The organism is Marinobacterium marinum (assembly GCF_013868415.1).
Lineage (GTDB): Bacteria > Pseudomonadota > Gammaproteobacteria > Pseudomonadales > Balneatricaceae > Marinobacterium > Marinobacterium marinum.
The window spans coordinates 1-57,671 of the sequence record NZ_JACEMT010000041.1; the positions used below are offsets into that span (position 1 = coordinate 1).

Annotated in this window: 52 protein-coding genes (1 of these 52 running past the window's edge); 24 read left to right on the top strand and 28 right to left on the bottom strand. The window is 55.5% G+C overall.

From position 1 onward, the window contains the following. Positions 1–244: 244 nt before the first annotated feature. Positions 245–1,270 (bottom strand): IS110 family RNA-guided transposase, encoded by a 1,026-nt coding sequence (locus H1S06_RS05170; RefSeq protein ID WP_181737921.1) that lies wholly within the window; start codon positions 1,268–1,270, stop codon positions 245–247. A 189-nt stretch (positions 1,271–1,459) separates the two neighbouring features. Between H1S06_RS05170 and H1S06_RS05175 the strand changes: the two genes are divergently transcribed. After that, positions 1,460–1,729, top strand: coding sequence for a type B 50S ribosomal protein L31 (locus tag H1S06_RS05175; protein WP_181737923.1), 270 nt, complete (start codon positions 1,460–1,462; stop codon positions 1,727–1,729). A gap of 1 nt (position 1,730) precedes the next feature. Next, positions 1,731–1,871: a type B 50S ribosomal protein L36 gene (ykgO, locus tag H1S06_RS05180; protein WP_181737925.1), complete on the top strand. Its 141-nt coding sequence runs from the start codon at positions 1,731–1,733 to the stop codon at positions 1,869–1,871. Between the two features lie 63 nt (positions 1,872–1,934). On the opposite strand, the gene H1S06_RS05185 is transcribed toward ykgO, so the two are convergent. The 5 genes from H1S06_RS05185 to H1S06_RS05205 form a co-directional block, all read right to left on the bottom strand. Then, the gene (locus tag H1S06_RS05185) at positions 1,935–2,708 is read right to left on the bottom strand and encodes a DNA alkylation repair protein (protein ID WP_181737927.1); all 774 of its coding nucleotides are present in this window, start codon (positions 2,706–2,708) and stop codon (positions 1,935–1,937) included. A gap of 100 nt (positions 2,709–2,808) precedes the next feature. Then, entirely contained in the window at positions 2,809–3,813 is a 1,005-nt protein-coding gene (locus H1S06_RS05190) for a ChaN family lipoprotein (RefSeq protein ID WP_181737929.1), read from the bottom strand. A 17-nt stretch (positions 3,814–3,830) separates the two neighbouring features. Next, positions 3,831–6,554, bottom strand: a complete 2,724-nt coding sequence (locus tag H1S06_RS05195) for a TonB-dependent receptor plug domain-containing protein (RefSeq protein ID WP_181737931.1) — start codon at positions 6,552–6,554, stop codon at positions 3,831–3,833. Positions 6,555–6,646: 92 nt separating this feature from the next. Next, positions 6,647–7,540, bottom strand: a complete 894-nt coding sequence (locus tag H1S06_RS05200; protein WP_181737933.1) for a FecR family protein — start codon at positions 7,538–7,540, stop codon at positions 6,647–6,649. Further along, complete coding sequence (locus H1S06_RS05205) at positions 7,537–8,061, bottom strand: RNA polymerase sigma factor (protein WP_181737935.1); 525 nt, start codon at positions 8,059–8,061, stop codon at positions 7,537–7,539. Before H1S06_RS05205 ends, H1S06_RS05200 begins: the two co-directional genes overlap by 4 nt. 280 nt (positions 8,062–8,341) lie before the next feature. On the opposite strand from H1S06_RS05205, the gene H1S06_RS05210 reads away from it, so the two are divergent. Beyond that, positions 8,342–9,382 carry a class I SAM-dependent methyltransferase gene (locus H1S06_RS05210; RefSeq protein ID WP_181737937.1) on the top strand — a complete coding sequence of 347 codons (1,041 nt, stop codon included), beginning with the start codon at positions 8,342–8,344 and terminating at the stop codon, positions 9,380–9,382. After that, the gene (locus H1S06_RS05215; RefSeq protein WP_181737939.1) at positions 9,379–10,608 is read left to right on the top strand and encodes an MFS transporter; all 1,230 of its coding nucleotides are present in this window, start codon (positions 9,379–9,381) and stop codon (positions 10,606–10,608) included. Before H1S06_RS05210 ends, H1S06_RS05215 begins: the two co-directional genes overlap by 4 nt. A 46-nt stretch (positions 10,609–10,654) precedes the next feature. On the opposite strand, the gene H1S06_RS05220 is transcribed toward H1S06_RS05215, so the two are convergent. Next, positions 10,655–11,845: an MFS transporter gene (locus H1S06_RS05220; protein ID WP_220183770.1), complete on the bottom strand. Its 1,191-nt coding sequence runs from the start codon at positions 11,843–11,845 to the stop codon at positions 10,655–10,657. 228 nt (positions 11,846–12,073) lie between these two features. Here H1S06_RS05220 and H1S06_RS05225 point away from each other — a divergent pair, with 228 nt between their 5' ends. Beyond that, complete coding sequence (locus H1S06_RS05225; protein WP_181737941.1) at positions 12,074–13,081, top strand: MsnO8 family LLM class oxidoreductase; 1,008 nt, start codon at positions 12,074–12,076, stop codon at positions 13,079–13,081. A gap of 90 nt (positions 13,082–13,171) precedes the next feature. Here the strand turns inward: H1S06_RS05225 and H1S06_RS05230 are convergent, their stop codons facing one another. Together H1S06_RS05230 and H1S06_RS05235 are read right to left on the bottom strand one after the other, a co-directional pair. After that, positions 13,172–14,545: a flavin-containing monooxygenase gene (locus tag H1S06_RS05230; protein WP_181737943.1), complete on the bottom strand. Its 1,374-nt coding sequence runs from the start codon at positions 14,543–14,545 to the stop codon at positions 13,172–13,174. A 477-nt stretch (positions 14,546–15,022) separates the two neighbouring features. Then, entirely contained in the window at positions 15,023–17,206 is a 2,184-nt protein-coding gene (locus H1S06_RS05235; protein WP_181737945.1) for an OsmC domain/YcaO domain-containing protein, read from the bottom strand. A gap of 296 nt (positions 17,207–17,502) precedes the next feature. On the opposite strand from H1S06_RS05235, the gene H1S06_RS05240 reads away from it, so the two are divergent. Next, positions 17,503–17,988, top strand: a complete 486-nt coding sequence (locus tag H1S06_RS05240; RefSeq protein ID WP_181737947.1) for a hypothetical protein — start codon at positions 17,503–17,505, stop codon at positions 17,986–17,988. 16 nt (positions 17,989–18,004) lie between these two features. Here H1S06_RS05240 and H1S06_RS05245 read toward each other — a convergent pair whose 3' ends face one another. From H1S06_RS05245 to pedF, 4 genes are read right to left on the bottom strand one after another with little or no spacing between them, the layout of a single operon-like run. Continuing rightward, positions 18,005–18,928, bottom strand: a complete 924-nt coding sequence (locus H1S06_RS05245; protein WP_181737949.1) for a quinoprotein relay system zinc metallohydrolase 1 — start codon at positions 18,926–18,928, stop codon at positions 18,005–18,007. 8 nt (positions 18,929–18,936) lie between these two features. After that, positions 18,937–19,704: a quinoprotein dehydrogenase-associated SoxYZ-like carrier gene (locus tag H1S06_RS05250; RefSeq protein WP_181737951.1), complete on the bottom strand. Its 768-nt coding sequence runs from the start codon at positions 19,702–19,704 to the stop codon at positions 18,937–18,939. A gap of 38 nt (positions 19,705–19,742) precedes the next feature. Then, positions 19,743–20,678, bottom strand: a complete 936-nt coding sequence (locus H1S06_RS05255) for a substrate-binding periplasmic protein (RefSeq protein ID WP_181737952.1) — start codon at positions 20,676–20,678, stop codon at positions 19,743–19,745. Then, positions 20,665–21,105, bottom strand: coding sequence for a cytochrome c-550 PedF (pedF, locus tag H1S06_RS05260; protein ID WP_181737954.1), 441 nt, complete (start codon positions 21,103–21,105; stop codon positions 20,665–20,667). The genes H1S06_RS05255 and pedF overlap by 14 nt, the downstream gene beginning before the upstream one ends. A 393-nt stretch (positions 21,106–21,498) precedes the next feature. On the opposite strand from pedF, the gene H1S06_RS05265 reads away from it, so the two are divergent. Next, positions 21,499–23,379, top strand: a complete 1,881-nt coding sequence (locus tag H1S06_RS05265; RefSeq protein WP_181737956.1) for a methanol/ethanol family PQQ-dependent dehydrogenase — start codon at positions 21,499–21,501, stop codon at positions 23,377–23,379. Positions 23,380–23,434: 55 nt separating this feature from the next. Further along, positions 23,435–24,088, top strand: coding sequence for a pentapeptide repeat-containing protein (locus H1S06_RS05270; RefSeq protein WP_181737958.1), 654 nt, complete (start codon positions 23,435–23,437; stop codon positions 24,086–24,088). Positions 24,089–24,120: 32 nt separating this feature from the next. On the opposite strand, the gene H1S06_RS05275 is transcribed toward H1S06_RS05270, so the two are convergent. From H1S06_RS05275 to H1S06_RS05290, 4 genes are all read right to left on the bottom strand, one after another. Further along, entirely contained in the window at positions 24,121–24,423 is a 303-nt protein-coding gene (locus H1S06_RS05275) for a DsrE family protein (RefSeq protein WP_181737960.1), read from the bottom strand. A 134-nt stretch (positions 24,424–24,557) separates the two neighbouring features. After that, on the bottom strand, positions 24,558–25,199 hold the full coding sequence (locus H1S06_RS05280; protein ID WP_181737962.1) for a response regulator transcription factor: 642 nt from the start codon (positions 25,197–25,199) through the stop codon (positions 24,558–24,560). Beyond that, positions 25,196–26,476, bottom strand: a complete 1,281-nt coding sequence (locus H1S06_RS05285; protein ID WP_181737964.1) for a sensor histidine kinase — start codon at positions 26,474–26,476, stop codon at positions 25,196–25,198. Before H1S06_RS05285 ends, H1S06_RS05280 begins: the two co-directional genes overlap by 4 nt. Before the next feature lie 16 nt (positions 26,477–26,492). Further along, complete coding sequence (locus H1S06_RS05290) at positions 26,493–26,933, bottom strand: cupredoxin domain-containing protein (RefSeq protein WP_181737966.1); 441 nt, start codon at positions 26,931–26,933, stop codon at positions 26,493–26,495. Positions 26,934–27,110: 177 nt separating this feature from the next. Here H1S06_RS05290 and H1S06_RS05295 point away from each other — a divergent pair, with 177 nt between their 5' ends. Genes H1S06_RS05295 through H1S06_RS05310 form a run of 4 tightly spaced genes read left to right on the top strand, consistent with a single transcriptional unit; the run spans position 27,111 to position 30,797 of the window. Continuing rightward, positions 27,111–28,289, top strand: a complete 1,179-nt coding sequence (locus tag H1S06_RS05295) for an ABC transporter substrate-binding protein (RefSeq protein WP_181737968.1) — start codon at positions 27,111–27,113, stop codon at positions 28,287–28,289. Further along, the gene (locus H1S06_RS05300) at positions 28,289–29,260 is read left to right on the top strand and encodes a YVTN family beta-propeller repeat protein (protein WP_181737970.1); all 972 of its coding nucleotides are present in this window, start codon (positions 28,289–28,291) and stop codon (positions 29,258–29,260) included. Before H1S06_RS05295 ends, H1S06_RS05300 begins: the two co-directional genes overlap by 1 nt. 14 nt (positions 29,261–29,274) lie before the next feature. Further along, positions 29,275–30,015 (top strand): ABC transporter ATP-binding protein, encoded by a 741-nt coding sequence (locus H1S06_RS05305; protein ID WP_181737971.1) that lies wholly within the window; start codon positions 29,275–29,277, stop codon positions 30,013–30,015. After that, complete coding sequence (locus H1S06_RS05310) at positions 30,006–30,797, top strand: ABC transporter permease (protein ID WP_181737973.1); 792 nt, start codon at positions 30,006–30,008, stop codon at positions 30,795–30,797. The genes H1S06_RS05305 and H1S06_RS05310 overlap by 10 nt, the downstream gene beginning before the upstream one ends. A 31-nt stretch (positions 30,798–30,828) precedes the next feature. Here H1S06_RS05310 and H1S06_RS05315 read toward each other — a convergent pair whose 3' ends face one another. Together H1S06_RS05315 and ercA are read right to left on the bottom strand one after the other, a co-directional pair. Continuing rightward, on the bottom strand, positions 30,829–32,553 hold the full coding sequence (locus tag H1S06_RS05315; RefSeq protein WP_181737975.1) for a PAS domain-containing hybrid sensor histidine kinase/response regulator: 1,725 nt from the start codon (positions 32,551–32,553) through the stop codon (positions 30,829–30,831). Beyond that, positions 32,537–33,697 carry an alcohol dehydrogenase-like regulatory protein ErcA gene (gene ercA / locus H1S06_RS05320; protein ID WP_181737977.1) on the bottom strand — a complete coding sequence of 387 codons (1,161 nt, stop codon included), beginning with the start codon at positions 33,695–33,697 and terminating at the stop codon, positions 32,537–32,539. The genes H1S06_RS05315 and ercA overlap by 17 nt, the downstream gene beginning before the upstream one ends. 233 nt (positions 33,698–33,930) lie before the next feature. On the opposite strand from ercA, the gene H1S06_RS05325 reads away from it, so the two are divergent. Continuing rightward, complete coding sequence (locus tag H1S06_RS05325; protein ID WP_181737979.1) at positions 33,931–35,238, top strand: NAD(P)/FAD-dependent oxidoreductase; 1,308 nt, start codon at positions 33,931–33,933, stop codon at positions 35,236–35,238. Positions 35,239–35,721: 483 nt separating this feature from the next. Then, positions 35,722–37,275: a methyl-accepting chemotaxis protein gene (locus tag H1S06_RS05330; RefSeq protein WP_181737981.1), complete on the top strand. Its 1,554-nt coding sequence runs from the start codon at positions 35,722–35,724 to the stop codon at positions 37,273–37,275. Positions 37,276–37,278: 3 nt separating this feature from the next. On the opposite strand, the gene H1S06_RS05335 is transcribed toward H1S06_RS05330, so the two are convergent. Next, on the bottom strand, positions 37,279–37,896 hold the full coding sequence (locus H1S06_RS05335) for a LysE family translocator (protein ID WP_181737983.1): 618 nt from the start codon (positions 37,894–37,896) through the stop codon (positions 37,279–37,281). Positions 37,897–38,051: 155 nt separating this feature from the next. Here H1S06_RS05335 and H1S06_RS05340 point away from each other — a divergent pair, with 155 nt between their 5' ends. Then, the gene (locus H1S06_RS05340; protein WP_181737985.1) at positions 38,052–39,473 is read left to right on the top strand and encodes an aminotransferase-like domain-containing protein; all 1,422 of its coding nucleotides are present in this window, start codon (positions 38,052–38,054) and stop codon (positions 39,471–39,473) included. 7 nt (positions 39,474–39,480) lie between these two features. On the opposite strand, the gene hypE is transcribed toward H1S06_RS05340, so the two are convergent. From hypE to hypF, 6 genes are read right to left on the bottom strand one after another with little or no spacing between them, the layout of a single operon-like run. Continuing rightward, on the bottom strand, positions 39,481–40,458 hold the full coding sequence (gene hypE / locus H1S06_RS05345) for a hydrogenase expression/formation protein HypE (RefSeq protein ID WP_305058174.1): 978 nt from the start codon (positions 40,456–40,458) through the stop codon (positions 39,481–39,483). Between the two features lie 56 nt (positions 40,459–40,514). Beyond that, positions 40,515–41,627, bottom strand: a complete 1,113-nt coding sequence (gene hypD / locus H1S06_RS05350; RefSeq protein ID WP_181737990.1) for a hydrogenase formation protein HypD — start codon at positions 41,625–41,627, stop codon at positions 40,515–40,517. Beyond that, the gene (gene hypC, locus H1S06_RS05355) at positions 41,624–41,890 is read right to left on the bottom strand and encodes a HypC/HybG/HupF family hydrogenase formation chaperone (RefSeq protein WP_181737992.1); all 267 of its coding nucleotides are present in this window, start codon (positions 41,888–41,890) and stop codon (positions 41,624–41,626) included. Before hypC ends, hypD begins: the two co-directional genes overlap by 4 nt. Positions 41,891–41,910: 20 nt before the next feature. Next, a complete protein-coding gene (hypB, locus tag H1S06_RS05360) occupies positions 41,911–42,648 on the bottom strand; it encodes a hydrogenase nickel incorporation protein HypB (RefSeq protein WP_181737994.1) in 738 nt (245 codons plus the stop codon). Further along, positions 42,648–42,989, bottom strand: a complete 342-nt coding sequence (gene hypA / locus H1S06_RS05365) for a hydrogenase maturation nickel metallochaperone HypA (RefSeq protein WP_181737995.1) — start codon at positions 42,987–42,989, stop codon at positions 42,648–42,650. Before hypA ends, hypB begins: the two co-directional genes overlap by 1 nt. 4 nt (positions 42,990–42,993) lie before the next feature. Continuing rightward, a complete protein-coding gene (gene hypF / locus H1S06_RS05370; protein ID WP_181737997.1) occupies positions 42,994–45,345 on the bottom strand; it encodes a carbamoyltransferase HypF in 2,352 nt (783 codons plus the stop codon). 171 nt (positions 45,346–45,516) lie between these two features. Between hypF and H1S06_RS05375 the strand changes: the two genes are divergently transcribed. Beyond that, positions 45,517–45,930 (top strand): YgaP family membrane protein, encoded by a 414-nt coding sequence (locus tag H1S06_RS05375; protein ID WP_181737999.1) that lies wholly within the window; start codon positions 45,517–45,519, stop codon positions 45,928–45,930. A gap of 50 nt (positions 45,931–45,980) precedes the next feature. Here the strand turns inward: H1S06_RS05375 and H1S06_RS05380 are convergent, their stop codons facing one another. Next, positions 45,981–46,571 carry a TetR/AcrR family transcriptional regulator gene (locus H1S06_RS05380; protein WP_220183771.1) on the bottom strand — a complete coding sequence of 197 codons (591 nt, stop codon included), beginning with the start codon at positions 46,569–46,571 and terminating at the stop codon, positions 45,981–45,983. Between the two features lie 38 nt (positions 46,572–46,609). Next, a complete protein-coding gene (locus tag H1S06_RS05385) occupies positions 46,610–47,029 on the bottom strand; it encodes a PACE efflux transporter (protein ID WP_181738003.1) in 420 nt (139 codons plus the stop codon). A gap of 283 nt (positions 47,030–47,312) precedes the next feature. Between H1S06_RS05385 and selD the strand changes: the two genes are divergently transcribed. The 8 genes from selD to H1S06_RS05425 all read left to right on the top strand — a co-directional run. Continuing rightward, positions 47,313–48,347, top strand: coding sequence for a selenide, water dikinase SelD (gene selD / locus H1S06_RS05390; protein ID WP_181738005.1), 1,035 nt, complete (start codon positions 47,313–47,315; stop codon positions 48,345–48,347). After that, positions 48,347–49,432 carry a tRNA 2-selenouridine(34) synthase MnmH gene (gene mnmH, locus H1S06_RS05395; protein WP_181738007.1) on the top strand — a complete coding sequence of 362 codons (1,086 nt, stop codon included), beginning with the start codon at positions 48,347–48,349 and terminating at the stop codon, positions 49,430–49,432. Before selD ends, mnmH begins: the two co-directional genes overlap by 1 nt. A 56-nt stretch (positions 49,433–49,488) precedes the next feature. Beyond that, positions 49,489–50,784 carry a hypothetical protein gene (locus H1S06_RS05400; protein WP_181738009.1) on the top strand — a complete coding sequence of 432 codons (1,296 nt, stop codon included), beginning with the start codon at positions 49,489–49,491 and terminating at the stop codon, positions 50,782–50,784. A 92-nt stretch (positions 50,785–50,876) separates the two neighbouring features. Beyond that, a complete protein-coding gene (locus H1S06_RS05405; protein WP_181738010.1) occupies positions 50,877–52,220 on the top strand; it encodes an SWIM zinc finger family protein in 1,344 nt (447 codons plus the stop codon). A 2-nt stretch (positions 52,221–52,222) separates the two neighbouring features. Continuing rightward, positions 52,223–53,875 (top strand): hypothetical protein, encoded by a 1,653-nt coding sequence (locus H1S06_RS05410; protein ID WP_181738012.1) that lies wholly within the window; start codon positions 52,223–52,225, stop codon positions 53,873–53,875. After that, positions 53,872–54,951: an ATP-binding protein gene (locus H1S06_RS05415; RefSeq protein ID WP_181738014.1), complete on the top strand. Its 1,080-nt coding sequence runs from the start codon at positions 53,872–53,874 to the stop codon at positions 54,949–54,951. The genes H1S06_RS05410 and H1S06_RS05415 overlap by 4 nt, the downstream gene beginning before the upstream one ends. 12 nt (positions 54,952–54,963) lie before the next feature. Continuing rightward, positions 54,964–57,255, top strand: coding sequence for a DUF5682 family protein (locus H1S06_RS05420; protein WP_181738016.1), 2,292 nt, complete (start codon positions 54,964–54,966; stop codon positions 57,253–57,255). Then, positions 57,252–57,671 carry the 5' portion of a VWA domain-containing protein gene (locus H1S06_RS05425; protein ID WP_220183772.1) on the top strand. The gene runs 777 nt beyond the window's last position, so the window shows 420 of its 1,197 coding nt (coding positions 1–420); its start codon is at positions 57,252–57,254; the stop codon falls past the right edge of the window. The genes H1S06_RS05420 and H1S06_RS05425 overlap by 4 nt, the downstream gene beginning before the upstream one ends.

Consider the following 57,671-nt stretch of genomic DNA (forward strand, 5'->3'; position numbering starts at 1 on the left):
CATCTATGGACGCCCCGTTTTGTGCAAGCAAAACATTTCGTGACATGAAGGTATTGCAGCCATCTATCCGGATTTTTACGAGGTATTAACCTCTATCCCTGATGAATTCCGCTGACTGGATGCTAATCATTTTAACGTTCTCTGTACGAACGATGTTAGTCGCAGCCTTATCCAGTCTCGGCTCTACCTGTCTGTCATCAGCAAGTTCTGCCCACGCAAACCTCAGCGCGTTCCTGTCATTGGTTTATTCAGCAGCCGGTTCTATGTACCGCTGCCCTTTATTCAATAATGCCCATGCTATACGTGCTAGCTTGTTTGCCATTGCTACAATGACCACATTCTTGTTTGCTCGCACTGATAGTGCATGTAACCAGTTGCTAACGGCATTTTTCTTGGTCGCTGAATGCCTTAGCACTGCTCGCGCACCATGAACCAACATCCTGCGCAAATATGCATCCCCACGCTTACTGATCCCTCTGAGTACTGTTTTGCCGCCACTCGAGTGCTGTCGTGGAACAAGGCCTAACCACGCTGAAAGTTGGCGGCCGTTCTTGAATGCCAATGCATTACCCACGGTTGCTACCAAAGCTGAAGCGGTTAAACGACCAATACCTGGTACTTCAAGTAAACGCTGGCATGCCGAATTGTGTTGCACGTGTTGGTCAATTTCACGATCCAACTCACCAATGCAGCGCTCTAGCTCCACCCAACGAGCTCTCATACGCTCAATGTGGCGCTGCATCAGTACCGGCAGCTGATCTTCATTTATGCCATAGCTGTCGCGGAACCACTGCTTTAGACGCGCCGGGCCGGATGGCACTGCTATGCCAAATTCACCTAAGGTTGCACGTAAGCGGTTGATTAGAGCAGTACGGTCTCTCATTAACCCATCACGCTCACGGTGTATCAGCAAAATACTCTGCTGATCAGGCGTCTTCAGCTCCACAAAACGCATATGTGGCCGAGATACTGCCTCACAAATCGCTTCCGCATCAGCAGCGTCATTTTTGTTGGTTTTTACATAAGGTTTTACGTATTGGGGTGGAATCAGCTTCACTTCATGTCCGCAGTCAGTAATAACTCGACCCCAGTAGTGCGAGCTGCTGCATGCTTCCATCCCAACTGTACATTTGGATAACTTTGCAAAAAATGCGTAAACCTGTGTCCTCCGCAATGACTTTCTGATTACGCAGCGCCCACGTTCATCAGCACCGTGTACTTGAAAGACATTTTTCGCAAGATCCAAGCCGATCACTGATACCTGTTCCATGATGCATCCTCCACCTGGTTGCTACCAACTAGCAGTATAGGAGGGGCGTCCATTTCATTATTTTATATTTAACAATCTCCCATATTCACAGGAACGAAACTCGATCAGTCCCCATGCCTGCTTTACATATGAATGGGAATGAGTTTCAATAATACATTCATGTTATGTTATGTTATAACGGTAGCACCAATGAAAGATGGTATCCATCCCGAATCCAACTATGTGATCTTCCGCGACACCAGCTGCGGTAAGACCTTCCGTATCCGTTCGACCTGCAAGCCGACAGAAACAATCGTATGGGACGACGGAGAAACATATCCACTGGTCAATTTGGATATATCCAGCGCGTCACATCCGATTTATACGGGAGAACAACGCAAGGCAAGCAATGAAGGGCGTGTTGCACGCTTTAACAAGCGCTTTGGCAAACGTGGTCAGAAAATATCTCAGGAGAATTGACATGCAGGTTCTAAGCTCTCTTAAAACCGCCAAAAAACGCCACCCCGACTGTCAAGTTGTCAAACGCAGAGGGCGCTACTACGTGATCTGCAAGAGTAATCCGCGCTTCAAGGCACGCCAGGGCCGGGTCAACAAGCGCTAATCGTTCGTTACTGCCACATGGGCTTCAGCCTCCCCTTCTCTGTTGCCCATGATCCACCTCGACTCATCGTAAGTTACGCTGTGCGCGCTGACAGATTCGTCGTGTTGCGGAAGATGGATTGTCCTGCAGCCACTTCCGACACACATCACGCACCCATTCAGGCTGATCTTTGGCTGCATCATTCAGCCAATTGGCAACCGAGTCCTGCACATAGACAGCTTCATCACTGCGCAATGCCGAGAGAAGAGGCAAGGCCAAAGCAGGCTGTTGCTTAAGGGGGTTGATATGCGCGCACCAGACACCTCTCGGGCGTAATACTTCACTGGCAAAACGACGTAAACGCTCGGATGGGGCTTGGGTCCACGCCAACAATAACTTAACAGAGAGTTCCAGGTTCTCGGACAAGTGCGGACGGATGGCAATCCAGGACCATTCACGCACACCGAAATGTCCATCATTTGCCAGTGGGCGGATAGCTTCCAGCCGGGCCTGTATGTCCAGCCCAGGTTGGGCCCCCAGCATAAAACATGCCCAACCACGCACGGTATCCGAATGGTGCACCAGACACTGCCGTATACCATCACTGCCCAGTTCGTTCAGCAGCAGACGACCCATGCCTTGCATGCGCTTGACAATACCCTGCTGGCACAAAGCGTCGGCGCTACTCAATGCTTCGGCCGACAAATCGGGGAATACGGTGCGCAACAACACCGACTGATCCACTGCCAACCCTTCGGTCAGGGTTGCGCTTTGCAATTCTCCGCAGGACAGGGCTGCCAACGTTTCAGGCGCAATATCGGCAATGCGAGTGGCACCTTTGTGCAAGGACTTAGACATCTGATGACTCCTGAAGGCAGATACCGGCCCGTGTCAGTTCTCGACCTGGATATCAAGAGAAACGGGATGAATCGCCGTTTCTCTTGTCAGCTAACCCGGTTTATTTCCGGCTCTGCTCATGTCCGGCCATGCGGCTAAAATCCGTTTTACTCAATTGCTCGCAGTAATCGCCTTTCGGCTCGCCGGGAGTGAACAGAATGTAATCGGCGGGCAAGGCCTTACCATAACGATGTCGAATATAGCTGTCGACATTTTCATCGTCTGACACGGCCTGCAACAAAACCGTGACGGTATCAGTATTCCCTTTCAGCCAAAGCGGGACGCCGTAGTCCTTGCGCGCATGCTGGTATCCCATGATAGCAACCCCCACTCGACCTTCAACTGCCGAATCAGCCAACGTCCTGGCCATAAACTGGTCCTTGGCCAACTGCACTTTTACCATCGGAGCCACTGCTTTTTCAGGCAACATGTTGCAGTGACCAATGCGAATCAGCTCCGACATCAAACGAGTATGCTCGGCATCCCCCTGCTCAACAGGATGCTGCCCCTTGTAGGTTTGCATGATGCGCTCATTCGATGGATTAATGGCAACAACGCGTTGAGCCGCATTCAGAGCATTGCTCAACGGGTTGATGTAGGTGCTCCAGCTCCAGGCGTTAGGGTCCCAGCCAATAAAATGCCCATTGACTTCATTACCGCGCCCTATCCAGGGGTCAACCAGCGATTGCTGATCTTCATTCAACTGCTCAAACGCCACATTACCCAAGCGTCCCGACCGGGCAATCACCTGGATAAACATGCTCTCCAGGTTCTGGTGGTCTCGCGTATCATGCGCCTCACCCAACAAGAGCCAACCACCTTCCGGCAAATTGGCAAAGACTTCTCGCCAAGACACCAGTCTGTCATCTTTGGCTGACCAGAAATGTCCGACCAGTGCATTGTCGCGATGCAGCTCCCCCTTGAACGGGAATGGGATTTTTTCGGGCAGGGCTGCACTGGCCACTGTCTGTTCGGACTTCACCTCTTTGTTCGAGGTGCCGGCACAACCGGCCATCAACACTGCGACCGACAGCAGCAGTCCTGTACCCAAATTACGTGACAACATCATATTTCTCCTTGAAGTTAAAAGTGGACACCCAGCTCCAGCCAATACTGACGCCCGATATCGTATAAAATGCCGGAAGAGCCTGCGGAAGCGACGTTTTGATCATCCAGCACATTCAGTACGTCAAACTGCACATAGGGGCTCATATCATTGAAGCGAGGCTCCCATCTCAGTTGCATATCCCAGGTGTAGCTCTGATCGTAAGACTCCTTTACAAACGCATGCAGGCGATCACCACTGGCAGGATCCGTTGCAACCGCTGACAACTTGCGCAGATGTTCGTACTCGTCTTTCCAGGTAAAGAAATTATTCATGGTGAGATGGTGCTCAGGCCACAGCGTGCTGATGCTCAGCTGTGCCTTCAACGGCGTGCCAAATGCATTGACCGGAAGTTCTCCACGATCAATGACCTGACCGTCATACACCACTTTGTCGGTACGATCGACTTGATAGCCGCCGCCAAGCGATCCGTCATACACGGCATTGTTGCCATAGGATTCGTACAGCTGGTTGGACGTGCGATCCATCCATTTGAGAGAACCATGAATGCCCCACCAGGCTCCCGCAAATGGCAGATTATTGGTACTGGCCACTTCCAGAGTCAGAATATCGGTATCAGACGAAGCGTCATTGGTATAGTAGGTTTCGCCCAGCGCTCGATCATAGTGGCTATTGATCTGGTCACGCCCCTTGCGGTTAACTCCGGTCAGACTGAAACGAAAGTCTTCTGTTGCATGACTGATTCCCAAAACGCGCTCTTCATCATAGGGCGTCTTCAATCCCATCAAGGTACGCCAGTCGGTTGAGCCCTTGATTTCCGTTTCAAACGGTTTACCCGGATTCAGGACCGTCGTCAGGCTGGCATCACGAATGCCTTTCGCCTGCAATTCCATGAATGAGCGCCCATAGTAACGGTTGAAGCCGGCTTCCAGTCGCGTTTTTCGGTCGCCAAAAAGATCCCAATTGACGGCCAGTCGTGGGGCTATATCCGTGTTTTCCAGGAAACTGTTATAGTCGACACGAACACCTGGACGGACCTGTAAACGGCCGGCACGAATATCGTCTTCCAGCCAAAATGCATACTCGTTCTGATCAATATCCAATTGATAGGCATGGTTATAAGCCTTGGAAAAGTAATTCAGCGTATCGGGCGTACAGGCGCCAGTGAAGCACATGAAGGTATGACTGAGAGTTGTGTCGGGACGCACCGTTTCCATCTGCTTGTGCGTAATATCCGCCCCCATAGCAATGTGATGCTCGGCCCCCAGAAAGGTCTGGCTATTGAAACGGAATGCAGGTTTCAGCGTCGTGCTGGTTTGGGTGTTATCCAGTGCATAAGGGCCACCCGAAGCTTCTGCACGAACCGAATGCAACCCCGAAATAACGGCATAGTATTCATTGTCGCTGTCACGCTTATCACCCATGCGCGTCACGTCAAAGTCGACGCTATACTGGCCCAACGCGGTCATATTCTGATAACCAAGTCCCAGACTCAGGCTATGGTGGTTATTGGTAAATTCCGAGTCCGGAACAGCGCCCAATTGATGTACGGATTCACCTGTGCCATACAGCATGCGAATGTCCAGACGCTCATGTTCCGATGGTGTCCAACTGGTTTTCAGGGTCAAGTTTTCATTTTGCCGATACTGGTTGATATCCCCGGCCGCCAAGGCCTCACCGGCATGCAGCGTACCATCCGGGTCCACCTGATAGCTGCGAGTGCTGCTGTTCAAAAAAGGGATGGTTGAACGGCTGCGCGACAGTGTCAGGAATGAGCCCCAATCCTTGCCATGACCAAAAGAGCCGTACAGATTGTAGAAATTCTTTTTAAACCGAGGCTGGACATTGTTGGTTGCCTGGAACCAGCCCAGTTCACCATTCTCAAACGCCTCCGCCTGTTCTTCATCATAGTGATAGCGTGTCAGGCTATCACTCGTATGCCGCCAGCTAACGCCAAAGCTGTCCTCGCCTGCATAGCTTTTAGTATCAACCTCAACCGTACCACCGGTAAATTTGCCCGCCGATGCGCTGATGTTATGGTCGTTGACGCGTACACTGGCAATGGCATTGGTGTCTACATAGAGCCCTTGAGAGTGGCTGCCAATACGGTCAAAACTGGTGGCTGCGGAATACCCCGGGTCCAGGTCGTTGTTGATACTGATGCCATCAACCACGAACGCGTTTTGGAAAAAACGGGCGCCATTGATGCTGATATTCTCCGGCTTTAATTCACCCGCACCCTGACTACTCCGAGAGACTCCCTGCGACTCAATGGCCGGTACCCGTTCCAACAGATCGGTCAAATTGCCATTACCCGCTGGCGTAGATCGTAACTGTTGGTCGTTTAACAGGGTATAACCACTATAAGGCAGATGGGACTGTCCCAGAATAATTGTCTTTTCTTCATCAACCCGTGGAACCGGCAGGCGCAGGACGACATTCTGTTCCGAGGCCATTTCATAGTGCAGTCCCGTATCCGCCAGAATCCGAGCCAAGACTTCTTCCAGACTCATCTGGCCCTTCAGTGCCGGCGCTTGAAGGCCCGCCAGCCATTCGCTTTTGGCCCCGATATTGACTCCTGCCTGCAGGGCTACCTGTCCAAGCGTTACATCCAATGGTTGCGCCGGTATATTCCACTGTTGCTGCTCACCAGCGGCCAGCCCGGATACGGGGTTCAGCAGCAGGCCTGTCAACAGTATGGAATGCAACGGATGTCGCCACTTGCCCGACGTGATTCGCATCTATACCTCCTGTCTTTACGGTTAACACTTCGCCTGAGTGGCGACTCTTTACTGTTAAAGACAAATGGTGCGCAAAATCGGGTAACCTTATTTCAATTTTTTTTGATACGCCTGATATCCAACCCAGGATTATCCACGGACAATCCCATGCTTTGAGCCAACAGCGTATAAGCGGCATCCAGATCAGTGACCCGTAACACCCCGCTGAAAGGGGTGTCCAAATCGGACTTGCTCAATTGCAGCCATTGCCTGCGTGTATCGTGGCGCTGCAAGGCAGCCAATACATTGCGCAAGGGGCTGTGTAAAAAGACCAGCTCACCCGTCAGCCAGTCGGGCCGTTCGTATGTCGGCAAGGCCAATGGCTCGACACCAAAGGTGTGCAATATGGCCGAGTGTCCGGCAGCCAGCACCTGGCCTTGGGTTTTCCTGTCCGACGGGGTCAGTTGCACACGCGACTCATACACATCGACACGCGCTCCTTCCTGCTCCCACTGCACCGAGAACCGGGTTCCCAGTGCTTGCACTTCACCGGTTCTGGAACGAATCACAAAAGGCTTGTTCAGTCGTGCCGCATCCACTTCGGCATACACCGCACCACTCACCAGTTCGATACTGTGGGCCCGGCGATCAGGCCGGATGTTAATGGCCGACCCCGGTGCCAGCGTCAACTCCGCACCCCCCGGTAAACGAATCGTGGCCATCTGACCAATGCGGGTCGAAACATCGGGTTGTTGCAAGGTCCAGAACAACAGCACATTAAGCAATAACATTAAGCAGGTTGTCGCCTTGGCCGACAGGCGGTTCGGTGACTCCGTACCGGTGGCTGTCCAGATCAAGCTGATCTGGTGGTAAATCCGACGATGGTTGGCATCCTCATCCAGCCAGCACTCGAGCTTTTGCTGTATTTCTCGACTCTCGGGCTCATCTTCTATTCTCAACAGCCATTGAATGGCACACTCACGAACATGCTCAACGGTTTCACTCACGCAGCCTGCTCCCCATCGACCGCACCAAATAAGCGCTCATGCAGAAAAGCCATCGCCCGTACCAGGTAATATTTGACTGAATGCGGCGTTACGCCCAGCACCAGAGCGATTTCCTTGTAGGACATCCCCTCTACTCTGGCCATGATCAAAGTGCGGTACTGCTTTTCCGGCAACTCCCTGATCAGCATCTCGACGATCTGTGTCAACAGTTGCTCACATTCCACACTCACTTCTGCGGACGGCACTTCCTGCACCATCATCAATGCGACCTGTCGTAGAGCATCCTGCTCCACCTGCTGTCGATGAAAGCGATTAATAAGCAGACGATTGGCCACCACCATTAACCAGGCACGTGGTGTTTCGATGCTTTCAGGCCGCGAAAAACTCAGCATTTTAAGAAAGGTATCCTGCCCCAAATCTTGAGCAGACTCGCGGCAGACAACTCGTTGCCTCAACCAGGCAACCAGCCAGGGGTAATGTTGGATATAGATGGATTCAATGGCGTGTTGGGAGGGGGTCATGATATCTATTACAAATGATAATTGTTATCTTTTAATTTATCATCCATTAAGGCGCCCTGCAATTTGTGCCTCATGTCATTGAGGCTGCAGGGACTGCATAGAGCCGGGTAAACGAACGGAGCAACCACCGTAAGCAGTCGTCACCCCGACTCTTACACTCAAACTCATACGAATTTTCATACTTTCAATAGGATTATAATGAGAAGCAATAGCATTTAATGGCTACACTATTCTCCTCCGCCAACACGCCGTTGGCGTGTCTATATCACGGAGTTGACCGATGGACTTAACTTCCTCCCATCCTTTGCAACGCTATTGGGACCTGGCCTCAGCCCGGCTGCAGGCACATGCCCTGGAACATGCGATAAACATGGGCCTGCTACATCATTTTGAATCACCTGCGACGCCATCCGCCGTGGCCCATCGCCTGCAGCTGGCTCCGGACGCGACCGCCGCTTTCCTGGAATTGCTCTGGAGCATGGAGATACTCCAGCGCACCCCGACCTCATCATCCTCATCTGAAGCATTCACGTATCAGCTGACACCTGTCGCTTCCCGTTATTTACTCGACACTGGCGAACACAGCTGTGCTCTGGCCTGGCGCTTTCGTATGCAAGCACTCGAAACATGCGGACAAAACCTGTCGGCCTTCCTGGAAGGACGCATGACAGGCAATGATGCCGAGTACGCTCCGTCCGAACAGGCCTGGGCTGAGGCTGCCAAAACCCAAATCGCTCAGGAGCAGAGCAGCGTCACGGCACCGGCTGTTGCCCAGTTGCTCAAACAAAAAATAGATATCCCCGCTACTGGCCGCTTTCTTGATCTGGGCGGAGGACCCGGATTTATCAGTATTGCGCTGGCGCACCAGTACCCCGGTTGGACTGGCACCCTGTTTGACTGGCCCGCCACAGCCGAGGTCGCGGCAGGAAACATTCAGGCAGCAGGCCTGAACTCCCGACTCAGTACATGTGGTGGTGATGCCACCCGTGATGATTTGGGCGGGACGTACGATTTGATCTGGTGTTCGTCCGTACTGCACTTTCTGCCGGACCTGGACCTGGCCCTGCAGCGTTTCTGGACAGCCCTGCAGCCCGGAGGGCTCCTGATTTGCGCTCATGCAGAAATCGGCACAACACCAGATAATGCTCTGAAATCCCTGCCGTTTTATCTACCCCTGATGCTGCGTGGCCACTATGTTCCCCACCAAGGGGAGCTGCCAAACGCATTGAAGCGCAATGGCTTCGAATACTTGAGTACGCACGCGCTCACGCATTCCCCAATGACACCTGTCCAGATACATACAGGAAGGAAACCCGAATGACGCATACCCGCTATTGGCCACTGCAACTGATGCTGGGATGGCTTAACCTCGTTCTGACAGCACCGATAATTTATCTGTACCTGGGGCTCCCGATGATCATGCGTCAGCACGGCTGGTCCGGGATCGAGATAGGTCTTTTCCAACTGGCAGGCCTGCCCGCCGTATTCAAGTTTCTTCTGGCGACCCCGGTTGACCGCTATCATTTTGGCCGCTGCACCTATCGGAGCTGGAGCGCACTGCTGATGGCTCTGTATGCCAGCGTACTCATTCTGCTGGCCCTGTATGACATTCAACACACACCCTGGTCCCTGCTCTTCTCTCTGGCCCTGGCCGCCAGTTTGATCGGTACCTGGGCTGATATCCCTGTTAACGCCCTGGCTATTACCTACCTGCCTGAATCAGAGCGTATCAGGGCCGGTGCCATCCGTTCAGCAGCAACCTCGCTGGGTGCCATTGTGGGCGGGGGAATCATGCTGCTGATGCAAACACATTTGGGCTGGGCCTGGCCCTTCGTCGCACTGGCCCTATTGTTGGTGTCCGGTGTCGTGCTGCTTGCGTGTCTGCGTCAGTATGTGCCTGTTTGCCAAACAGCAGTTACAGCTCAACGCGCCGGGCTGAAAGAATGGCTGAACTTTTTTGCGACCCCCGACTTTCGCCGCTGGTCCTGGTTGATCCTGCTGTATTTCCCTTTTATTGGCGCGGCCTGGGTGTATGTAAAGCCGCTGATGCTGGATCAGGGGTTCGATGCCAGTCGCATTGCCGCTATTGTGGGGATTGGAGGTGGCCTGGTCGGTGCGCTTGGAAGCCTGGCCGGTAGTCGCCTCACTCGACATTTTGGATCAGGGCTTGCACTGCCTGCCTTTGCCCTGCTCAGTGTTGGCGCAATAAGCGGTTTACTGCTGGTCACAGCACTGGAGATGCCTTTCATCGTCTTTGCCGCCGCAGCATTGCTCACGGCACTGGCAATGGGTATGGCTTCCGGTCTGATTTTCGGACTCATGATGTACCATACTCGCCCCGGGCTTGCTGCTGTAGATTACGGCATTCAGTCCAGCCTGTTTGCAGTTGTACGCACCTTGGTTCCCATGGCGGCTGGTATCATGCTGGGACACTTTGGCAGTCTGGGCATGCTGTTCGGACTCTTGGCGGGCGTTATACTGGCTTTCATACTGGCCAGCGGCTTGCGTCACTCAATTACCGCCTTCATACAGACCCAACGTCTGTAGGCCATACTACCGGCAGCCACAATCCAATCACGGCTGCCGGTTCCCCTCAGCTGTACCGAGCGACGGTTATCATCCGTTGAACCGACACCAGCGCCAGCACGCCCAAGGCCAACGAAGCTGCATAGTATGGGGCAACTGGAGACAACCCATACAACAGCGTCGCGCCAACCGGCGCACACACCATGGCCAGTCCCTGAACCGCAGCCAGCGTCCCGGCAGCCGCACCCTGCTCATCTGAATTCACGACATTGGCAACAGCTGCCTGAACCGAAGGAAATATCATCCCCATGCCAACCGCCGACACCGCATAGCTGATAATCAGGCCGGCCGGCGTCAATAGCACTGATACCAAGAAAAATCCTGTCATCCCTATCCCCGCACCGATCACCAGGCACACATCCGGGCGGCTATTGATCCGCGCCATGATGCCTTGCACTACAATCAGCACAACACCAACCGCCAACAACGCCAAACCGGCTGCCCTTGCTGCGGCGTGGACTCCTAGCCCCAAGCTGTCAATTGCAAAAAAGCCCACACTGATCTGGGCCGTGACAACACTGCTCATGGCCAAAAACATGACTGCAAGGTATGACCTCACACGCCGATCGCTAATTTTCACCCCCATAGACGTGCTCTCCCCGCCCCCTGAACGAGCAGAATCGGCCGGTAATTTCCACCAGAGCCAAAGCAATGCGATGGCAGGCAAAGCGGCAGACACAAACAGCGGCAGGGTCAAGCTGTCATGCGCCAGATAGCCACCAATCAATGGCCCAGCGACCATCCCCAATCCACTGGCTGCACCCAGCATAGCCATTGCCCGAGGCCTGTACTCAGCCACGACCACATCCGCTACCCGAGCAGCACTGATACTTGGAATCGCTGCATAAAAAGCGCCCACCAGCCCTCTTAACAAAACCAAGAGACTCAAAAGCAGCACGCCCGACAGAGCCTTTTCAAGTGCACTGGCAAAAACAACTGCCAGCGCCAGATAACTCAGGCTATACCCTGCGGCCGCCACAAGCAGGACAGGCTTGCGCCCATACTGGTCACTCTTTCGCCCCCAAAAACGAGCACTCAGCATCCAACAGACACCGGACATGGCAACAACCACTCCGCCTTGCCATTCAGCCAGCCCCAATGCCCTGAAAATTGGCCCCACAACGGGAACAAACGCGATCATTGCGGTTAATGACAGCATATTGAATAAAAACAGCGTGCCTACTTCCCTGATTTTCATGCCTCGACTCACTCTTTTGCATGCACTATTCGCCACACAGATCATCCCGCCTTCGGCAAGATGAAGCGTGCAATTCACGTTAATGATAATGATTTTGTTTAGGATTTACATCAATATACCCGGATAGACCTTGATAAAACACCAAGCCTGTTACCCGATAGAGACCAGGCTTCGATTGAAAAGAATGGGGCTAATAATTAATATATTAAGTTAATCAAGGAGAGCCCGATGAACATCAAACTGTCTGTCGTCGACCAGTCGCCCGTCCATGGGTCACACACCAAAGCTGAAGCGCCACATCTGACCATTGAACTGGCTCAGCTATGTGATTCTTTGGGATACCACCGTTACTGGGTTGCGGAACATCATGACAGTGTGCACTTTGCCAACCCCTGCCCCGAAATTCTGGTTGCAAGCATCGCCAGTGTAACCAGCCACATCCGTGTCGGCAGCGGCGGCGTCATGTTGTCGCACTACAGTCCGCTTAAGGTCGCCGAGTGTTTCAAAATGATGGCTACTTTGCATCCCGGCCGCATAGACCTTGGCATCGGTCGTGCTCCTGGTGGCACCGGCCTGACCTCACATGCTCTGGCCTTTCCTCACGAACCGCAGCACGGCGATCTCTATGCACACCAGTCCCAAATGCTGGAGGGGTTCATTAACGGCACCTTACCTGCCGATAGCCCCTATAAGCGCATCAAAGTCCTGCCTGACAGCTCTCCCGCCCCCGAGCTATGGATGCTGGGCTCCAGTGGCGGCAGTGCCGGTCTGGCCGGTCACCTTGGGTATAATTTGGCGCTGGCACGCTTTATTGATCCGGACAACTGCAACCCTGCCATTTTTGAAGCCTACCTCAAGGAATGGAAGAAAGCGGGACACCCCGGACAGCCGAACAAAATGCTGGCCATCGCGTGTATCTGTGCCGAAACCGAAGAAGAAGCACGGCTACGCGCAGGTACTGCCGTCTATCGTAAACTGGCCGCCCAATTGGGCCAAAGAGAAGACTTTCTGACACCTGCAGAGGTACAGGACCGCTACCGTTCCATGTCCGCTTCCGAACAGGCCGCCTATGATCATATTCTGAGAGGATATACCGTCGGTACGCCCGAACAGTGTCTACAGGAAATCGAACAGCTGGGTCATAGGTTCGACTGTGATGAGGTCGCAACTGTTACCGTCACTCACAGCCACCAGGACCGCATGGACAGCTATCGACTGTTGGCCCAACATTTCTAACTCGCACAGACAGAAAAGGCCTGGTTATTACCACAACTCACTCGAGTGTCGATGATAACCAGGCCTTTGTCATCGATCCTGCAAACAGGGTCAGGCCGAGGCTTTCTGCTCTACAAACTCGAGCGACATGAAGCCTTCAAAAGTGTCATCCTTGATATCAAGCCAAGCTGCCGGCAGCTCGGTTGCCAGTGTCCCCGTAATCGTTGAACGATAGGTTTTCTCGCGAAAAGCCATAATATTCTCTTGCTTGTCGAGCAACCACTCCTTTAACAGCGCAGCCTGCTTTTCTACCGGGAAATCGGGGTAATCGGTAGCATTGACCAGCTCACGGATATAACCAGCCTGGAAATCAATGGCATCATTACAGCTGTCTGTCTGCTGATAACGCTGCAGCCAGCCGTCAATATCGGCTCGACGTTGTGCCACTTCCGGCAGCTGGATGCGATTCAGTATCACATCTCGTGCATACCAGGCCTGGGCATCAAACATGTTGAAGGTGAAATACTGATCCTGCATACCCAAATAAATCAGTCTGTCATGCCCCTCAAAGAACATCCCCTTGTACAGGTTGTCCGGGTACAGGCAGTTATGAGTTTTCAAACGCAGGTTGTCAGGCAGGAAGGGGAAATTGAACAGGTAGCCCGTACACATGATGATTGCATCAAACTGGCGAGTCGTGCCATCAATAAAGTGACCCACATCACCTTCCAGGTGTGTCAGCAAAGGTTTTTCTTCAACGCCTTCCGGCCACTCAAAACCCAGCGCATTGCTGCGATAGCTGATGGTGACGGACTTGGCACCATATTTATAGCACTGTGACGCAATATCTTCGGCGGAGTAACTGGCACCCACCAGCAGCAGGTTTTTGCCTTCAAACTCCAATGCATCTCGGAAATCATGTGCGTGCAGCACTCGACCAGGAAACTGTTCTACACCGTCAAAATAAGGCATGTTAGGGGTAGAAAAATGCCCTGTTGCAACGACCACATAGTCAAACTCGTCGGTTTCCTGCTCGCCCGTTTTATGATTCATAACTGTCACCGAGAACTTCTCACGGCTTTCGTCATATTCAACCCAGCGCACCGGGCACTCAAAACGGATGTACTTCAGAATGGCCTGCTTATCAATACGACCCATAATGTAGTCTTTAAGCACGGCACGAGGCGGATAAGACGGGATCGCTCGACCAAAGTGTTCGTCAAACGAATAATCGGAGAATTCCAGACACTCCTTGGGTCCGTTAGACCACAAGTATCGATACATGCTGCCATGCACCGGCTCACCATTTTTGTCCTGACCTGTACGCCAGGTGTAATTCCACATCCCCCCGATGTCATTTTGTTTCTCGTAACAGACGATTTCCGGAAGATTTTCAACCCCGGCTCGACGTGCTGCTTCAAAGGCTCGCAACTGAGCCAAACCACTGGGACCCGCACCAAGAATTGCTATTTTCTGCTTACTCAAAACCTACTCCTTTACAATAGAACGCATAACATATTAATTTTTTTCATAATTAGTTTCAAGAAAACGCAAAAAACGCCAAAAATCCGCACTAATCAATAGAAAATTTCAACCTCACCCGATGATTTCATTGGTGTTGAAATCATTTTGATTTGTGTCGCAAAGCAATTGAATTACATCCCTGCCGTCTGGATCTGCCGGGTAGTTTGAGTGGGGTGAAGATCATGGAGACCAACGGTATGCCGCAGACGCCAATGGTCAGGGTCAACGGATAGAGTTGACTGAGTAGCCGGGATTCGCGGAGTTACAAGGCATCATGGCCAGGACGGCCAATACAGAGCAGAAAAGAGCAGGTTCTCATGATCTGGTAACAAGGCCCGCTCGACAGTCGTCATGAACGACCTGGATACGCACAGGCCACGCAACAAAGGGGAAAGCTACAAAAGCAGCTCCGGATGCTTATACCTCCGGAGCTTTTTTTTACTGCCCGGCCTGGGCACGTGCCTTATGCAGTTTTTTGTAGCTTTCAATCAGTTTTTGGTGTCGATCCAACCCTTCCAGCTTCATGCTGGTTGGCGTCAGCCCATGGAAATGCACCTCTCCCGTCACTGAACCTATTACGTTCTGCATGGTTTCTGCACCAAACATTCGCGTCAGGTTATAGCGGTAGTCATCAAGCTCAAGCTCATCATCCAGTACGATTTCCAGTACGGCTCGCAAGGCCTGATAAAACAGACCTCGCTCAACAGTATTGTCATTGTAGGACAGGAATTCACATATCAGATCGTACGCTTCCTCGTACTCTTGAAGCGCCAGGTACAATAGCCCTTTCAGCTCTCCTACGCACAATTGCCCCCACACCGTGTTTTCGTCAAACTCGATGCCGATCAGCGTAGGCACTTCGGTATAATTATCCAATTCGCTGTCTTCCAGGCGCTCAACCAGATCTGCCCATCCATCTTCATCCAGACGATGAATGTTCAGGATATCTTCACGGAAGGCCAAGGCCTTGTTGGTGTTGTCCCAAATCAGATCCTCAACCGGGTAAATCTCCGAGTAACCCGGCACCAGGATACGGCAGGCCGTTGCCCCCAGCTCATCAAATACCGCGATATAGACCTCTTTGCCCAATGCCTCGAGAATCTGCATCAGTCTGGCATGCTCCTCCTCGTTCGTCCCTGAGAAGTCCCATTCACAAAACGCGTACTCGGAACGGGCACTAAAGAAACGCCAGGACACCACACCGGTCGAATCAATGAAATGCTCGACGAAATTGTTGGGTTCTGTAACCGCATGGCTGTTGAAGGTCGGTGCTGGTACATCATTCAGACCCTCAAAACTGCGCCCCTGCAGAAGCTCGGTCAAGCTGCGTTCCAATGCCACTTCGAAACAGGGATGCGCACCGAAAGAAGCAAAAACGCCACCGGTACGCGGGTTCATCAAGGTCACACACATAACCGGGAATTGTCCACCCAGGGAGGCATCCTTGATCAGTACCGGAAAACCCTGTTCCTCCAGCCCCTGGATACCGGCCAGGATATGCGGATATTTTTCCAGCACATGCAGAGGTACATCCGGCAAGGCGATCTCTTCCTCGATGATCTGCTTTTTCACCGCACGTTCGAAAATTTCAGACAGACACTGCACCTGCGCTTCCTGCAGTGTATTACCGGCACTCATGCCGTTACTGACAAACAGGTTTTCAATCAAATTGGACGGGAAATACACCGCTTGCTGATCGGACTGACGAATATAGGGAATGGCGCAAATACCACGATCGATACGCCCGGAGTTGGTATCGATCAGGTTGGAGCCACAAAGCTCCCCATCCGGGTTGTAAATATCCAGACAGTATTCATCCAGCAATCCTTCCGGCAGCGCGTCATCCGGCCCCGGCTGGAACCACTTTTCACGCGGGTAGTGCACAAAGTCACTGTTGGCAATTTCTTCACCAAAATAGTGATCGTTATAGAAAAAATTGCAGCTGGCCCGTTCAATGAACTCACCCAGCGCAGAACAAAGCGCGCTCTCCTTGCCGGCACCTTTACCATTGGTAAAGCACATGGGAGATGCGGCATCACGAATATGCAGGGACCAGACGTTGGGAACGATGTTGCGCCAGGATGAAATCTCGATTTTCATGCCCAGCTGTTCCAGCACCCGTGTCATGTTGGCGATGGTGTCTTCCAACGGCAGATCCTTGCCCGGAATATAGGTACGCCCTTCCCCGGCTGTCATATCCGCAAACATTAACGCCGAATCTTCATCCAGGCTCGTGACCTGATCGATTTTGAACTCGGGCCCTTCCTGCACCACTTTTTTCACGGTACAACGATCAATGGAACGCAGGATGCCTTGCCGATCCTTATCGGAAATACTGTCCGGCAATTCAACCTGAATCTGGAAAATCTGGTTATAGCGGTTTTCCGGATCGACAATGTTGTTTTGGGACAGCCGTATATCCTCGGTCGGGATATCCCGTGCCTTGCAATACACTTTGACGAAATAGGCCGCACAGAGTGCTGAAGACGCCAGAAAGTAATCGAAGGGGCTTGGTGCCGAACCATCACCCTTGTACCGGATAGGCTGGTCCGCAGTAACGGTGAAGTCATCGAACTTGGCTTCAAGCCTGAGGTTGTCTAAGAAATTTACTTTGATTTCCATGTGATCACTTTCTGGGTGTGTTGGGTAGTTTTGCAGCGCGCGCGCAGCAGGCTGTTGACATTCGGGCAGAACATCAACGGCGCCTGCAGAGCCGAACGGCATGTTAGCATAGTCGATGCATCAAAAGGATTGAAACGCTGGTAGAGGACACGGCCAGAACGGCCATCAGTGGAGGGCAGCTGCCATCAATATTAACTGCGTGGCACAGGCTTTTGGACCTGTTTCACTGAGTCTTGATGCGGGCAGGCCAAGGCTGATAATCTGATTCTACCCACCCGCCCTGATGATTTTTCCCAATGAAACTCGATACCACCGGCTCCCAGACCTCTACTTTGCATTCTCTGCGCCGGCTTTTGCCTGCAGGTAGCAGCTGGTTAATCGGCTCGGTCCTCTTGCAGTGCATCACGGTCGGAATACTCATAGCGATCAGTCTGGCATGGTGCAAGCTGCACGGCCTGAGCCTTGAAGACTCTGCTCCTCCCATTCTGATAGTCGGCACAGGCGTCACCCTGATGCTCGCCACAGGTGTCTTCCTGGTCATCATGCAAAAAAACATCGGCATTATGCTGTGCCGCGTGAATGCCACCCTTCTGACCCTGACTACAGCCATGAGCAGCATTCAAGCCTGGCACACGGGAAACTTCTCTCTCTTACCTGCCAGTCTTATCGGGTTTGCGGCCGCTGTTATCGTTTTAATATTGTACCTGACACCCTTTTTGTCTGGATATATCAGACGGGCGCATGCAATACGCCAACAGTTTTGGCACCGCGTTGAGCCATGAAATGGCACCTTCGCGTTTAGCGCTCAAAAACTTCAAGCTCATAATCCGGATACAGGTGAAATACACTGCGCTGAAACTCTTCCTTGCGTAGCGCAATGCTACTGAAACGAAGCGGAATCTCCAGCTTCATCACTTCCGTCATGCTGAGCCCCTGTTCGGCGGCCTGAACAAGCGTATCATGCAACCAGTTCAGATAGGCTTCCATTTGGTCAAGGGCCTCCGCCCCTTCCACCTTGGGCCCATGCCCTGGTAATAAGAGTACATAAGGGACCTGCCGCAGCTGCTCAATATCCGCCAACCACTGTTGAAGGCCGGGCGTGTGCGGTGTTGTCAGCGCACGCTGGTAAAACACCAGATCGAAGGGGAAAAGCACCCCCGTCGTATGATCAAACAATACCAAGTCGGAGCCACTGTGCCCGCTGAGTTCAATCCATTCGAGCCGGTGTCCTCCTATCTCCATGATGCCGGGTTCTATCAACTGGTTCGGCACGACAACTTCCGTACCCCTCATCCAGTCTCCAACCAATCGGTACATGTTCTCGGCAAAGGCATCTCCGCTCTCACGGATCTGTTGCTGTGTTTTGGCAAGTGATGCGATGGGAACCCCGGCAAAAGCCTGATTGCCCAAAAAGTGATCGGGGTGCTGATGGGTATTGATAACCAGCTTGATCGGTCTTTCGGTGGTTTCCCGAATCAGAGCATGCAACGCTTCGCCATAACGCCGAGACACACCCGTGTCCAGCACAATCACACCTTCATTCGTTACGATGAACGAGGTATTGACGATATTGCCACCGTTTTCAACACTGAAGTCTTCGGTTTTTCCTTCCACAAACCATGTATTCTCAGCAACCCGTTCAGCCGTCAGGTCATATTGGAGCGGAGCTGCATTGATCGGCAGACTCAATACACACACCAGAGCCGTTACAATATGTTTCATATTCCCTCCTACAGCGCCTGAGTGAATTCATTGCCGCCGTTGTCACGCATCCAAAGCTGATAACCGCTGCGCTTGTCTTGCAAGTCAAAACTGAACACCGGGTTTTCCGCAACCGGTGGTGAGAGTTCCATTCGCACCACCGTTTCGCCATCAGGCCCCTTTAATTTGACCTGTTGCAGATAAAATTCGGGGATTGCATCAACCAGCCCTGTATCCATCGGATGAATGACACGAAACCGGTACCGCGCACTGTCGGCATCATCAGAAGCAAACCGCTTGGCCTTTACCTCTCCCAAATGATTTTGCCAATAGGGATCCGCATTCCCCATGCTGGGTGTGGTGCAACCGCCACCTGCAGCTTCCAGCTGGGCGTAGCCAATATGCCATTCCCCGTCTCGGGTATACACGGCAGCACGAATCGCTGTGCTTTGCTGGACCTTGATACGCAGGGATACTTTGGGGCTTGCCAGCTCACCTGGATAGTAGTCAAAAATATGTTGAATGGGGTTCAAGTCGGCCCAGACCACAATCCGTTCAATATCACCGGTCAAGGCACGGGCATCAATTGTCACAGGAACCTGGGTCGGATCTTCGGCAAAATCAGGGACTTCAACCTTAATGGCGGGATCAAAACGGTAATCGTCATCGCCGATAAAAATCTTGCGTGTATAGTCCCACATGACCGATTTCAATGGGTCCGTCGGTTTGGCCGCCTGAACATTGGCGAAAACCAGCAGAGCAATCAGCCCTGTCAGAAAAGGGTATAGCCGGATCATTATGCCACCTCTTTTGTTTTTATTGTGCGGGTAGTGAATCAGCGCTCGGCATCTGCCTCCATCATCACCTGATAAAATTCAGGCTTGGTATACCGCAGACCATATTCGGCAAACAGCTTTTCCATGTCCCCGTTTTGAATCATGCGATCAAGTACTTCTTCAACGGCATATCCCAGTTGGCGATCACTTTGCCGAATGGCAATACCGATATCCCAGCTTTGCTTGCCCATGGTAGGAAATCCGTTTTCGGCCAGTCGGTAGCGCTTATCGCCCGCTTGATGCAACCACCAGTCAATCTCGGACTGCATGGCCATGACTGCTGCAACTTCGCCCTGCTTCATCGCCTTGAAAGCCGTCTCCGGGTTGGGATAGTGATGGGTCATCTCACGCATTCGACCGCCCATGGCGGACGTGAAATAAAACGCCGGCACACTATCAACCTCAACTCCGATCGGTTCGTACTGAAAAACGGCCACCGTACGAACGGCATCCAACCGCTGACCATCATAGGCAACCTGCCATTTTTCCTGTTGGTAGGGAGCCGTCATAACAACTTGCTCGTTAATCAGGTATCCCAGCGAATCCTGCTTATAGGCATAGGCTTTGTCATAGGGCACTCGTAACATGACATCTGCCAATTGCTTCATCGCCAGAGGGTTGGCCTCGTCCTTGTCCAGATAATGTCCCTTCCAGACATTGTTACGCAGGTCATCTTCCAAGCCTTCATCCGGTGTAATCCAGTGTAATTGCAGCTCCAGGCCAAAAGCCTGGGCAATACGCCGGGCTACTTCAACATCAACCCCCGTCGGCTGCCCTTCCCGGATAAACGAATAAGGAGGAAAATTCTCATATACCCCCATGCGAATATGGCCGGAAGCCATAACGTCGTCATACAGACGCGCAGAAGCCTGCTCACACGTGAGCAGGCTCGCAAGAAGGGAAATAAGCGATATGGACAGCTTATTCCTCAACATATTTGGTCTCCAGCCAGCTTCGAATTGCCCACAGTGCCTCTTGGCTCAAGGTATCGGCCATTTTCGGCATGTAGACAGCGCCATCACGCACGGCACCGTTGATGACACGGTACTTGTACCAGTCATCACCATCATAATCGGGCGTCAGGTAACGCAGGTCAGGTGCGATACCACCGGAAATGCCGTCCAATCCGTGACAACGAGCACAGTTTTGATTATAAGCTGAAGCACCGATCTCGACGGCGCGCTCAAAGTCACCGCTATCCCGGTACGGGTTGGTCTCTGCCCATTCATCACCCAATGGGCTCAGGCCTTCAGTCTTTACGGCCTGAGGTACCACATCACCGTGCGCCAGGACAGGACCTGACACCAGGGTCGCCATAGCAGCTGCAGCCATCAGACTCGTGAGTGTGTTCAGATTGGACATGTGGGTCACCATTTATTGTTATCAGGCTAATTGAGAATATGAACGCCGAGCCCAGGTGCCCGACTGTGATAGCCTCATAATGAACCAGCTGCACCCTGCTCAGAATTACACCTTGGCAGGCAAAATATGCTTCCTTGGTAGTACGTTTGGCACAGAAGCGATGCAAAAGATTTGACCGACCCCACCCAAAGTAGTAAAACTTAAGCATAACCTATTGATTAAACGGGAAATATTCCCGTCCCACCAGGAACTCCACACACGTTTGATTCGCAAAAAGCCCGACCTTGACGGGTGTTTTGCCGTGGCTCTTCAGCACTGCGGATTCGCACAATGCCCTTGCACACAGCTCGGCCATCCAGTCGGGCCGGCATCATTCACCAAAAGGGTATTGATATGATGAAAACAACAATAACAGCACCGCGCCGAAAGCTTTTGAGCCAACGGGTCCAGGCGGTCATTCTGGGAGCGGCAATCGGGTTGGGCAGTACAGCTGTGCAGGCCGCCTCATCCAAGGTCACCTGGGAAGATATTCTGAATGACCAGGCAACCCCCGAAAATATCCTGGGTTACGGCATTGGCCCCAAGGCTCAGCGCTACAGTCCAATGACCCAACTCAACACCGATAACGTCAAGATGCTGACCCCTGCCTGGTCTTTCTCTTTCGGTGACGAAAAGCAGCGAGGCCAGGAATCCCAGGCCCTGGTGCATGACGGTGTCATTTACATCACCGGTTCATACTCCCGTGTTTTTGCCATTGATGCCAAAACCGGCGCCAAACTGTGGAGCTACAGCGCGCGCCTGCCGGATGACATCCGCCCTTGTTGTGATGTTGTAAACCGCGGTGCCGCAATCTTTGGTGACAAAATATTCTTCGGTACCCTTGATGCCGCCATGGTTGCACTCAATAAGGATACCGGTAAGGTTGTCTGGAAGAAGAAATTCGGCGACCACTCCGCCGGTTACACCATGACGGGCGCCCCAACCCTGATCAAGGATCAGAAAACCGGCAAGGTGCTGCTGATCCATGGGTCTTCCGGTGATGAATTCGGTGTAGTGGGTAAACTCTTTGCCCGCGACCCCGACACTGGTGAAGAGATCTGGATGCGTCCCTTTGTTGAAGGTCATATGGGCCGCCTGAACGGCAAAGACAGCACTCCTACCGGTGACCCTCGCGCCCCAAGCTGGCCAGACAATCCTGACTCGCCTACCGGCAAGGTTGAAGCCTGGAGCCATGGCGGTGGTGCCCCCTGGCAGAGCGCCAGCTTTGATGCTGAAACCAACACCATTATCGTCGGTGCCGGCAACCCCGCGCCCTGGAATACCTGGGAACGTACATCCAAGGGCGGCAACCCGCTGGATTATGACAACCTCTACACCTCTGGCCAGGTCGCGGTAGACCCGACAACCGGCGAGGTCAAGTGGTTCTATCAGCATACCCCGAACGATGCCTGGGACTTTTCCGGCAATAACGAACTGGTCTTGTTCGAATATGACGATAACGGCAAGACCGTCAAAGCAACGGCACACGCGGACCGCAACGGTTTCTTTTATGTCGTTGATCGAGAAGACGGTGATTTCATCCGCGCTTTCCCGTTTGTCGACAATATCACTTGGGCAACGCATATAGACCCGAAAACCGGCCGCCCGGCCGAAGTGGAAGGCCAGCGCCCACCGCCCCCGAAACCGGGTGAGAAAAAGGGAGAATCCATCGAGGTATCCCCTCCATTCCTTGGCGGCAAAAACTGGAACCCCATGGCCTACAGCCAGGACACAGGACTGTTCTACATTCCAGGCAACCATTGGAAAGAAGATTACTGGACCGAAGAAGTGACGTACCAGAAAGGTGCTGCCTACCTGGGCCAGGGCTTCCGTATTCGCAAGATGTATGACGATCATGTCGGTATCCTGCGCGCCATGGACCCGGTTACCGGCGAAACCGCATGGGAGCACAAGGAAAAACTGCCGCTGTGGGCAGGTGTTCTGGCCACCAAGGGCGGCCTGATTTTCACCGGTACGGGTGATGGCTACCTGAAAGCGTTCGACGCCAAGAGCGGTACCGAACTTTGGAAGTTCCAGACCGGCTCCGGTATCGTTTCCAGCCCCGTTACCTGGGAAATGGATGGCGAGCAGTATGTCGGCATCGCTTCCGGTTATGGCGGTGCCGTCCCTCTGTGGGGTGGCGACATGGCAGATCTGACCAAACCTGTCCCCCAGGGTGGCTCCTTCTGGGCCTTCAAACTGCCCAAATGGGCCGGTGATGTAACCGGTAAATAACCTTTAGTACGGTTACGGGCCCCCATCAGGGGGCCCCTTTCTCGGGAGAATAACCATGGCAACTGTATCCCTGATTCCCTCCGGTTTTTTGGCGCTTATGCTGTCGTCATCCGTATTGGCAGATTGTATACCGGATATTGAAGCCCAATGTGCCGGTGCCAACCTGAATGGGCGTGACCTCTCTGGCCTGGAACTTGACCGCATCGATTTGAGCGGTGCCGATCTGCGCTATGCTGACCTGCGTCATGCCGACCTGAGAGGCGCCAATTTGAGCGGTGCCGACCTGAGCTATGCTCTGCTCAGCCGCGCCAATCTGGAACAGGCCAACCTCAGAGGCGCTACCCTGGACTACGCCAACATGGTCGCCGTGACCGGTTGGGCCATGCATGCTCAGGGCGCGTCCTTTAGGGAAACTCGACTGGATGGTGCCAACCTGTCTTTCGCCCGACTGAGCAATGCCGATTTTCAATCGGCGGTTCTGTACGCCACCAATCTGGAAATGGTGTGGGCAACCAAGACACGCTTTATCAACTGCAATATGCGTAATGCCAACCTGCAGGAAGCCAAACTCAATTCGGCCAACTTGCAAGGCGCTGATTTGCGTGGCGCCAGTATTCGTTTTGCCACTTTCCAGGGAACCTATATGGAGTCATGCAAGGACTGTCCTACTGACTGGATGATTCCCAAACATCCAGTCACCTCCAGGTAAAAAACCTTTCTCACTAAGACCCTGCCCGTCCGTCATGCTCGGATATACCCCCACCCCTGCTGCTGGCGGTGGGCAAGGTGCTGTACCGCTGCCGGTACCACACCAGCCCCCTTTGGAGCCGTTAGCTGCTGATTTTCCAGACTGTTGCGGCACAACATCAACCGTGGCAGCAAAATTGTATCGGTTATATCGACAGCCATCGCCACGGCAGGGCCGTTCACCACCAGCTCTATCTCCGCATCCGGTTCCAGCTTGAGCAGATTACGCACATTGGCCTGGGCCCTGCCCAATGCTTCAGGCGTGGGGGCGTGAATAACAATCTTCAAATTATCCATGATCAGTGTTCCTGTAACAGAGTATATCGGCCTCGCGAACAGCATGCCCGGTTGCATTTCTGCCCATGCCCATCACCACAGCCGAGAAACCTCTGACGATATCACAATCACCGTCACTGACCGAGAACGGGCTGTCAGGCCAAACTGCCCAGTTTCAACACACCACATTGAATGGCCACATGCACCAGCTCCGCCGTCGAGGATACCTGCAATTTATTTTTCAGCAGGGTGCTGTGGTTGGATACGGTTTTAACACTGATACAGAGCTGCTCCGCGATGATTTTAGGGGTCAGCCCTCGCGCCAGCATGACAAAAATTTCGAATTCGCGCTGTGTCATGCCTTCCAGGCGTGGGTCAACCCCGCCATTGCGCTGTACCGCCAGACGCGTTGCCAACTCATGTTCAACATAGGGTTGTCCAGCCAGAACCTTACGTACCGCTTCCAGTAAAACCGCCGGACTGCTGCCTTTGGTAATATAGCCCAGTGCACCCGCGTCCAGGGCCTGCTGTACCATCGGCAACTCGTCATACATACTGAAAAACAGGATGCGAGCGGTACTGTCACGCTGCAGAATGCGCCTGGCCGTTTCAATACCGCTAATATCGGGAAGGTTGATATCCAGCACCAGCGCATCGGGTCGGTGCTGTTGCCAAAGCGTCAAACAATCCCAGCCACTCGAGGCCTCCACGATTTCACACTCATCCAACATGGTGGACAGCAGACTCGCATAGCCTTGTCGTACCACCGCATGATCATCGGTCAACAACACTTTCATGATTCGGATCTCATCGTTTCAGGGCCAACAGGCAGCTCAAGCAGCAGTTTCATACCGATTCCGGCAATGGATGACAACGTCAACTTGGCTTCCATGTAGCGCGCTCGTTCATGCATGGAGCGCATACCAACGCCTGGTCGCGCACCAGTACTCATGCCTTGCCCATCATCCGCCAGGCTGACTTGCAGGGCATCACCCTGCCGGTCGATACGAATATCGACCCGTGTCGCTTGCGAATGGCGCGCCACATTATTCAGCCCTTCCTGTAACAGGCGATACAGGTGAGTTGAGGTTTCATCATCCAGCAGGGGTAAAGCCTGAATGTTCAAACAGCACTCAATACCGCTGCTGTGCTGCCACTGCTCAATCAGGCTGCGCAAGGACTCCTCCAACCCCAACGGTTCCAGAATGACCGGGTGCAGACTGCGAATCAAACGTCGAAAGCCCTGCTGCATCGCTTCACAGTCATTCACAATACGAGGGGCCGTTTTGGCAACCAGCTCCGGCTGATCCGCCACCTCGCCGATCAGATATGCCTGGGCTCTAATACCGGTCAAATACTGGCCTAAGTCATCGTGCAGCTCACGCGCCAGATAGGCACGCTCTTTTTCCTGCAATGCCATTAACTCGCGCGTCAAATGCCGATTGTCGGCCTGCTCTCGTTCAAGCGCCTGCGCCATACGATTAAAATGGCTGGCCAGCCGGTTGGCCTCAGGCACAGAATAGGACTGCAAACGCGCCGTAAAGCACCCTTTTTGAACCTGATCCAGCGCCGCCAGCACCTGGCCAAAAGGCCGCATGCCTTGCGCAACTCCCCAGGTAATAGCGCCGATCGACAGCAGCGCCCCCGCACAAAACAGCATCAACACCTGAAGTGCGGACTCCCACACCTCTTCCAGTTCGTCTTCCGGGTCTGCAATCAGCACCAGCATCTGCCCGTCAGGCAAGGCAATACGGCGCTCGATACGCGGTATCGTATCGGGCCAGACCCAGTGTGCAAACCATTCCGGAACCTGTTCAATACTCAGTGCCGGCGGGGAAACACCGGCCGGCAGCCTGAACAGCTTCAGGTGGCGCCAGTCGGTCGTCAATAGTGTTTTCAGGTCATCAGAGGTCCGACTCATATGACGAACCAGAGGATCAGCAACCGCCATTCCGGCTTCCAGCTCTCGCTGGATATCCACTTCCGCCTGCCGCATCAACCCAAACAGGCTCAATAGCAGGGCCAGCATGAAGGCGCCTGCGACCAGAATATTGAGTCGAACAACTGCACGCATGGCCGATTCTCCCGTGCTATCGAACGCTGAAAACGCCTTCCATACCCTTGCTTTCCAGGCCACTCATATAGAATCGGAACTCACCCGGTTTGATCGGAACGAAATACAGCTCGGCTTCACCTTCCTGCTCAAACTCCAGCTCCGTCAATGCCACTGCCTTGATCTCCAGGTCACCCGCTTCCACCTTGCGCAGGTAGATGGACGAGAAAAACTCAGGCGCCTTCATGGCATATTCCTTAAGACCGCTGGAGATGACTTTCAGGCGATACGCCTGTCCCGTTACCAACTCATAGCGGCTCTGCGACAGAGCATAATCCGTCACTTCACTACCCAACACCAGATCGGGCAAGCGCTCCGGGCGTGTCGTCAGATCGCCTTCGGCAACAGCTGTGGGGGCGATGGCTGTACCAACCGCCATTACCAGGGCCAGACTCAGATTTCGGATGGTGGGTTTCATGGCTCTTTCCTGTTCTTGTTGTGATATTTACCCACCATCCTAGTGAGCACTACCCTCAAAAACATACTACTTCGGTACTGATTGTTTGAGACTTTCTGAATATTTAAACCCTCGGGCTTACTCCCTAAGCTCAGCCTGTAACACCTCATAACAACGATAACGCCCGAGTGTGACCCGATGAACAAGCTGCCCCGACTGCTGTATACGGCTGCCCTGACAGTCCCCTTGACGACCAACGCCCTGGCGACCTCACTGGAGATCGAAATCGGCTATGTCGGCTTCGAACCCGACCATGGCCCGGTGCTTTCCAACCTGCTGCCCGAACCTGCCGATACCGGATTCAAGGGGGTTGAACTGGGCATTCTCGACAGCAATACCACCGGACGTTTTCTCAAGCAGCATTACACACTGCGTGGCCTGAGCACCGACAAGGCAGACGAAATCGTACCGGCCACACGCACCCTGTACGATCAGGGAGTTCGGCTGTTTGTACTCAATCTGAATCGCGAGCAGCTGATCAATGTTGCGACCGCCTTGCCCGATGATGCACTACTGATCAACGCTGGCAGTCAGGACAATCGCTTGCGCACACATGATTGCATTCCCGGCCTGCTGCACAGCATGCCGTCCCGCGCCATGCTGACCGATGCTCTGGCGCAGTGGCTGGCTAAAAAACGCTGGAATCGATGGCTTCTGCTGGAAGGACAGACGCAGGAAGACAAAGCCTATGCCGACTCGCTCGCCCGCAGTGCCCAACGTATGGGAGCGGTCATCGTGGCACGCAAGCAATGGAGTTTTGATACCGATCTGCGCCGTACCGCCCAGCAGGAACTACCGCCGTTCACCCAAACCAGCGAATATGACGTTGTCATCGTGGCTGACGAGCGAGGGGATTTTGGTGAATATGTCCCCTTCAATACCTGGCTGCCGCGCCCGGTCGTCGGCACTCAGGGCATGTCACCCGTTACCTGGCATCGCGTTGTGGAAGCCTGGGGAGCGGCGCAATTGCAGAGTCGCTTTAGCAAACTGGCCAACCGGGACATGTATGGTGGCGACTACGCAGGCTGGGCAGCCGTTCGCACTCTGGCCGAAGCCGTCACCCAAACAGGCAGCATCGATCCGGCCAACCTGCACCGTTTTATTATGTCCGAACAGTTTCAACTGGGAGCCTTCAAGGGCCGCAAGCTGACGTACCGTTCCTGGAGCGGGCAATTGCGCCAGCCCATCCCCCTGGTACACCCTCGTGCGCTGGTGTCTCAGTCACCACAAGAAGGCTACCTGCACCCTGTTACCGATCTCGACACGCTGGGCTTTGACCAGCGTGAAAGCCAGTGCTCAGTCAAAGGAGACTCCTGATGCCTAAGCCCCCCTTCCTTAAAACCCTGCTGATCGGCGCCCTGCTGGCCAGCCCCATGACTCAGGCCGCGACCGCTTACGTCTCCAACGAAAAGGACAACACCCTGTCCGTGATTGATCTGGAGACACTGGAGGTGACCGACACCATTGACGTCGGCGAACGGCCACGAGGCATCGCCTTGTCCAAGGATCACAGCAAGCTTTTCATTTGTGCCAGTGACTCCGACACAGTACAGGTCATGGATCTGGCGACACAGCGTATCATCGCTAATCTGCCATCGGGAGAAGACCCTGAACAGTTCGCTCTACACCCGGATAACCGGCGTCTTTATATCGCCAACGAAGATGATGCACTGGTCACGGTTGTTGATACCGACACCCATGAAGTACTGGCCCAGATCGACGTAGGTGTCGAGCCTGAAGGCATGGCCGTCAGCCCCGATGGGCGCTGGGCCGTCAATACCAGTGAAACCACCAGTATGCTTCACTGGATCGATACCGAAACACATGAACTGGTTGACAACACACTGGTGGACCAACGCCCTCGTCATGTCGAGTTTTCGCATGACGGAAGTGTTCTCTGGGCGTCGTCCGAGATCGGCGGGACCGTTTCCATTATTGATGTTGACAGCCGACAGATCTCCCAAAAGCTGAGCTTCCGGATTCGCGGCATCCATCCTGACAAGATTCAGCCCGTAGGTGTCAAATTATCCGCCGACGGGCGCTATGCCTTTGTTGCTCTGGGCCCTGCCAACCATGTTGCGGTTGTGGATGCCCGGTCCCATGAAATTCTGGACTATTTGCTGGTGGGCCGGCGAGTCTGGCATATGGAGTTCACCCCCGACCAGAAATATCTTCTGACCACCAACGGGGTCAGCGGCGATGTCTCGGTCATTGATGTCGATGCGATGAAAGTCACCAAATCAATCAAGGTCGGTCGCTACCCCTGGGGTATCGTGACTCTGGACTGAAACAGGAGGCGCTCATGGGGCTTGAAGTGCGTCAGCTCGGCTTCCGATACGGTCCACGCCAGGCACTGGATGATGTCAGCTTCACTCTGGCTGCTGGTCAATTGAATGCTCTGCTGGGGCCCAATGGCGCGGGCAAAAGTACGCTCTATGCCCTGCTGACCCGGTTGTTCAGTCTACAAAAGGGCGAGATACGACTGGATGACGTGTCAATAACGCACCCATCCAGCCGGCTCAAGCAACGTCTGGGGGTGGTCTTTCAGCAAAGCACTCTGGATCTGGACCTGAGCGTGTTGCAAAACCTGGAATATCACGGTGCCTTGCATGGCCTGACGAGCCAACACGTGAACCGGGCCGCCACCGAATTGCTGGAACGGCTGGATCTGGCCGATCGGCGGCACGACAGTATCCGCAGTCTGAACGGCGGACACCGCCGCCGGGTCGAAATTGCACGCGCCCTGTTGCACGGTCCTTCCATCCTGTTGCTGGACGAAGCCACGGTCGGTCTGGATACAGCCGCTCGCCAGTCTATCAACCGGCTGGTACGTGAACTCTGTCACGAACAGAGCCTGACCGTGCTCTGGGCCACACATTTGATTGAAGAGATCGACTCGGACGACCCTGTTCTGGTTCTGCATCAGGGACGCCTGCTCGCCGATGCGCCCGCTCATGTCATCTGCCACAAGCAACAGACCCGAACCCTGGCCGAGGCATTCGAGAGGATGACCGAACTCAAGGAAAGCCGCCGATGCATTTAGCTGCCTGTATGATTGCCCTCAAGGGGATTTTGAAACGAGAGTTCCTGCGTTTCATTCACCAGCGCACCCGCTTCCTGAGTGCTCTGGTCCGCCCGTTACTCTGGCTTCTGGTTTTCGCCACCGGGTTTCGCGCAGCTTTGGGGGTTTCCATCATTCCGCCCTATCAGACCTACATCACCTATGAAACTTACATCCTGCCCGGCCTGTGCTGTATGATTCTGCTATTCAACGGCATGCAAAGTTCGCTTTCAATGGTATACGACCGTGAAATGGGTAGCATGAAAGTACTGCTCCTGAGTCCGCTACCCAGAAGCTGGCTGCTGTTCTGCAAGCTGATTGCCATCGCCCTGCTCTCACTGGCTCAGGTCTATGCTTTCATTGGTCTGGGTTTCCTGGTGGACGTCACACCCCCGATCATGGGGCTGCTGACAGTTTTGCCGGCCCTGGTTCTGACAGCATTAATGCTGGGCTCCATCGGCCTGTTCTTGTCATCACGCATTCGTCAGCTGGAGAATTTCGCCGGGGTCATGAATTTTGTCATCTTCCCCATGTTCTTCATGTCATCGGCGCTGTATCCATTGTGGAAAATGCGCGAGTCCAGTGAATGGCTGTATTGGATCTGCAACGTCAATCCCTTTACCCATGCCGTCGAACTGGTGCGATTTGCTCTCTACACCGAACTCAACCTGTCAGCACTGCTGATCACGACAGGCACCACCGCTGTTTTTATGGTTCTGGCTCTCTGGGGGTTCAGGTCCGAGCAAGTGGCCAGAAGGCACTGAGCCACCCTCTTGCCCTTGGCATTTACTGGCGTCAGGTCAGCATATGCGTCATCAGCGCTCGCAACTTGCCCGGTTTGACGGGCTTGTTCAGTACATGCACAGCCGCCTCCCTGAATGCTCGGCGGCTGTCATCACTACGGTCAGCCGTCAACATCACCATCGGCAATGCCTCGCGTCCGGTGTCATTTAGCCAGGTACGCAGCTCCAATCCTCGACAGCCCTCATCCAGATGGTAATCAGCCAGCACCAGGTCCAGAGCGCGCTTGTCACAGGCTGCACGCGCCTGTGACAGGCTTTCGGCCAGCACCACATCACACCCCCAGCCTGCCAGCAAGGCCTGCATACTGACCAGGATCGCCGGATCATTGTCCAGCACCAGAACACGCTTGCCCGTAAACCCGCAATCATCACTCACCCGGCCCAAGCTCGTCCCCGGTTGGGGTTGTGCCGGCGGTACTGTCAACGGTACGCAGATTTCAAAGCAGGAGCCCTGCCCGACCACTGAATACAAACCAAGTGGGTGGTTCAAACGACGCGCAATACGATCCACAATGGCCAGGCCCAGCCCGACACCGCCGCGACGCGACAACTTCTGATGCAATCGGCAAAATTCCTCAAACACGGCAACCTGTTTGTCGGCCGGTATGCCGCTTCCGGTATCCAGCACCTGAATCGCCAGCATGCTGCCTCGTCGACGAAACCCCAACAACACGCCACCTGTTTCGGTATAACGGAAGGCATTGCTGAGAAAGTTACGCAGGATACGTGTCAGCAGGCGGGGGTCACTGGCAATCCAAAGCGAACGGCTGCGTACACGAAACGTCAAATTCGACGCCTCGGCCACAGGCTCGAACTCCGACCTCAACCCCTCGGCAAGTCGCTCCACGGAAAAGCTCTGCACTTCAGGCTGAACCGCATCCTGATCCAGCTTGGATATATCCAGCAGATCAGTCAGCAGCTGTTCCGCCCCGTCCAAGGCCTGATGCACGCGGTCGACCAGCTCGGCTTCCGACAGCGGCAAGTTGCGCTCCTGTAAGGCAGCAACCAGCAGCCGAGCCGCATTCATCGGCTGTAACAGGTCATGACTGGCAGCAGCCAGGTAACGATCCTTACTCAGGTTGGCTTCTTCCGCCGATTCCTTCGCTTTCAACATTTCCTGCTCGGCCTGCTGCCGCGTTTCAACCTCCTGCAACAACCGCTCATTCAACTGCACCAGCTCGGAGGTTCGCTCCTCCACACGCTGCTCCAATTCCTCATTCATCGACAACATGCGGTGCTGCAGTTTTTTACATTCCGTAATATCAGCCACACAGACAATAATATCGGCTTCATCTCCCCGTTGACGCAGGAGTACACTCATGGAGACTTCAACGGCACTGCCATCGGACTTGCGCAATCGGGTTTCGTACAAGAACAGTTGATTGTCACTCATCAGACGTGCGGTCATCAGGTGAAATTCATGCTCACTGAACAGCAAATCATGGGCAAAATTGAGACCGGCCTCCATGCTGTCCTTATCGGGGAAGCCACAGATCCTGGCCAGCGCCCGATTGGCCTTGACGATGGTGCCGGTCAGGTCGGCCTGAAAAATACCATGCAACGCGTTATCAAACAGCCACTTATAGCGATTGCGTTCAGTTTCCAGTTCGTCGATCTTGTCGCTCAATTCCGGGTAATAGCTTTTCCGTGCCGACTGCCCCCCCAGCCCGATCAGGTGTTCTACTGTCAGTTCGCGGCCGTCATAGAGCTTCTTCATATACGGTCTCAACATCACGCCGGTTGGATTTGCGCGGATTGGTCAGGATGCATGGGTCTTTGATCGCGTTCCGGCTCAGGTAGGGTATATCGGTCAGGTCTACGCCCTGCTCGGCCAAAGTGTGTGGCAGGCCGACTTCACGCTTTAGTGTAATGACCTGCTGCATCAACCGACGCTTGATCTGGGACTGACTCAGCCCACGAGGATCAATGCCCATCGCCTCAGCTACGCTGCGAAATCGGTCCGGTGCAGACTCATAATTATAGTCGATCACATGCTCCAGCAGCATGGCGTTACACAGGCCATGCGGCAGATCCAAATAGCCTCCCAGGCTATGGGACATGGCATGCACGGCCCCCAGCACTGCATTGGAAAAGGCCAGGCCCGCTTTCATCGATCCCAGCATCACCTGTTCTCGCAGGTGTGCGTCATCCGGCTGTTCCACCAACAACGCCAGATGAGTGTTTATCATGCGCACCGCATCCAGCGCATGCATATCCGTCAAGGGGCCACTGGCGGTGGAAACGAAGGCTTCAATGGCATGTACCAGCGCGTCAACGCCGGTGCAGGCTGTCAGAAAGGTGTCCATCGTGCGCGTGGTATCCGGATCAATCAAGGCCACATCCGGCACCACGGACTTGCTGATAATGGACAATTTCATCCGTTCCTGCTGATTGGACAGAATGGCAAACTGGGACACATCAGCCGATGTCCCGGCAGTTGTCGGAATACAGATCATCGGCGGAATCGGGATGGTAATACGGTCCACACCCTCAAATTCGAGAATATGGCGTCCATGTGTACTGACAATGCCGATGCCCTTGGCACAATCGATCGGGCTGCCACCACCCACCGCAACTATGACATTACAGCCTTGTTCCAGATAGAGCTCAGCTCCCTGCGTCACCTGTTCAACCCTCGGGTTCGGCGACACATTGGCAAAGACAACCGATGGAATCTCGCGCTCCGCCAGCAGCTGTTCCACTTCACTGACCCAACCGGCTTGCTGCACCCCCGGATCCGTTACGATCAACACTTTGCGCGCACCGAAGGTCAACGCATAGTTGGCAACCGTCTTGCGTGCACCACTGCCGAAAATGATTTCAGGCGAAACGAATTTGCGGAGTCGTGAAACTTCACTCATGAACATGCCCTGCCTAGCCTGACCCCGATTCATCGTCGAAGCCTGATATTATTATTCAGCGCACGATTATACCGCTCCCCCCCACGACAGCCAGTGTACAAAGGGCTAGAAAATGCCACAAATTTGCACAATCTGTCCCGTTACCGCCACTTTGGTATTAGATACCATAGGGGGCAATAAATCTCGCCAAGGCAGCAGATCAAAGCTGCCCAAACTGCAGGATAATTGCTGCTATGGAACAGACATCTCCTCTCTATCAACATGTCGTGGTCGTCGGCGGCGGTGCCGGCGGACTTGAGCTTGCCACTCGACTGGCACGCAAGTACCGCCGCAAGGGCCTTAAAGTCACCCTGGTCGATCGCGAACCCACCCATATCTGGAAGCCCTTGTTGCATGAGGTCGCAACAGGCTCGCTGGATGCCGGTCTGGATGAGCTCAGTTACAGCGCACAAGCGCGCAGCGCCGGCTTTAAATTCCAGGTCGGACTGATGGAATCCATCGACCGTGAGCGTCAATGTATTCACCTTGCCGCTGTTACCGGCCAAAGCGGCGATACGCTGATGCCCGTACGCACACTCTACTATGACTACCTGGTCATGGCCGTGGGCAGTGTCACTAATGACTTTGGCGTCACAGGTGTGGCTCAACACTGCACCTTCCTCGATAGCCGCCATCAGGCCGAGACGTTCCGCCAGACACTGCTTGAAGCCTGCCTGAAAAACAGCAACTCTGATGATCAGCACCTGCGCATTGCAATCGTGGGGGCTGGCGCAACAGGGGTGGAGCTTTCAGCCGAACTGTTCAACACCGCTCAGGAACTGGCCGCCTATGGCATATCCAGACTGGATCGAAACCGTCTTGAAGTCACCCTGATCGAAGCCGGACCTCGTATTCTGCCAGCCTTGCCGGATCGTATTTCCTCTGCCGCCTGTCAGGAGTTGCAGAAACTGGGGGTTATTGTACGCCAGGACACCCGCATCACATCCGTAAGCGAAGCGGGTCTGACAACCGATACCGGCGAATTGATCAAGGCCGACCTGAAGGTCTGGGCAGCCGGCATTCGCGCCCCCGAATTTCTTACTCGGCTGGATGACCTGGAATATAACCGCCTTAATCAGCTGGTCGTCGGCCCTGATTTGCGCACCACTCGGGACAAGCGAATTTTCGCACTGGGAGACTGCGCCGCCTGTGCCCGTACCGATGGCAATGGCAACGTACCGCCTCGCGCTCAGGCCGCACACCAAATGGCTTCCTTCTTGTACAAGAATTTCCGCCATATTTTGAAAGAAACACCCCTGCCGGCTTATGAATACAAGGACTATGGATCACTGGTATCACTTAGCCGATTCAGCACCGTAGGCAGCTTGATGGGCAACCTGTCCAAAGGCAGTCTGATGGTCGAAGGCCGGCTTGCACGGCTGGTGTATGTTTCACTCTACCGCCTGCATCAACTGGCCATTTACGGCTACACCAAAACCTGCCTGATCGCATTGGTTGATCGCATCAACAAGGTCATTAGACCTCGCCTCAAATTGCACTGAACGCACATCCATTGCGTTGTAGCACTGAGCCTTGCGGTCCTTCGGGGCCGTTTTTTTTACCTGGCAGGCAGCCGATACAATCACCTCCGGAGTTGAACACAATGTGTACACTCCGGGCCGCTCGGCATAGGGCAATTCAAACGGAACCCCGCATTGCTCCCCAGCCCATTCAGGACTATTGTTCATATATGGATACACCGCATGACCCAGATCAAGATATTCCTTACACAAGGATTTGACATCAACAGGACGACCTGAGCCGCATGGAATGTCTTTTAAATGCAACAGACCGTAGATTGACTTTGAGGGGCATCACCATAGAATTCACGGCTGCGCTTTCGTGTACCCATGTGGATACGGCTCCAATCAGCCCGTCTACTGGCGCACTACTCCACTGAGCTGCCGCCCTCCGGCTCACAAGAACACGCAGGCCCTGGCCACCCTGAATGGCCGCCAACATGATGATGCCGAGTTAGCCAAGCGATGAGAAAGAATCTACCCATTACCGACCACGAACAACGCTTTCCAGAAGAGCAAAAGCTGATTTCTACAACCGATCTCAACGGCACTATCACGCATTGCAACGATATTTTTGTCGAAATCAGCGGTTACTCCCGGGAAGAATTGGTTGGTCAGCCACACAACCTGGTACGCCACCCCGATATGCCTTCTGCCGCGTTTCAGGTGATGTGGGAACACCTGAAAGCGGGCAAGCCCTGGATGGGGCTGGTCAAGAACCGTTGCAAGAACGGTGACTTCTACTGGGTTAACGCCTATGTCACTCCCATCACCGAAAACGGCAAAACCATTGGCTACGAATCCGTTCGGGTCTGCCCATCACGTGAAGATGTTGCCCGTGCCGAACACGTGTATCGTGACATTAACAGGGGCAAGTCTCACTTGCGGCGTCCAGCGCTGCCGGTTCAACCCATTCTGGCGGGACTGGCTCTGCTGGCAGGCATCGGCCTGTTTGCAACCGGCTTCGAACTGGGGGCCCTCCTGCTCCTGATCGTCACTGTACTGGCGAGTCAGATTGCCGGAACACATGCACTCCGTCGGCAACAGAAACACATTCTGGCCATGATGCCTTCTGCCTTCCACCACCCGATTGCCGCAGCCACCTATACCGATGACAAGGGTGATTTGGCGGCATTGAAAGTTGCCATTTTAAGCGAACAGGCACACCTGAATACCATCCTGACCCGCATTGACGATGCTGCCGAAACCGTTGCTCGACAGGCCGGTGGCAGTTTGGAAGTGTCCGAGCGCTCCTGTGCCGCCATGCGACAGCAACAGCATGAAACCGATCAGGTCGCTGCTGCCATGCATGAAATGACGGCTACGATCAATGAAGTGTCCAACCATGTTCAACAAACCGCCGACAAGGCCGAAGCCTCGAACGGGACGGCGATCAGAGGGCGTGAACTCGCGACCACCACCAGCACTTCCATCGCTCAGCTGGGCCAGACCGTTAACGAGATAGCAGAGTCCGTCATCGGGCTGGCCGAGCAGACCGGGCAAATCGCTCAGGCGGCCGAGATGATCGAGCAGATTGCCGATCAGACAAACCTGCTGGCCCTGAACGCTGCTATAGAGGCGGCGCGCGCGGGTGAACACGGACGCGGTTTTGCCGTCGTTGCGGATGAAGTACGCCAACTGGCTCTGCGTACCCAAAATTCAACCAAGGAAATTCATGCCATTGTGCGTGACCTGACTGCACGAACCGAAGCATCGGTCATGATCGCCAATGAAGGTCAAAAGGAAGCGGAAACCGGGCTTGAACAGGTCAACCAGGCTGGAGAGCTGCTGCACAGCATCTCGGAAATGATGAGCACCATTGCCAACATGTCGATCCAGATGGCGGCTGCCATCGAGGAGCAGGCTCAGGTTTCCGAAGAGATTAATAGTCAGATCGTCAATATTTCGGATCTTTCCAATCTCAGTCTGGAGCAGGCTGAAGAATCCGCCACTACCACTCGCAAATTGCAATCGGTAGCAGCGGATATGCATGAGTTGGTCTCAGGCTTTAAACGCTGACTCTCACATCAGAATCAAGGCGACACAGGCGGCGGTCAGGCCGCCCATGGACAGATTGAATACCCGCCAGTGACGGGCGGTTTTGAGTAACCGCCCTACCGCCACGCCAAAGCCCGCCCAGATGGAAACCGACGGAATCGTAATCAACGCCATAACACCTATCAGCAGCAACGCTGAGGCCAGAAAATGATCACCGGCCAGCGTGAAGGACGCCACGCCCGAAATGGCCATGATCCATGCTTTGGGGTTCGCCAGTTGGAACAGTGCAGCCTGCAAAACCGATAAGGGCTGTCCCTCAGCACGGCTTTCGACACAGGGCGGTGCCGCCGTCGCAATCTTCCAGGCCAGCCATAGCAGGTAGATGCTGCCCACCACTTTCAGTCCGGTTTGCAATGCCGGCCAGGCTGTAAACAAGCCGCCCAACCCCAACGCCACAGCTGCTACCAGCCCGACACAACCCAGCATGACACCAAGAATGTGAGGGACTGTACGTCGAAAACCGAAGTTGGCACCGGATGCGGTCAGCATCATATTATTAGGGCCTGGTGTCGCGGTCATTGTAAAAGAAAACAAAATAACCGGGGCAATCAGGGCTACCAGGTCTCCAGTAGCCGTTTCCATGGGCATCACCGTCAATTGTAGGGGTTCATTTAGTTTGATTCGACCTGACTGGTCGATACAATTAACGTTAATATGGCGAGATCATATCCGCAATTGTTACTTTGTGACTGTTACAATCAATTGTATCCATGACAAAACAGGCATCAGGAATGGCTATGGATTTGCAGCAAAAGGCACGTAAACGCTGTCACTGGTTACCACAGACGGAATTGCCCCCCGGCCCCATGTATAAAGCACTGGTTGATCTGCTGGCGCGGGACATCGCCGGTGGCGTCCTGCAGCCTGGTGAGCGCCTTCCGCCACAGCGCTTGTTGGCAGATGCTTTGGGCGTCACTGTAGGCACCATTACCCGTGCCTATCGTGAAGCCGAGCGCCGCGGACTGGTCGAGGCCCGTGTCGGTAGCGGCACTCGCGTCAAGGGTACAACCGAGACTCGACCTCACTTCCATCACCTGTCCCGCGCCGGACAGGACAGCATTGATCTGTCCTTGAGCATTCCGATTCCAACCCCTTTGCGTCAACAGCAGTTGGCGGCTTGTCTTCAACTCGTTTCCTCCCGGCCGGAGGCTATCGAAGAAGCACTGGCCTACCAGCCCGAACAAGGCTGCCCGGCACAGCGAGAGCAACTCTGTCAGTGGCTGGCCAGCCAAGGGCTGCAGCTTGATCCTGCCGAGCTGATATTGACTGAAGGCGGGCAACATGCCGATTTTCTGGCCTTACAGGCCCTGGTCAAACCTGGCGAAGCCGTAGCCTCGGCCGCTCTGACCTACCCCGGCATGATTGCAGCGGCACGTCAGCTCGGTCTGAAACACTTGCCGGTTGGCACGGATGCCGAAGGCATCAGGCCTGATCTGCTGGAACGATTGTGCCAGCAGCAGCGAATTCGCCTGCTTTACCTGATGCCCGAATACAACAATCCGACCGGACAACGCATGGGCGAAGCTCGCCGCCAGGCCATAGTGGAGGTAGCACGCCGGCATGACCTGCTGTTACTGGAAGATGGTGTGCAATTCGTAACCGCCGAGTACCGCGGCACGCCTCTGTATCAACTGGCACCCGAACGCAGCCTGTATATATTCAGCGTATCAAAGCTACTGGCGGGAGGGCTCAGGTTTGGCGCTCTGCGTGCGCCTGTCAACCTGATGGCCCATCTCAGGGTAGCCCTGCGTGCTCAATGCTGGTCTTCACCCGGATTGATGGGCGCTGTCACCTGCCAATGGCTGGCCGACGGAGGAGCCGATGTGCTGCTGAACTGGCAATGGGAAGAAATTCGCGCCCGACAGGCGCTTCTGCATGAATGGCTGTCGCCCTATGAATTATCCGCCCACCCCTGCGGTTTTCATGCCTGGCTGCGACTGCCCGAAGGCGTACGCGCCGCCGATTTTGTACAACTCGCCGATGCCCGAGGTGTCACACTCATTGCGTCCGAACCCTTCTGTGTCGGCAGCCAACCCGCACCCCAGGCGGTTCGGATTTGCGTCACGCCACCGGCCAGCCGAGAGGCACTGCTGGAAGGCATTCGTCGTATTCGCACCCTGTTGGACGACGCACCGGCCATCCCGGCACCGCTCCTGTAGTGCCGGGCTAACAAATGCGCGGCAACAGCTCGCCTACAGGCAGGTCCAGCAAGCGCTCGCCCCCCATCAGAGTACGCAGCCTTACCTGTACAGACACATCAGGCAGCACCTCTCCAATGACACAGGCATCACGCCCTGCCGGGTGTTGACGCATCCGGGCCACGAGCCAGTTGGCCTGTGCGGCAGCTACCACCGCCACCAGCTTCCCCTCATTGGCGAAATGCAGGGCATCCAGACCCAGTATTTCACACACACCTCGTACTTCTGGGCGGACGGGTAACCGGTCTTCGAACAACCTGATCGCCCGGCCCGAAGCGCTCGAAAACTCGTGCACGACCGCTGCAACCCCGCCACGGGTGGCGTCTCGCATGGCTCGAATATCGGCTCCTGTACTCAGCATGTCCCGGACAAGTCCAGACAATGACCGACAGTCGCTGAGCAACCCGCCCTCCAATGCCAAGTCCTCGCGGGCCTGCAAAACGGCTGCACCATGATCCCCGACAGTACCACTGACAATCACCCTGTCACCGGGGCGGCACCGGTGCGCCGCCAATTCCACTCCCGGCGCAATAACACCGATTCCGCTGGTATTGATAAAGAGTTTGTCCCCCTTGCCATGCGGCACCACCTTGGTGTCACCGGTTACAATACGAACCTCGGCCTGCTCGGCGGCATCACGCATCGCCTCGACGATGCGCCTTAACTGCTCCAGGGGCAAACCTTCCTCGATAATAAACCCGCACGACAAATACAAGGGAGATGCACCGCCCACAGCCAGATCGTTCACCGTGCCGTTCACGGCCAATGCACCAATATTCCCCCCCGGAAACTCCAGTGGGTCGATGACGTAGCTATCAGTCGTGAATGCCAGCCGATCACCTGAGGCTATCACGTCACCCAGCGGGAGACGTGCCTGATCCTCCATACTTGCCAGCTCGGGCGTATCAAAGGTGGCCAGGAAGACCTCCTCGATCAAGCGTCGCATGGCCAGCCCCCCCAGCACCATGACTCAGCGTTATACAGGCCTCTGTGAAACTCATGTCAGCCCCTCCCCTGATACTGGTGGCAGGCGGCGCAGGCACCTTCCGATGACACCATCAACGCCCCCCGGGGATGTTCTGGGGTACACGCCCTGCCGAACAGGGGACACTGACGAGGATGCAGTTGCCCCTTCAGTACCTCACTGCAGCGACAGTCGACCGGCTCCGCACGACGAACGGACGGCGCAACCAGCAGCCTTTCCGCATCAAAAGCGGCATAGGCCGGTTTAAGCCCAACCCCCGAGCGTTCGATCTCGCCCAAACCGCGCCAGCTGCTACGTGCACGTAATGCAAACACGTCGGCAACCGCTTGCAGCGCCTGCCTGTTGCCATCGCGACTGACGACGCGAATATACTGATTTTCCACTTCTGTCCGCCCTTCACGCAGTTGCTCCAGCACCATTACGATGGATTGCAGGATATCCAACGGCTCGAAACCGGCGACAACGACCGGTTTGCGGTACTGGTCGGCAATAAAGGTATAGGGCGTCATGCCAATCACCATGCTGACATGACCCGGTCCGATAAAGGCATCGACTTGCATGAATGGATCGTCCAGCAAGGCTTTGAGTATCGGCACGATGGTTACGTGGTGACAAAACAGATAAAAATTGGCGATACCTTCTTCTACAGCCTGCTGCAACGTAATGGCCGTACCGGGCATGGTGGTTTCAAACCCCAACGCAAAGAACACAACTTTCCGATCGGGATTGTCTCGTGCAACCTGTAATGCATCCAGCGGCGAATACACCGTGCGTATATCTGCACCGCGTGCACGTGCCTGCAGCAAGCTGCCACGGGAACCCGGGACCCGCATGGCGTCACCAAAGGTGGTCAGGATTACGTCATGCTGCTCGGCCAGTGTCAGACAATCGTCAATCCGTTCTGGTGGCAGTACACATACCGGACAGCCGGGCCCATGGATCAGCTCGATACCTTCCGGCAGCAGTGCCTCCAGTCCATAGCGAAATATTGTGTGTGTATGCCCGCCACACACCTCCATAATACGGACAGGTCGTCGAGACTGCAGTTCAGGCAGTGCCATCCGGCGAGCCAGATGCTCACCCAGCCGCCGCGCTTCAACCGGATTACGGAATTCGTCAACATATTTCATGGCGCCGCCTCCTGGTCAACACTGAAGGCTTCCAGCTCGGCCAACAACGTCAATGTATGCTGTGCCTCGGCCGCGTCAATCAGGCTCATGGCAAACCCGGTATGTACCAGCACCCACTGACCCAGCAAGGATTCAGGACGGATATTATCCGTCAGCACACAGGTCAGGTTCACCCGTCGCCGTACTCCCGAGATTTCAACGACCGCACTTGCAGTCGCTGCACTGTCGATGGCAACAATTTCTCCAGGTACTCCCAGACACATAGCTCGCTCCTCGCCGCTTGTCAGTCCAACGGTCGCGATGAACGCTGCTCTGCCAGCCACTCGAACCACTCGCCCATCCCTTCGCCTGTACGTGCGGACAGCTGCACCACCTGTATATCAGGATTAATCCGACGGGCGTATTCGATACAGGTCGCCACATCGAAGTCCACATACGGCAATAAATCGATCTTGTTGATGACCATCAGCTGAGCACAATGGAACATATCAGGATACTTGAGCGGCTTGTCAGCACCTTCCGCCACAGACAGAATCACGACCTTGGCATCTTCCCCCAAATCAAAAGCGGCCGGGCACACCAGATTGCCCACGTTTTCGATATACAGTATGCCCCCCTTCAGATTCGGCAACTGTTCCAACGCGTGTCCGATCATATGTGCATCCAGATGACACAATTTGCCGGTATTGATCTGCACCGCATCGACCCCTGTTGTACGGACACGTTCCACATCATGCTGGGTCTGCTGATCGCCTTCAATCACACCGATCGGATACCGACCCAGCTGATGCTTCAACGTGGCAACCAGCAACTCCGTTTTGCCCGCGCCCGGGCTCGACATCAGATTCAGCACCAGCAGGTCACCCCGTTCAAACCGCTCTCGGTTCTCCCTGGCATAGCGATTGTTCTGGGCAAACAGATCCAGTTCCACCTGCAGATGTCTACGCTCAGGCCCCGCCTGACCACGTTCTTTGTGCCGGTGCTGTCCGTGTGCCTCACCACAGCCACAAATACCACACATCACTCCACCTCCAGCTCTCTGATTGTCACCCCTTCACCGGACAGCGCCTGTAACTGAAACGCGCCACATCGAGGGCAGGACTGATACCACTGCGTCATCTCGACCTCTGCATGACAAAGTCGGCAACGCCCTCTCCCCGGGCAGTACAGCAGGTGAAGAACAGCGCCGTCTGCCAACGTCCCCTGACTGGCGGCCATGAAGGCAAACGACATGGCATCGGGGTCTACGGCAGCCAGCGCACCGATTTCCAGCCACACCTGCTTAATACGATTGAAGCGCTGCTCTGCGGCCTGCCGGCGTAACAATTGCAGCAAGGCCTGACATAAGGACAGCTCATGCATTGGGTCACTCCTGCCTTCCTCGTGCCCGGCTTAAGCGCGCCATCGTCACCAGAGCCTGCCCCAGAGCAAGACCCGAATCATTACAGGGCAGATGTCGGTGTCTCAAGACCTTCAGTCCTGCTCCGGTACAGTGCGCTTCCAGCAAACCAACCAGGCGGGCGTTCTGCATAACGCCCCCACTTAAGGCCAGTGTCTCGAACGGATAGTCATGCTGGATTCTGGTCACAAGCTCGACAACACCTTGAGCAAGCCCAAGGTGAAAGGCCTGAGCAACCTCTTCCGGCGGCCGCCGCTGCCTCAGGTCATCCAGCAACTGCAGCCAGATCCGACCGGGGTCCAGTTGCCAACGCCCATCCCGTTTCGTCACATCCATCGCATAGCCCCCAATCCCCGCAGGAACGGCACACTGCTGTGCCAATGCCTCCAATGCAATGGCCGCCTGCCCCTCATAGGAGATACTGTCAGCATAGCAGCCAAGAGCGGCACCCACCGCATCAAACAAACGCCCTGCTGAACTGGACATCGGCGTGTTGATCCTGTGTTCAATCATGGATCGGACAACCGCCAGAGGCTTGCTCACCAGCATCGGCCAGATATCCAGGACGTTCTCAGGATCAATCCCGGCCTGCAGCAACTGAGCAACCAGCAAGCGCCAAGGTTCACGGGTCGCGGTATCTCCGCCTGGAAGCGCACAGGCTCTCAGGCTCCCCACCCGGACGACATCGGCATAGTTTCCATACAGAAACTCCCCTCCCCACAACCCATCCGGGTCACCGAAGCCTGTACCGTCAAGACACACCCCCAGCACCGCCTCCCCGTCCAGCAGGACACCGTTCTCGCCCAGGCAGGATGCCAAATGTGCATGATGGTGCTGTACCAGTGCAGCGGGCACCGTCCTGTCTTCCGTCACGTCGCGGGTCAGCCGGTAATCCGGGTGTCGATCACACGCCTGCCAGACCGGCTCGGTTCGATACAGCTGCCGATAATGCTGCCGCATTGCCGCAGTAGCATGCTGAATCGCAAGCTGTTGCTGGTCGCCCTGATACTGACTGATCACGGCACGTCCCGCCTGAACCAGGCAAAAGGTATTCTTCAAATCCCCACCCAGTGCCAGCCCCTGAGCGGCGGGGTCAAAACCCGGCGGCAGCGGCAATGCCAACGGAGCCAGTCCTCGTCCTGGTCGCACAACTTCACGATAACCGGATCCCTGCTGAACTCTGGCAACCGAGTCATCAATCGGCTGCAGAATGTCACGGTCATGCATCACCAGCAGATCGGCCATATCCGCCAGTTGCTCACGGGCTTCCTGGTTGTCAAACACCTGAGGCTGGCCCGATCGGTTGCCGCTTGTCATCACCAGCGGTCCCGTCATAACTGACATCAACAGATGATGTATCGGTGTGTATGGCAGCATGCATCCCAGCCAAGGAGAGTCAGGCGCAATGCCTGGGGCCAGTCGCCTTCCGTTTCGATGCGGCCGCAGTAGCAAAATAGGGGCCTGCGGCGAGGTCAGCCAATTCCTTTCTTCAGGGCTAATACTGACGTATGCCCGCAGCTGTTCAAGGTCGGTAAACATCACCGCCAGCGCCTTGTCCGGCCGGCCCTTGCAACGGCGTAGCCGCTGGACGGCTGCCTCATCAAGCGCATTGCAACACAGATGAAATCCGCCCAACCCTTTAAGCGCCAGTATCCGCCCTGCCCGCAACTGCTCTCCCATCTGTTCGAAAGGATCGTTGACCTGCAAAGAACTGCCATCAGGCGTTTCCAGCCACAAGGATGGCCCACAGGCTGCACATGCCTGGCCCTGCGCATGAAAACGGCGATCCTCGGGATCAAGGTACTCACGACGACAGACCTCACACATGCCGAATGCCGCCATACTGGTACCGGCACGATCATAGGGTGTCTCGGCCATGATGCTGAAGCGGGGACCACAGTGCGTACAGCTGATAAAAGGATAGCGGTAATAACGACTCAGAGGATTAAACAATTCAGCACGACAGTCGGCACATGTTGCAAGGTCCGGCAGTACCACGGTTACACCTTCACCGGAACCTGAGGGCCGAATACAGAACATGCTCTGTGGTCCGGGTTCATCGGCCGGCATGAATGGCGTGACCGTCAGGGTCTCAACGACAGCCTGTGGTGGCAGTTCCCGCAAGAGCCTTTTCCTGAACAGGGCCAGCTCGAGAGCAGAACACCGCAGCTCCACCTCGACCCCCGTTGGAATATTGCGCACCATGCCCCGCAGATCCAAACTTCTGGCCAAACGCCAGACATAAGGCCTGAAACCAATCCCCTGGACGCGCCCGCCAATATGCAGGCGAAAGCCTGTCTCTTCTATCTGCCCTGCCATACTGGCCATGACCTGCCTGTCTGCTGCCCTGACTACACTGTAGCACCTTCCCTCATGCTCGCCCGCCAAGTCCAGAATCATTAGCCACCGATAAAAAGGCATCAGAAAGCCTGTACTTGAGACTTATCTAATATATATAATTAAGAAAAGACTAATGAAGGAGTCGCTGCTATGACGCTAAATGCTGCCCTGCGCCTGATGGCCGGATCTGCCGTTACACTCAGTCTCGTATTGAGCTATTACCATAGTCCGCTATGGCTTTGGTTGACCGCATTTGTCGGTCTCAACCTGCTGCAGTCGGCATTTACCCGCTGGTGCCCGGCCATTACGCTGTTCCGCAAGCTGGGTCTTAAAGAAGAAACCTGTGACAGCCAGGGAATGACCGTCAACCAGGGTGTTCACATCATCGCCGGTCTCCTGATCCTGGCGACAGTCTTGCCTGTGATATTCGCAGTTATGCCACAGACGCTGCTGATCCTGACCCTGATTATTGGCATCAGCCTGCTCCAGTCTGCCTTTACCGGCTGGTGCCCCGCGATGCTGGTTGCCCGATTGCTGGGCTTCAAACCGGCTCGCTCGGCCTGATACTCAAGGTACCCGGCCCTTTTGCTCTATGCAGACGGGTCGGACTCTGCTCAGGATGGCTGATTCTTCCTTTCCAGAGCCAAGATGATCATATCCGTCAGGGCTACTGTTGCCTCTGTACGGTTCAACACACCCGCCGTCAAAGCCCGAGCCAGTTCATCACTGGCGCCATAAATCGCCATCAGACGCGCTGTATGGGCAGGGCCGTCAAGCGCGACCAGCGCACCGAAGAATTCACGATAAAACGCGACAAATGACAGCCCGATGCGTGTTCTAAGGTCGGTAAAATCCACGTAGCAGCTCAACGCGGCCACGACTGCATCATACACTTCCCCGTTACGTACGGTGCAATCAAAGTAGGCCTGAGAGAACGTCTTCGCGCACACATCAAGCGAATCCAGCCTGGCCCTGTCGATCGCGCGCATGCTAAGCAGCAACCGTTCGTCATAGTCCTGATACAACTGCTGCAACAGCCCCTTGCGGTCACCAAAGTGGTTATAAGTGATGGGCTTGCTCACTCCTGCACGATCGGCAAGGGTTTGCAAAGTGAGGCGATCGGTACCTTCGGCACGCACAATGTCAGCCGCCAACTGCAACAGCTGCTCGCGCCGTTCATCTTTGGACATGCGTATCTGCGTCATGGTCATCCCGTCGCCTCTTTCAGTTGTATCAATCGTGCCTACTGAGCCGCCAGAGGCAAGCCAAACATGCGATCAAAGCTCCAATTGTAGGCGAACGTGAAACACATGAAAAACAGGGTCAGCCCGGCATCCAGAAAGAATGCATCCAGCAATGTCAGCTCCAGCCACCAGGCGAACAGTGGCAGAGTGATGGCTACAAACCCGATTTCGAACCCCACGGCATGGGCAATCCGACGCTGTAACCCACGGCCTCGAGTGACCTGTTTCGACTCCCACCATTCAAAAACGGTGTTGTAAAGCAGGTTCCACACGATGGCCAGGACAACAGTCATCACACCCAATGTACTCGAGTGCGCCGCATCTTTTTCAGAAAAAAGAAAGAACGCCGTACTGATCAGAACCAGGGTTATGAGTTCATAGAAAAACACATATGTAATCTTGCGCTTGATACCTTGCATACTGCACTCCACTCTTGAAAAGAAAAAACAATGACGCGTCCTTTCATCATCGCGGTGGACAGTGCGTGCATGTGCCGGCACGCAGCTCGTACAGGCCCGGCACTCGATATCTGGCCGCCAGTACCTGACGCATCGTCTGGGCCATACCCGAAAACATCCTGCATCCTCATGTTCATGGCAATAAGTTACCAAACGTAATTTACCAATGGTAACTTACAAGTCAAGCATCGTCTTTGGGTGTAAGATACCGGGTTTACCATCCTTTCTTCGCGACAGGTCGACCATGAACACTCCTATTCGCCTCACTCAGTACAGTCACGGTGCCGGTTGTGGCTGCAAGATTTCACCTGCGGTTCTGGACACCATTTTGTCCGGCAGCGGCGTTCAGGCGCTGGACCCCCGCCTGTGGGTTGGCAATGCATCACGTGATGATGCCGCCGTGTACGCCTTCGATGAGCACACCGGCATTGTTTCAACCACCGACTTTTTCATGCCGATCGTGGATGACCCCTTTGACTTTGGCCGTATCGCAGCCACCAACGCCATCAGCGACATTTATGCCATGGGCGGTACCCCCATGATGGCAATTGCCATTTTGGGCTGGCCGATCAGCCTGATCCCGGCTGAAGTCGCCGGCGACGTGATTCGCGGTGCACGTTCGGTCTGTACACAGGCCGGCATGCCACTGGCCGGCGGACACTCGATTGATGCCCCCGAGCCTATTTTCGGTCTGGCGGTTACAGGGCGTGTCGACAAACAGCAACTGAAACGCAACGACTGCGCCACACTCGGCAGTCAGCTGTTTCTAACCAAACCCCTGGGAATCGGCATCCTCACCACTGCAGAGAAACAGGGCAAATTGCGCCCGGGTGATGCCGGTGTAGCACGTGATCTCATGTGTACCCTGAACACCGCGGGGCAGCATTTCGCGACACTGGAAGGTGTCTGTGCCATGACTGACGTCACCGGTTTCGGCTTGCTGGGCCACTTGGTCGAAATGGCCGACGGCAGTGGCCTGACTGCTCGCCTGAATCCGGACACCGTGCCCCGTATCCAGGGTATCGAACATTATCTGAGCCAGGGGTGTGTACCCGGCGGGACAGGACGCAATTTCGACAGTTATGGCCATCGTGTCAGCTCACTGAGCACAGACCAGCAACAGTTGCTGTGCGATCCCCAGACCAGTGGCGGTCTGCTGGTTGCTGTACAACCGGAAGCCATTGCATCGTTTATGGCAACGGCTGAAAAACTGGGTCTGTCACTGCAACCCATTGGCGAGCTGGTCACTGCAGGCAAGCACGCTGTTGAGGTTATGTAATGAACCGGCAATCCGCAGACTACCGCCAAATCTTTCTCAGCGGCGCTCCCCTTATTGATACCCGCGCTCCGGTGGAATTTGCCAAGGGCGCCTTCCCTGCCAGCCATAACCTGCCACTGATGACCGATGCCGAACGCCATAAGGTAGGTACCTGCTACAAACAGCATGGTCAGGAAGCCGCAATCAAACTGGGCCATCGATTGGTAGATGGTGAAATCAAAACACGACGAGTGCAAGCTTGGGTAGACTTTGTACAGGCACATCCGGAAGGTTATCTGTACTGTTTTCGTGGCGGCCTTCGATCACGTATCACGCAGCAATGGCTGCGGGAAGCCGGGGTCGATTACCCGATGATCACAGGGGGATACAAGGCACTGCGCAACTTCCTGATCGGGACACTGGACGATGCCGCTCGCGAGTGCCACTTCGTGCAATTGGGCGGTCTTACCGGCTGCGGCAAAACCCTGCTGCTGCACCAGCTGAATCACGCGCTGGATCTGGAAGGCCGCGCCAATCATCGTGGTTCCAGCTTTGGTCGCCACGCCTTGCCGCAGCCCGCCCAGATCGACTTCGAGAGTGCGCTGGCAGTCGACATCCTGCGCAAACGCGACGCAGGTGTTGAGCACTTTGTTATTGAAGATGAAAACCGCGCCATCGGCAGCTGTCATGTGCCACTGGAATTGCACCGACGGTTTAGTGCGTCACCCCTTGTCTGGTTGGAAGACCGGCTGGAAAATCGCATTGAACGCATTCTGCAGGAATACGTAATCGATTTGACCCTCGAATTCGTGACTCTACAGGGAGAGGCGGACGGGTTTTCCGCCTACGCACAACGCCTGCAGCAAAGTCTGAAAAACATCACCAAACGCCTCGGCAGCGAGCGCTATCAACGCCTGGCATCGCAGATGGATGCGGCATTATCTCACCAGCGCGAGACCGGTGATGTTGCTCTGCATCGCGACTGGATTGCAGCCCTGCTAACCGAATATTATGACCCCATGTACCGGTTTCAGAGCGAACGTCAGGCCGAACGAGTGGTGTTCCGCGGCAACCGGGAACAGGTACTGGCCTACCTGTCATCCTGACGCCACGGATTTATTCCTGTCCATACGTCATCAACTCCAGGGAAGGAGAAGCAGCAATGCGTGTATTCCTGTCCATTTTGGTACTGCTGATCACGGTCGGCATCACTCTAGGTCTCTTTTTACGAGACGAGGCGCTACGACCCGAAGTATCAGCCCTGATAGCACTGACCGATCCCCCGACCGATAGCCATGCCTATGCCTATCTACTGGGGCTGGCCAGCCCTGCCGACCAGACCCCGAGCAGCGCAGGGCAGGCGTTGATCAAGCAACTACGAATACAGGAACAGCAAGCCAACACCCCTCCGGAAGCAGAGGACGTCATCCTCACACCGGATACTAGCCTGCCCGAACCCGAAGGCCCCTTGTTCTGCCGTTTCAACACCTATAACTGTCCGGATACATTATTCGCCGATATCACCGCTCTGGAAAACGCTTTATCCGAGCATCGAATACTGTTGAAGCGCTGGCGTACCTTTATTACTCTGGACGATTTTGCCGTTTTGAGCCTGCCACAACTGTCCGAACCCCTGCCGCCCTACCGGCACCTGCAGCGCAGTGCACGCCTGTCGTTGTTGGACAGCATTCGACTGGCCAAAACCGGCGAAATTGAAACCGCCCGCAGCCAACTTTTGAATGATATCAACCAGACCCGCCGCCTGCTGACACAGGACAGCCATCTGATTGGCAAAATGGTCGCGACCTCTCTGGTGTCTGATCAGATCGATCTACTGCATGCACTCAGCCAACGTTTTGAACTGCCCCGGACGGCACTGGCACCACTGAACAGCGCAGAAAAAAGCCTGGAAAATGCCATGGCTCGCGAATTCGCCGGTATCGCTCATGTATTCCGGCAGATGGATGCTAACCCCTATCTGCTGGACAGCACTCATGGCCTGCCGCACTGGTCAGTATCTCTGCTGTACAAGCCTGGCATCAGCATCAACGCTATCTGGCCCGTTTATCAGGATATTATTGCCAGCGCGCAGCAAAGCCCTGCCGATTTTGTCGCCTACCTGGAGCACACACCGAACCCATTCCCTGAGCCCCACTGGGTGACCAACCCTATTGGTACCATCCTGAATCAGATCGCCATACCCGATATGCGGCAATATGCCGGCAGGCTGCAAGATATTGAGGTCAAAATCGAGTTATTCAATGCCTGGGCTGAAACTGATGGTCAATCAAAAGACGCAGGAGCCCTTCAGGTTATCAACCCTTATTATCCAAATCGCTCTACCGAATTGGAATTGGAATCCAATGGTCAGGTCTGCCTGAAAGGCCCGTTGTATGACCCGGGCGGCTTGCGCTGCCTGAACGGGCTCAAACCGGACCTGGGTGCCAACGATTTGTAAAACAGGCACCAGGCACTTGCCTCAGCAGACGCTTTCCCTGACACTTACGCACACTCAGTGTGTAGTAATACAGCCGTAGAATAGGGATATAGATGAGCAAGCTGACCAGGGATCAGGCAGAAAGCTTCGCGCCTGACAGCGGTACCCTCAGCCGCGGCCGCAAGATCGCAAAACCTTCTGCCTACAAAGACATTGGTGCCGATGATCGCGCCATTTGGGGTACGGCACTGGGCTCCAGTGATTACTTTTCTCTCGTTGACCTGAGTGGCCCCGCCTTTCGCTGCAGCTGCCCGGTCAAAAAGCTGCCCTGCAAGCATATCATGGGCCTGATGCTGCTGATCGCGGACGACCCTTCGGTCGTGACATCGGAGCAGCGCCCTGAGCCGCTCTCGGAGTGGCTGAGCAAACGCGACAGTGCCGCAAAAGCCAAACAGAGCCGTGCAAGTGGCGAGGTCAAGGACCCGGAGGCTCAAGCCAAGCGCGCCGCCAAACGGGAGGCCAATGTCGATCAGGGTATCAACGAATTGCGCTTTTTCCTGGAAGACATTCTGGCTGTCGGCCTGGCCGAGTCCGGCAAACGCACTCACGATGTATGGGACAACATGCGTCGCCGCCTGATCGATGCACAAGCCGGTGGCCTGGCCAACAGGATTGAGAAACTGAGACAGGAGGTTGCTCAGGGTGCCGATACCACTGAACAGGCACTCGCCGAGATCGCTCAGCTCAACCTGTTGTGCGCCGCCTGGCAAAACCGCCAATCGTTAACCGATGCCGAACAGGCTCATCTGCGCCAACTGATCGGCTGGCCACGCAGCCAACAGCCACAACCGGATGCATGTCTGGACTGGGTGGTACTCAGCAACGAGCGCCGCCTTGAAGCGGGACTGCATTCACAGCGTGTCTGGTTACTTGATCCGGCACAACAACGCTTCGCCTGCCTGCTGCACTTTGCCAGCGTTGCCGCCGGTGCTTCACTGCCCGGCGGCTATCGTCCCGGCCGCCGCCTCAGTGGACAACTCCGGTTTGATTCGGCCTGGTCCCCGCTGCGCGCCGAACTGGAAGCCACCAACCTGCTGACGGAGCCGACCCTGGCTTCGCCCGATATGTTTACCCAAGCCGCCAGCGACAATCTGCTGACCGCCATGCAGTCCGTGCAGACGCAACGGGCACACAACCCGTTTGCCGAACAGTGGCCACTCATGGTGTCCGGCGTGCGCCTGGTCGCCCTTGCCGGCGAGCTGGCACTGGCCGACCATCACGACAATATCATGGCGCTGGACGCTGCCTTCGAAGCGCAACTGGAGCTGATGCGTCTGGCCGGACCTGAACCCTGCACGCTTTTCATGTCGACCCGTGATGGACGCTCGCTGCTGCCGCTGAGCGGGCTGTTTGGCTCCAGCTGGCACAACCTGGCCACCGCTGAAACAGGAGACTGAGCATGTCCGATACTCTTCAGGAAGGACTGGTCAGCACGGCCGTCACCGGACTGAGCCAGTCCGCGGACCTGGACGCACTGATCCCTGCCGATCTGAGCAACACCTTTGCCCGCGATAATTTTCGCTCCGATGCCGACCGCTTTCTGCAATGGCTGACCCTGCAACAGCTCGAGCATTCCGTTGCGCGTCTGCCCGCGTCGGCTGAAAACATGGAACCTCTGCCGGCAGAGCCAAAGACACTCCTGAATACCACCGACCCGACCTGCCTGACGGTTTTTACCCGATTAAACAACGGGCAACATTACACCGACACCCAGGCCTTGCTGAGCTGTATGCTCAATACCGGTCACGCGCTACCCGACACCTTTGCCATTGCCGTTTTTGCTGGCAGTGAGCGCGGACTGCAGGATCTGTGCGGGTTGGGCGCCAGTGCGCGTTTACGCTGGATGCTGTCACTGCTGCCCGACTGGAGTGCGCTGCTGTCTACCGCTGCCACCGACTGGATCGAACCGGCCCAACAGCTGCTGAGCACACCGGACCGAGCCCTGAGCGATGAAACACAAGACTCACTGATCCAGACCTTCAACGACTGCCGACCCAACCTGCGAGGCTGGCTGACACGTATGCTGGCCCGCAAGCCTGCGGCGGACGTGGCCCGCTTCGTGCGCTCAGCCTGGCACAGTGCCCGCGCGGAAGGGCGCACGATGCTGGTCCACCTGCTGGCCGGCATCAGCGACTGGCTACTGTCTCCCGAAGGACGGGAGAGTTTCGACTGGCTGCACGCGCTGCCCAATGAGCGCGCCACTTCAGTACGCCAGTTGCTCAGCCTGCTCAAGTCCACTCTAGCGCAGAGAGGAGCCCCCCATGGCGAGTACTGCTTGGCGCTGAAACAGGCATTGAGCGCCTGCATCGCAGTTTCCAAACAGGGCACTTTCGACCTGCAGGCCCCGGAAGCATTGTCTCCCGAGCTGATCGCTCTGGGGGTCGCCGATGTCAGAAACCATGCTGACATCGATATCAGCAAACCTGCGGCCCGCCTGGGGCAACTGATACGCCTGGGAGGCCCCTCGATCTGGGCACAACTGCTCGACACCAGCGTTGAAAATGCCTGCCAACAGTTACTGGATAGCCGTTACTGCAAAGAGCTGCTGCCATTCATGCAGGACAGTCTGTTCTGGCACCGCCAGCTGCACCTTCTGCCCATGCTGTACCGCGCGGCCAATCAGCCCAAGCGCTTTCACCTGGAACACTTTCTGGCACGCCTCGCGGCGGATCACGTCCTCAACCAACCACATGCGGCTTCCGCCCTGCTGGGCTGCCTCGACCGCCACAACTTTTGGCAGTTACTGCGCCTTGAACGCATCTGTCTGGCCCTGTTGCTGGCGGATGTTGAACTTACGTCCGAGGCCAGCCAGCGCTGCTGGAAAGAATTGCAGCCCTTACTCCTCGACCACGAGTATCCGGGGATCTGCGCCAGTCTATTGCTCAACCTTACAGCCGAGCAGCTGAACCAGCCGCCGGAACACTGGAGCAAGCTGACCGAAGACCAGCAAATTCTGTATCGCGAACACTGTCAACGTATTGGAACGGCCATTGCCTTCAGACAATCCCTGAAGCACCGACAGGCCAGCACATCGCAAGGAGAACACCCGTGAATGAACTGATCAAGCCACTGGCCGAAGACCGCTTTCAGGACGAAATCGAAATTCTGAAAGCCTGGGATGCCGAAAACGGACATGCTCGCCCCTACGCCTGGCAACTGTCTCCGCAAGCCGTCGTCCTGTTCATTACCGGCGGCGTGGCGGGTGATACCCCGATCAGTGCCAAGTACTTCGGCGCCGACCGGTCGGTTCAGGTGGCCGTTGCCACCCTGACCACCGACCGCGCCCTGCTCCTGTACGGCCCGCCCGGTACCGGCAAGTCCACTCTGTCGGAGCTGCTGGCCGCTGCCATTTGCGGCAACAGCCAGCTGATCGTGCAGGGTACGGCGGGCATCAGTGAGGAAAAGGTGCTGTACGAGTGGGATTACGCCTATCGCCTCAGCAAGGGCACCGACACCGGCGCTCTGGTTAAAACCCCGATATTCCGTGCCATGGAAGAAGGCAAGCTGGCACGTGTGGAAGAATTGACCCGTATTCCGTCGGACGTACAGGATGCCCTGATTACCATTCTGTCGGAAAAAATGATGCCGATCCCCGAGTTGAACACCTCGGTCATGGCCAGTCGCGGCTTCAGTATCATCGCCACCGCCAACGACAAGGACAAGGGCGTCAACGATCTGTCCAAGGCCCTGTCACGCCGTTTCAACACCGTACGTCTGGAACTGCCGGATGACGAGCAGACCGAAATCAAAATTGTCGAACACCAGGTCGGCAAGCTGTGCAAGGCTGAAGATCTGCCATTGCCGGTCAACCTGCCGGAGGAAATCCAGCGGGTGGTGCGCATTTTCCGCGAACTGCGTGAAGGCCAGTCCGGCAGCGAAACGATCGAAAAGCCCAGCGCCACGCTGAGCCCGGCGGAAGCGATCTCCGTCATCAGTCAGGCGATCAGCATGTCGGCCTATTTCGGCGGCGACGATGCCATTCAGGCCGATCATATCGCCAGCGGTCTGGAAGGGGTTGTGGTGCGTGAGGCGGAAGATCGCCTGGTGTTCCGCAATTATGCCGACCGCATCCTCAAGAACCGGGCCGCCGACCGCGACCTGGATGAAGCCCTGCGCCAGATTCTGTAACCGGGAGCACCGATGAAACTGGACGATCAGGTACACCTGCTGGGCGTGCGCCACCATGGCCCCGGCTGTGCGGCGGCCCTGCAGCGGGCACTGGATGCCCTGCAGCCGGATGTCATCCTGCTGGAAGGTGCCAAGGAGCTGGAAGACAGCTGGCAGGACATGCTCAAGGCGGACATGCAGCCCCCCGTGGCGCAGTTGCTCTATGATCCGAACCAGCCACGCTGCAGTATGATCTACCCCTGGGCCGAATTCACCCCCGAGTGGCAGGCCATGCGCTACGCGGGTCTGCGCTCCATTCCGTTGCAGATGATCGACCTGCCGGCCTCGATCACCTTCAGCCTGGATGAGCAGGACGATAACGAACCCCTATCCGAGACCGATACCGAAGCGGACAACACTGAGCCTGAAGCCGAGCCAGATACATCGGCACAGCTGCCCGAGCCCGACTCCCTGCACACGTTTCTGCATCGGTGCGGAATCGCCGACGCCGAGGTCTGGTGGGACCAGAACGTGGAGCATCATCGCGGTGACCTCGACAGCTTCGAGGCCATCTTCGAGCTGGTGTCCAGCGCCCGACCGGACCCGTTGCTCACGACCGATGCGCGCGAGGCACTGCGAGAAGCCTGGATGCGGCGGGAGCTGCGTGCCGCACGCAAGCAGTTCAACAACATCGTCGTCATCTGCGGTGCCTGGCACCTGCCGGCCCTGGCCGCAAAAGTAAAGGTCAAGGATGATAACGCCCTGCTCAAGGGGCTGCGCAAGCGCAAGGTCGATCAGGCCTGGATCCCCTACACCTACCGGCGGTTAAGCACGCATTCCGGTTATAACGCGGGCATCGCCGCACCCGGCTGGTATGAACACCTGTACCAGTACCAACACAAGGATGCATCGCCAGAGCAGCTGGCCATTGCCTGGCTGGTCAGGGTCGCCGCCTGCCTGCGCGAACAGGGCTTTGCCACATCCAGCGCACAGGTGATCGACGCCGTGCGCCTGGCACTAGGCCTGGCCCAACTGCGCGATCAGCATATGCCGGGCCTGGCCGAACTGATGGAAGCGGCACAATCGGTGATGACCGAAGGTCGTCGCGGGCCCATCGAACTGATCGGCCCGTCGCTGCTGGTGGGTGCGCGTATAGGATCGATCCCGGCAGACAGCCCGATTCTGCCACTGGAACAGGATTTCAATGCCACACTGAAGCGCTTGCGCCTGAAGCGCATCAACGAGCCGCAGCAGGTCCAGCTGGATCTGCGTCAGCCCAATGCGTTGTTGAGATCGCAGCTATTCAACCGCCTCAACCTGCTCGCCATCCCCTGGGCCGAGGGCGGTGACGCCATCGGTACGGGCACTTCACGGGAAACCTGGGACCTGCACTGGCAACCCGAATTTGCCATCGCCATGCTGGATGCCAGCCTGTATGGCAACACACTGGAAGCCGCCGCTGGCGCCAGGCTCAAGGAACGGCTGGATATGGCCACGTCGGCCCCGGTTCTGCTGGAAGCCGTGGATGCTTTACTGCGCTGCCATCTACCGGAGCTGATGGTCCCGGCCATCCAGCGGTTGGGGGATGTGATCGCCGTCTCCGCCGATCTGGGTGAGCTGATGCAGTCATTACTGCAAATTGCCCAGATCATTCGCTATGGTTCGGTCCGCGCGCTCCAGGCCGATGAACTGCTGCCACTGACGGATGTCATCAGTATCCGGGTCAGTAACGGCCTGCCACAGGCCTGCACCGCGATCGATGATGACGCGGCACGGGCGTTGCTGACCGCCATCGATGCGGCGCACAGCGCCATCAATATGCTCAGCCGCGATGACCTGATCGAACGCTGGCACGCCAGCCTGCAGGGACTTTGGGCCAACCGCCAGATCCACCCGCTGATCCAGGGGCGGATTGGCCGCATGTTGCTGGATAGCGGCCTGACCGAAGCGGAGACACTGGAACATGAACTGGGGCTGCGCCTGTCTGATCCCGAAGACCCCATGGCCGCAGCCTACTGGGTAGAAGGCATCCTCGCGGGCAGTGCCGCCGGCCTGATCTACGGCACCTCGGTATTCCAGCTGCTGGACCATTGGCTGTGCCACTTGAGCGAAGACCAGCTGTTGCAGGTACTGCCGGTCCTGCGCCGTGCCTTCTCGGCTTTCAGTGCCCAGGACCTGCAGCTGACCGGGCGTAATGTACGTCATGGCAATCACCGCCGTGTCGATACGCCCCATACCCATGATGCCCGGCTGGCCCAACAGACACGCCAGCAACTGGGCCGCCTGCTCGGCCTCAGCCTGCCGGCCACGGAGACCCTGTCATGACGATCAAGGCCCCTAATCAGCTGAAACTGAATCAGGACGAACGCCAGCGCCGCTGGCGTCTGGTACTCGGGGACGAATCCGGGCTGGACGCCCCCCTGTCCGAACATGACCAGAAACTGGACCAGCTGCTGGAACAGCTTTATGTTCAGGGCGAAAGCCCGGCGCAAGGCGCACGTTATGGTCATCACTACGGGCGCCGCATGCCAAAGGCCGCGCTCTGGTTCAAGGACATTCGCACCCTGTTTCCGGAAAGTGCCGCCAGCATCATCCAGAACGATGCCCTGCAACGGCTGGACATGTCGTCGCTGCTGCAGGACCCCGCCTTTCTGGACTCAGTCAAGCCGGACGTCAACCTGGTGGCCAGCCTGCTGATGATGAAGGACTACATCCCGGAGGATGCCAGGGAAAATGCCCGC

What these genes read in the sequence shown, in the direction of transcription:
- H1S06_RS05170 (WP_181737921.1), bottom strand. Translation starts at nt 1,270, where the DNA reads ATGGAACAGGTATCAGTGATCGGCTTGGATCTTGCGAAAAATGTCTTT.
- H1S06_RS05175 (WP_181737923.1), top strand. Translation starts at nt 1,460, where the DNA reads ATGAAAGATGGTATCCATCCCGAATCCAACTATGTGATCTTCCGCGAC.
- ykgO (WP_181737925.1), top strand. Translation starts at nt 1,731, where the DNA reads ATGCAGGTTCTAAGCTCTCTTAAAACCGCCAAAAAACGCCACCCCGAC.
- H1S06_RS05185 (WP_181737927.1), bottom strand. Translation starts at nt 2,708, where the DNA reads ATGTCTAAGTCCTTGCACAAAGGTGCCACTCGCATTGCCGATATTGCG.
- H1S06_RS05190 (WP_181737929.1), bottom strand. Translation starts at nt 3,813, where the DNA reads ATGTTGTCACGTAATTTGGGTACAGGACTGCTGCTGTCGGTCGCAGTG.
- H1S06_RS05195 (WP_181737931.1), bottom strand. Translation starts at nt 6,554, where the DNA reads ATGCGAATCACGTCGGGCAAGTGGCGACATCCGTTGCATTCCATACTG.
- H1S06_RS05205 (WP_181737935.1), bottom strand. Translation starts at nt 8,061, where the DNA reads ATGACCCCCTCCCAACACGCCATTGAATCCATCTATATCCAACATTAC.
- H1S06_RS05210 (WP_181737937.1), top strand. Translation starts at nt 8,342, where the DNA reads ATGGACTTAACTTCCTCCCATCCTTTGCAACGCTATTGGGACCTGGCC.
- H1S06_RS05215 (WP_181737939.1), top strand. Translation starts at nt 9,379, where the DNA reads ATGACGCATACCCGCTATTGGCCACTGCAACTGATGCTGGGATGGCTT.
- H1S06_RS05220 (WP_220183770.1), bottom strand. Translation starts at nt 11,845, where the DNA reads ATGAAAATCAGGGAAGTAGGCACGCTGTTTTTATTCAATATGCTGTCA.
- H1S06_RS05225 (WP_181737941.1), top strand. Translation starts at nt 12,074, where the DNA reads ATGAACATCAAACTGTCTGTCGTCGACCAGTCGCCCGTCCATGGGTCA.
- H1S06_RS05235 (WP_181737945.1), bottom strand. Translation starts at nt 17,206, where the DNA reads ATGGAAATCAAAGTAAATTTCTTAGACAACCTCAGGCTTGAAGCCAAG.
- H1S06_RS05240 (WP_181737947.1), top strand. Translation starts at nt 17,503, where the DNA reads ATGAAACTCGATACCACCGGCTCCCAGACCTCTACTTTGCATTCTCTG.
- H1S06_RS05245 (WP_181737949.1), bottom strand. Translation starts at nt 18,928, where the DNA reads ATGAAACATATTGTAACGGCTCTGGTGTGTGTATTGAGTCTGCCGATC.
- H1S06_RS05250 (WP_181737951.1), bottom strand. Translation starts at nt 19,704, where the DNA reads ATGATCCGGCTATACCCTTTTCTGACAGGGCTGATTGCTCTGCTGGTT.
- H1S06_RS05255 (WP_181737952.1), bottom strand. Translation starts at nt 20,678, where the DNA reads ATGTTGAGGAATAAGCTGTCCATATCGCTTATTTCCCTTCTTGCGAGC.
- pedF (WP_181737954.1), bottom strand. Translation starts at nt 21,105, where the DNA reads ATGTCCAATCTGAACACACTCACGAGTCTGATGGCTGCAGCTGCTATG.
- H1S06_RS05265 (WP_181737956.1), top strand. Translation starts at nt 21,499, where the DNA reads ATGATGAAAACAACAATAACAGCACCGCGCCGAAAGCTTTTGAGCCAA.
- H1S06_RS05270 (WP_181737958.1), top strand. Translation starts at nt 23,435, where the DNA reads ATGGCAACTGTATCCCTGATTCCCTCCGGTTTTTTGGCGCTTATGCTG.
- H1S06_RS05275 (WP_181737960.1), bottom strand. Translation starts at nt 24,423, where the DNA reads ATGGATAATTTGAAGATTGTTATTCACGCCCCCACGCCTGAAGCATTG.
- H1S06_RS05280 (WP_181737962.1), bottom strand. Translation starts at nt 25,199, where the DNA reads ATGAAAGTGTTGTTGACCGATGATCATGCGGTGGTACGACAAGGCTAT.
- H1S06_RS05285 (WP_181737964.1), bottom strand. Translation starts at nt 26,476, where the DNA reads ATGCGTGCAGTTGTTCGACTCAATATTCTGGTCGCAGGCGCCTTCATG.
- H1S06_RS05290 (WP_181737966.1), bottom strand. Translation starts at nt 26,933, where the DNA reads ATGAAACCCACCATCCGAAATCTGAGTCTGGCCCTGGTAATGGCGGTT.
- H1S06_RS05295 (WP_181737968.1), top strand. Translation starts at nt 27,111, where the DNA reads ATGAACAAGCTGCCCCGACTGCTGTATACGGCTGCCCTGACAGTCCCC.
- H1S06_RS05300 (WP_181737970.1), top strand. Translation starts at nt 28,289, where the DNA reads ATGCCTAAGCCCCCCTTCCTTAAAACCCTGCTGATCGGCGCCCTGCTG.
- H1S06_RS05305 (WP_181737971.1), top strand. Translation starts at nt 29,275, where the DNA reads ATGGGGCTTGAAGTGCGTCAGCTCGGCTTCCGATACGGTCCACGCCAG.
- H1S06_RS05310 (WP_181737973.1), top strand. Translation starts at nt 30,006, where the DNA reads ATGCATTTAGCTGCCTGTATGATTGCCCTCAAGGGGATTTTGAAACGA.
- H1S06_RS05315 (WP_181737975.1), bottom strand. Translation starts at nt 32,553, where the DNA reads ATGAAGAAGCTCTATGACGGCCGCGAACTGACAGTAGAACACCTGATC.
- ercA (WP_181737977.1), bottom strand. Translation starts at nt 33,697, where the DNA reads ATGAGTGAAGTTTCACGACTCCGCAAATTCGTTTCGCCTGAAATCATT.
- H1S06_RS05325 (WP_181737979.1), top strand. Translation starts at nt 33,931, where the DNA reads ATGGAACAGACATCTCCTCTCTATCAACATGTCGTGGTCGTCGGCGGC.
- H1S06_RS05330 (WP_181737981.1), top strand. Translation starts at nt 35,722, where the DNA reads ATGAGAAAGAATCTACCCATTACCGACCACGAACAACGCTTTCCAGAA.
- H1S06_RS05335 (WP_181737983.1), bottom strand. Translation starts at nt 37,896, where the DNA reads ATGGAAACGGCTACTGGAGACCTGGTAGCCCTGATTGCCCCGGTTATT.
- H1S06_RS05340 (WP_181737985.1), top strand. Translation starts at nt 38,052, where the DNA reads ATGGATTTGCAGCAAAAGGCACGTAAACGCTGTCACTGGTTACCACAG.
- hypE (WP_305058174.1), bottom strand. Translation starts at nt 40,458, where the DNA reads ATGCGACGCTTGATCGAGGAGGTCTTCCTGGCCACCTTTGATACGCCC.
- hypD (WP_181737990.1), bottom strand. Translation starts at nt 41,627, where the DNA reads ATGAAATATGTTGACGAATTCCGTAATCCGGTTGAAGCGCGGCGGCTG.
- hypC (WP_181737992.1), bottom strand. Translation starts at nt 41,890, where the DNA reads ATGTGTCTGGGAGTACCTGGAGAAATTGTTGCCATCGACAGTGCAGCG.
- hypB (WP_181737994.1), bottom strand. Translation starts at nt 42,648, where the DNA reads ATGTGTGGTATTTGTGGCTGTGGTGAGGCACACGGACAGCACCGGCAC.
- hypA (WP_181737995.1), bottom strand. Translation starts at nt 42,989, where the DNA reads ATGCATGAGCTGTCCTTATGTCAGGCCTTGCTGCAATTGTTACGCCGG.
- hypF (WP_181737997.1), bottom strand. Translation starts at nt 45,345, where the DNA reads ATGGCAGGGCAGATAGAAGAGACAGGCTTTCGCCTGCATATTGGCGGG.
- H1S06_RS05375 (WP_181737999.1), top strand. Translation starts at nt 45,517, where the DNA reads ATGACGCTAAATGCTGCCCTGCGCCTGATGGCCGGATCTGCCGTTACA.
- H1S06_RS05380 (WP_220183771.1), bottom strand. Translation starts at nt 46,571, where the DNA reads ATGACGCAGATACGCATGTCCAAAGATGAACGGCGCGAGCAGCTGTTG.
- H1S06_RS05385 (WP_181738003.1), bottom strand. Translation starts at nt 47,029, where the DNA reads ATGCAAGGTATCAAGCGCAAGATTACATATGTGTTTTTCTATGAACTC.
- selD (WP_181738005.1), top strand. Translation starts at nt 47,313, where the DNA reads ATGAACACTCCTATTCGCCTCACTCAGTACAGTCACGGTGCCGGTTGT.
- mnmH (WP_181738007.1), top strand. Translation starts at nt 48,347, where the DNA reads ATGAACCGGCAATCCGCAGACTACCGCCAAATCTTTCTCAGCGGCGCT.
- H1S06_RS05400 (WP_181738009.1), top strand. Translation starts at nt 49,489, where the DNA reads ATGCGTGTATTCCTGTCCATTTTGGTACTGCTGATCACGGTCGGCATC.
- H1S06_RS05405 (WP_181738010.1), top strand. Translation starts at nt 50,877, where the DNA reads ATGAGCAAGCTGACCAGGGATCAGGCAGAAAGCTTCGCGCCTGACAGC.
- H1S06_RS05410 (WP_181738012.1), top strand. Translation starts at nt 52,223, where the DNA reads ATGTCCGATACTCTTCAGGAAGGACTGGTCAGCACGGCCGTCACCGGA.
- H1S06_RS05420 (WP_181738016.1), top strand. Translation starts at nt 54,964, where the DNA reads ATGAAACTGGACGATCAGGTACACCTGCTGGGCGTGCGCCACCATGGC.